50 protein-coding genes and 3 pseudogenes (2 of these 53 only partly in view) are annotated in these 57,671 nt (G+C 52.8%); 43 read left to right on the forward strand and 10 right to left on the reverse strand.

What is annotated here, in order from left to right:
* A protein-coding gene (locus MKY58_RS08590; RefSeq protein WP_212947015.1) for a hypothetical protein crosses the window boundary here: on the reverse strand, positions 1-89 show its start. It extends 295 nt beyond the left edge of the window; 89 of the gene's 384 nt are visible here — the first part of the coding sequence; its start codon is at positions 87-89; the stop codon falls past the left edge of the window.
* A gap of 185 nt (positions 90-274) precedes the next feature.
* Here MKY58_RS08590 and MKY58_RS08595 point away from each other — a divergent pair.
* The 3 genes and pseudogenes from MKY58_RS08595 to MKY58_RS08605 all read left to right on the forward strand — a co-directional run bounded on the left by MKY58_RS08595 (position 275) and on the right by MKY58_RS08605 (position 1,619).
* Positions 275-772, forward strand: a pseudogene (locus MKY58_RS08595) (Crp/Fnr family transcriptional regulator).
* Between the two features lie 3 nt (positions 773-775).
* Positions 776-1,156: a VOC family protein gene (locus tag MKY58_RS08600; protein ID WP_212947011.1), complete on the forward strand. Its 381-nt coding sequence runs from the start codon at positions 776-778 to the stop codon at positions 1,154-1,156.
* 94 nt (positions 1,157-1,250) lie between these two features.
* Positions 1,251-1,619 carry a hypothetical protein gene (locus tag MKY58_RS08605; protein WP_339324201.1) on the forward strand — a complete coding sequence of 123 codons (369 nt, stop codon included), beginning with the start codon at positions 1,251-1,253 and terminating at the stop codon, positions 1,617-1,619.
* Between the two features lie 50 nt (positions 1,620-1,669).
* On the opposite strand, the gene hmpA is transcribed toward MKY58_RS08605, so the two are convergent.
* The gene (hmpA, locus tag MKY58_RS08610; RefSeq protein ID WP_339324202.1) at positions 1,670-2,869 is read right to left on the reverse strand and encodes an NO-inducible flavohemoprotein; all 1,200 of its coding nucleotides are present in this window, start codon (positions 2,867-2,869) and stop codon (positions 1,670-1,672) included.
* 479 nt (positions 2,870-3,348) lie between these two features.
* Here hmpA and MKY58_RS08615 point away from each other — a divergent pair, with 479 nt between their 5' ends.
* Entirely contained in the window at positions 3,349-4,044 is a 696-nt protein-coding gene (locus tag MKY58_RS08615; protein ID WP_339324203.1) for a YitT family protein, read from the forward strand.
* 170 nt (positions 4,045-4,214) lie between these two features.
* On the opposite strand, the gene MKY58_RS08620 is transcribed toward MKY58_RS08615, so the two are convergent.
* The gene (locus tag MKY58_RS08620) at positions 4,215-5,480 is read right to left on the reverse strand and encodes an NAD(P)/FAD-dependent oxidoreductase (protein WP_339324204.1); all 1,266 of its coding nucleotides are present in this window, start codon (positions 5,478-5,480) and stop codon (positions 4,215-4,217) included.
* A gap of 112 nt (positions 5,481-5,592) precedes the next feature.
* On the opposite strand from MKY58_RS08620, the gene MKY58_RS08625 reads away from it, so the two are divergent.
* Positions 5,593-6,048, forward strand: coding sequence for a MarR family transcriptional regulator (locus tag MKY58_RS08625; RefSeq protein ID WP_339324205.1), 456 nt, complete (start codon positions 5,593-5,595; stop codon positions 6,046-6,048).
* 112 nt (positions 6,049-6,160) lie between these two features.
* On the opposite strand, the gene msrB is transcribed toward MKY58_RS08625, so the two are convergent.
* Both msrB and MKY58_RS08635 read right to left on the reverse strand, forming a co-directional pair.
* Entirely contained in the window at positions 6,161-7,129 is a 969-nt protein-coding gene (gene msrB, locus MKY58_RS08630) for a peptide-methionine (R)-S-oxide reductase MsrB (RefSeq protein WP_339324206.1), read from the reverse strand.
* A 107-nt stretch (positions 7,130-7,236) separates the two neighbouring features.
* Complete coding sequence (locus MKY58_RS08635) at positions 7,237-7,851, reverse strand: VTT domain-containing protein (protein WP_339324207.1); 615 nt, start codon at positions 7,849-7,851, stop codon at positions 7,237-7,239.
* A 370-nt stretch (positions 7,852-8,221) separates the two neighbouring features.
* Between MKY58_RS08635 and MKY58_RS08640 the strand changes: the two genes are divergently transcribed.
* The 9 genes and pseudogenes from MKY58_RS08640 to MKY58_RS08680 all read left to right on the forward strand — a co-directional run bounded on the left by MKY58_RS08640 (position 8,222) and on the right by MKY58_RS08680 (position 16,137).
* Positions 8,222-8,914, forward strand: a complete 693-nt coding sequence (locus MKY58_RS08640) for a TerC family protein (RefSeq protein ID WP_212946998.1) — start codon at positions 8,222-8,224, stop codon at positions 8,912-8,914.
* A 237-nt stretch (positions 8,915-9,151) separates the two neighbouring features.
* On the forward strand, positions 9,152-9,463 hold the full coding sequence (locus tag MKY58_RS08645) for a hypothetical protein (protein ID WP_339324208.1): 312 nt from the start codon (positions 9,152-9,154) through the stop codon (positions 9,461-9,463).
* 88 nt (positions 9,464-9,551) lie between these two features.
* The gene (locus tag MKY58_RS08650; RefSeq protein WP_339324209.1) at positions 9,552-10,151 is read left to right on the forward strand and encodes a short chain dehydrogenase; all 600 of its coding nucleotides are present in this window, start codon (positions 9,552-9,554) and stop codon (positions 10,149-10,151) included.
* Positions 10,152-10,489: 338 nt separating this feature from the next.
* Complete coding sequence (locus MKY58_RS08655; RefSeq protein ID WP_339324210.1) at positions 10,490-10,894, forward strand: Rrf2 family transcriptional regulator; 405 nt, start codon at positions 10,490-10,492, stop codon at positions 10,892-10,894.
* Between the two features lie 134 nt (positions 10,895-11,028).
* Positions 11,029-11,691: a nitroreductase family protein gene (locus tag MKY58_RS08660; RefSeq protein ID WP_339324211.1), complete on the forward strand. Its 663-nt coding sequence runs from the start codon at positions 11,029-11,031 to the stop codon at positions 11,689-11,691.
* A 189-nt stretch (positions 11,692-11,880) separates the two neighbouring features.
* A pseudogene (locus MKY58_RS08665) lies at positions 11,881-12,105 on the forward strand (short chain dehydrogenase); the annotation flags it as partial.
* A gap of 154 nt (positions 12,106-12,259) precedes the next feature.
* A pseudogene (locus MKY58_RS08670) lies at positions 12,260-13,577 on the forward strand (IS3 family transposase).
* 166 nt (positions 13,578-13,743) lie between these two features.
* Entirely contained in the window at positions 13,744-13,923 is a 180-nt protein-coding gene (locus tag MKY58_RS08675; RefSeq protein ID WP_339324212.1) for a hypothetical protein, read from the forward strand.
* Between the two features lie 1,125 nt (positions 13,924-15,048).
* Entirely contained in the window at positions 15,049-16,137 is a 1,089-nt protein-coding gene (locus MKY58_RS08680; protein WP_339324213.1) for a DUF1648 domain-containing protein, read from the forward strand.
* 591 nt (positions 16,138-16,728) lie between these two features.
* Here MKY58_RS08680 and MKY58_RS08685 read toward each other — a convergent pair.
* The gene (locus MKY58_RS08685) at positions 16,729-17,547 is read right to left on the reverse strand and encodes an AraC family transcriptional regulator (protein WP_339324214.1); all 819 of its coding nucleotides are present in this window, start codon (positions 17,545-17,547) and stop codon (positions 16,729-16,731) included.
* A gap of 197 nt (positions 17,548-17,744) precedes the next feature.
* On the opposite strand from MKY58_RS08685, the gene MKY58_RS08690 reads away from it, so the two are divergent.
* From MKY58_RS08690 to infC, 9 genes are all read left to right on the forward strand, one after another.
* Positions 17,745-18,806 (forward strand): Gfo/Idh/MocA family oxidoreductase, encoded by a 1,062-nt coding sequence (locus MKY58_RS08690; protein ID WP_339324215.1) that lies wholly within the window; start codon positions 17,745-17,747, stop codon positions 18,804-18,806.
* Positions 18,807-18,834: 28 nt separating this feature from the next.
* On the forward strand, positions 18,835-19,602 hold the full coding sequence (locus MKY58_RS08695; protein ID WP_339324216.1) for a sugar phosphate isomerase/epimerase family protein: 768 nt from the start codon (positions 18,835-18,837) through the stop codon (positions 19,600-19,602).
* Positions 19,595-20,686 (forward strand): Gfo/Idh/MocA family oxidoreductase, encoded by a 1,092-nt coding sequence (locus MKY58_RS08700; protein ID WP_339324217.1) that lies wholly within the window; start codon positions 19,595-19,597, stop codon positions 20,684-20,686. Before MKY58_RS08695 ends, MKY58_RS08700 begins: the two co-directional genes overlap by 8 nt.
* 156 nt (positions 20,687-20,842) lie before the next feature.
* Positions 20,843-21,811 (forward strand): sugar phosphate isomerase/epimerase, encoded by a 969-nt coding sequence (locus tag MKY58_RS08705; RefSeq protein WP_036707730.1) that lies wholly within the window; start codon positions 20,843-20,845, stop codon positions 21,809-21,811.
* 13 nt (positions 21,812-21,824) lie between these two features.
* Positions 21,825-22,559 carry a ThuA domain-containing protein gene (locus MKY58_RS08710; protein WP_339324218.1) on the forward strand — a complete coding sequence of 245 codons (735 nt, stop codon included), beginning with the start codon at positions 21,825-21,827 and terminating at the stop codon, positions 22,557-22,559.
* A gap of 233 nt (positions 22,560-22,792) precedes the next feature.
* On the forward strand, positions 22,793-23,116 hold the full coding sequence (locus MKY58_RS08715) for a helix-turn-helix domain-containing protein (RefSeq protein ID WP_339324219.1): 324 nt from the start codon (positions 22,793-22,795) through the stop codon (positions 23,114-23,116).
* Positions 23,117-23,322: 206 nt separating this feature from the next.
* Positions 23,323-24,039 (forward strand): hypothetical protein, encoded by a 717-nt coding sequence (locus MKY58_RS08720; protein WP_339324220.1) that lies wholly within the window; start codon positions 23,323-23,325, stop codon positions 24,037-24,039.
* 149 nt (positions 24,040-24,188) lie between these two features.
* Positions 24,189-24,890 carry a hypothetical protein gene (locus tag MKY58_RS08725; protein ID WP_339324221.1) on the forward strand — a complete coding sequence of 234 codons (702 nt, stop codon included), beginning with the start codon at positions 24,189-24,191 and terminating at the stop codon, positions 24,888-24,890.
* Between the two features lie 71 nt (positions 24,891-24,961).
* On the forward strand, positions 24,962-25,435 hold the full coding sequence (infC, locus tag MKY58_RS08730; RefSeq protein WP_339324222.1) for a translation initiation factor IF-3: 474 nt from the start codon (positions 24,962-24,964) through the stop codon (positions 25,433-25,435).
* A 137-nt stretch (positions 25,436-25,572) separates the two neighbouring features.
* Here infC and MKY58_RS08735 read toward each other — a convergent pair whose 3' ends face one another.
* Both MKY58_RS08735 and MKY58_RS08740 read right to left on the reverse strand, forming a co-directional pair.
* Positions 25,573-26,490: a hypothetical protein gene (locus MKY58_RS08735; RefSeq protein ID WP_339324223.1), complete on the reverse strand. Its 918-nt coding sequence runs from the start codon at positions 26,488-26,490 to the stop codon at positions 25,573-25,575.
* Positions 26,491-26,949: 459 nt separating this feature from the next.
* Complete coding sequence (locus MKY58_RS08740; RefSeq protein WP_339324224.1) at positions 26,950-27,666, reverse strand: Crp/Fnr family transcriptional regulator; 717 nt, start codon at positions 27,664-27,666, stop codon at positions 26,950-26,952.
* A 228-nt stretch (positions 27,667-27,894) separates the two neighbouring features.
* Between MKY58_RS08740 and adhE the strand changes: the two genes are divergently transcribed.
* The 9 genes from adhE to MKY58_RS08785 all read left to right on the forward strand — a co-directional run bounded on the left by adhE (position 27,895) and on the right by MKY58_RS08785 (position 43,739).
* A complete protein-coding gene (adhE, locus tag MKY58_RS08745; protein ID WP_339324225.1) occupies positions 27,895-30,510 on the forward strand; it encodes a bifunctional acetaldehyde-CoA/alcohol dehydrogenase in 2,616 nt (871 codons plus the stop codon).
* 485 nt (positions 30,511-30,995) lie between these two features.
* Positions 30,996-33,257 carry a formate C-acetyltransferase gene (gene pflB, locus MKY58_RS08750; RefSeq protein ID WP_339324226.1) on the forward strand — a complete coding sequence of 754 codons (2,262 nt, stop codon included), beginning with the start codon at positions 30,996-30,998 and terminating at the stop codon, positions 33,255-33,257.
* 67 nt (positions 33,258-33,324) lie between these two features.
* Positions 33,325-34,062 (forward strand): pyruvate formate-lyase-activating protein, encoded by a 738-nt coding sequence (gene pflA / locus MKY58_RS08755; RefSeq protein WP_339324227.1) that lies wholly within the window; start codon positions 33,325-33,327, stop codon positions 34,060-34,062.
* 209 nt (positions 34,063-34,271) lie between these two features.
* Entirely contained in the window at positions 34,272-35,660 is a 1,389-nt protein-coding gene (locus MKY58_RS08760; RefSeq protein ID WP_339324228.1) for an extracellular solute-binding protein, read from the forward strand.
* Positions 35,661-35,869: 209 nt separating this feature from the next.
* Positions 35,870-37,696 (forward strand): sensor histidine kinase, encoded by a 1,827-nt coding sequence (locus MKY58_RS08765; protein WP_339324229.1) that lies wholly within the window; start codon positions 35,870-35,872, stop codon positions 37,694-37,696.
* Entirely contained in the window at positions 37,686-38,474 is a 789-nt protein-coding gene (locus tag MKY58_RS08770; protein WP_306433211.1) for a response regulator, read from the forward strand. The genes MKY58_RS08765 and MKY58_RS08770 overlap by 11 nt, the downstream gene beginning before the upstream one ends.
* Positions 38,475-38,570: 96 nt before the next feature.
* Entirely contained in the window at positions 38,571-40,187 is a 1,617-nt protein-coding gene (gene nagZ / locus MKY58_RS08775) for a beta-N-acetylhexosaminidase (RefSeq protein ID WP_339324230.1), read from the forward strand.
* Between the two features lie 305 nt (positions 40,188-40,492).
* Entirely contained in the window at positions 40,493-42,991 is a 2,499-nt protein-coding gene (locus tag MKY58_RS08780; RefSeq protein ID WP_339324231.1) for a stalk domain-containing protein, read from the forward strand.
* Positions 42,992-43,163: 172 nt separating this feature from the next.
* On the forward strand, positions 43,164-43,739 hold the full coding sequence (locus MKY58_RS08785; RefSeq protein ID WP_339324232.1) for a hypothetical protein: 576 nt from the start codon (positions 43,164-43,166) through the stop codon (positions 43,737-43,739).
* Positions 43,740-43,799: 60 nt separating this feature from the next.
* On the opposite strand, the gene MKY58_RS08790 is transcribed toward MKY58_RS08785, so the two are convergent.
* Complete coding sequence (locus MKY58_RS08790) at positions 43,800-44,855, reverse strand: iron ABC transporter permease (protein WP_339324233.1); 1,056 nt, start codon at positions 44,853-44,855, stop codon at positions 43,800-43,802.
* Positions 44,852-45,850: an iron ABC transporter permease gene (locus MKY58_RS08795; RefSeq protein ID WP_339325089.1), complete on the reverse strand. Its 999-nt coding sequence runs from the start codon at positions 45,848-45,850 to the stop codon at positions 44,852-44,854. The genes MKY58_RS08790 and MKY58_RS08795 overlap by 4 nt, the downstream gene beginning before the upstream one ends.
* A 237-nt stretch (positions 45,851-46,087) precedes the next feature.
* Here MKY58_RS08795 and MKY58_RS08800 point away from each other — a divergent pair, with 237 nt between their 5' ends.
* The 11 genes from MKY58_RS08800 to MKY58_RS08850 form a co-directional block, all read left to right on the forward strand.
* A complete protein-coding gene (locus tag MKY58_RS08800; protein ID WP_339325090.1) occupies positions 46,088-47,074 on the forward strand; it encodes an iron-siderophore ABC transporter substrate-binding protein in 987 nt (328 codons plus the stop codon).
* Positions 47,075-47,345: 271 nt separating this feature from the next.
* Positions 47,346-47,810, forward strand: a complete 465-nt coding sequence (locus tag MKY58_RS08805) for a Fur family transcriptional regulator (protein WP_339325091.1) — start codon at positions 47,346-47,348, stop codon at positions 47,808-47,810.
* Position 47,811: 1 nt separating this feature from the next.
* Positions 47,812-48,081, forward strand: a complete 270-nt coding sequence (gene yidD, locus MKY58_RS08810) for a membrane protein insertion efficiency factor YidD (protein WP_339324234.1) — start codon at positions 47,812-47,814, stop codon at positions 48,079-48,081.
* 412 nt (positions 48,082-48,493) lie between these two features.
* Positions 48,494-50,473: a methionine--tRNA ligase gene (gene metG, locus MKY58_RS08815; protein WP_339324235.1), complete on the forward strand. Its 1,980-nt coding sequence runs from the start codon at positions 48,494-48,496 to the stop codon at positions 50,471-50,473.
* A 222-nt stretch (positions 50,474-50,695) separates the two neighbouring features.
* Positions 50,696-51,607, forward strand: a complete 912-nt coding sequence (locus MKY58_RS08820) for a metal ABC transporter substrate-binding protein (protein ID WP_339325092.1) — start codon at positions 50,696-50,698, stop codon at positions 51,605-51,607.
* Between the two features lie 43 nt (positions 51,608-51,650).
* Positions 51,651-52,403, forward strand: a complete 753-nt coding sequence (locus tag MKY58_RS08825; RefSeq protein WP_339324236.1) for a metal ABC transporter ATP-binding protein — start codon at positions 51,651-51,653, stop codon at positions 52,401-52,403.
* A 45-nt stretch (positions 52,404-52,448) separates the two neighbouring features.
* Positions 52,449-53,252, forward strand: coding sequence for a metal ABC transporter permease (locus MKY58_RS08830; protein ID WP_339325093.1), 804 nt, complete (start codon positions 52,449-52,451; stop codon positions 53,250-53,252).
* 21 nt (positions 53,253-53,273) lie between these two features.
* A complete protein-coding gene (locus tag MKY58_RS08835; RefSeq protein ID WP_212946951.1) occupies positions 53,274-53,987 on the forward strand; it encodes a cytochrome c biogenesis CcdA family protein in 714 nt (237 codons plus the stop codon).
* Between the two features lie 657 nt (positions 53,988-54,644).
* Positions 54,645-55,070, forward strand: a complete 426-nt coding sequence (mntR, locus tag MKY58_RS08840) for a transcriptional regulator MntR (protein WP_036714291.1) — start codon at positions 54,645-54,647, stop codon at positions 55,068-55,070.
* Positions 55,071-55,209: 139 nt separating this feature from the next.
* Positions 55,210-56,799, forward strand: a complete 1,590-nt coding sequence (locus MKY58_RS08845) for a family 10 glycosylhydrolase (RefSeq protein ID WP_339324237.1) — start codon at positions 55,210-55,212, stop codon at positions 56,797-56,799.
* Positions 56,800-56,876: 77 nt separating this feature from the next.
* On the forward strand, positions 56,877-57,671 hold the 5' portion of the coding sequence (locus MKY58_RS08850) for a patatin-like phospholipase family protein (RefSeq protein WP_339324238.1). 135 nt of this gene lie beyond the right edge of the window; only the first 795 of its 930 coding nucleotides appear in the window; its start codon is at positions 56,877-56,879; its stop codon lies off the right edge, out of view.

Below are 57,671 nucleotides of genomic sequence, written 5' to 3' on the forward strand. Positions count from 1 at the left end.
ACATCCAGCAAAACGACGTGCAGCATGTAGCTTTTGACAAGTACCGAATCTTCTTCGTCCGGCACGGGGGGGAGAGCGGATGCTTTCATGAGAGCACTTCCTTGCATCACGGATAGGAACACATGTTCTATTTATATTCATGTTACGCGAAAAGGATGCATTCCGGCAACAACCAAATCTTTGAAATGAGGCCGGATTTTTTTTGGTATAATATTACCCATTGGCAGTCCGGGCCAGAAGCTATCCATTACGAAACCGGGGAGGATGTCATCTTATGATTTTGCATAAAGGGGAAGTATTATTCCATCAGGGGGACAGCGGCGAATATTTGTACCATATCAAAAGCGGGCTTTTTTAAGTGACGCGCCTGCACAAAAACGGGAACATGGTGCTTTTTAACATCTTGTATCCCGGGGAAACGGTGCCGCATCATTCCCTCATTACCCCGAAAGAAACCCATGGATCGGCCATTGCCCTGATGGACAGCGAGGTAGAGCGGATTGTGGCGGAGGATTGGTACCGCGAATTGCGGGAGCATCCGGAAAAAGCGCTGGAAATCGCGCTGCTGCTTCAGGAAAAAGTGCGGTTCATGCAAAAAAGGCTGGACCACCTGACGGTAGGGACGCCGGCGGAGCGGCTGGCGCTTTTGACCGAATGGCTGAACGATTATTCGCACGGGGTGCATTTCACCGACCTGCTGACGCAAGAGGAAATCGGGCAGCTGATCGGGGTTCGGCGGGAGACGATCAACCGTTTGTTAAGGGGGCATTAGCGGATGCTGCATCACGTGGAGATCAATGTATCGGAGTTGGGGCGGAGCCGGGAATTTTGGGAATGGTTTTTGACGCGGCTCGGTTACGAGCTTTATCAGGATTGGGATCAGGGGTTCAGCTTCAAGCACGGGAAAACGTATCTCGTATTCGTGCAAACGGAGGAGCGGTTTTTGGACGCCCCGTACCACAGAAAAGCGACAGGGCTCAACCATCTGGCTTTTCATGCGGAATCCCGCGCCGAGGTAGACGAGATGGCTTCTTTGCTGAAACAAAAGGGCGTCAAGCTGCTGTACGAGGACCGTTATCCCTACGCAGGGGGGCCGGAGCATTACGCGGTTTTTTTCGAAGATCCGGACCGGATCAAGGTGGAGTTTGCGTGCTAAGGGATGAAGACGCCTGACGTTCGAGGGACCTCACAAAATCCGAACCGGGCACATATACTGGGGTAACCGGATGTGCAGAAAGGAGATCGCTCCTATGGGTTACCCCCCGTATCGGGCATGGTATGCGCCTTATCCGTATCCCCGACCGGCCCGCGTCTGGGCCCGCGAATATCCGCAGGTCCAAACGGAAATTTTGAACCGGTCCCTGCAACACACCTACGGGCTGATGGAGGACGGTTACAAGGTCTTGAACAAGCTGTCCGAACATTCCTTTGCGGTTCAGGTCATGAGGGCCGCCCAAACGGGAAATAAGCAGGAGGTCGACCGGCTGATGAAATCGATCGGCGCGTCGAACCCCGTGCAGACCGATTTTTCCCCGAGCGGGATCGGCATTACGCTCGGTTCGCCCCAGCCGACCGCCTGCTGCAAATTAGCTGTATTTTTGAAATGGGGAGAAGGCTAAAAAAGAAAGGGATATTTGCCCTCTTAGAGGAGCAAATATCCCTTTTCGTTTTACAGCGTGCCGGCCGGGCCGAAAAATTCGTAGTGGATCCGTTCTTCCGGTACGCTCCACTCTTTCAGCGCCTTGTTCACCGCGCTCATGAATGGAACCGGTCCGCAGAAATAGAAGTCCGAATCTTGTGATACAATTTCCTGAAGCCAAGGCAGGTCGATGTATCCGGTTTTGTGGCAGAAGCCCTGGCCAAGCGGTTTTTCGTAGCAAATGTAGGATTTCAGGTTGCCGTGCGAAGCATCCAGCTGCTCGATATGCTCCCTCATGGCGTGGAAGCTTTCGTTGATGGCCGCATGAATGAACGTTACCTTTCGTTCAGGCTGCTCTTTCAGAACCGTCTCCAGCATGCTGACCATCGGGGTCAGGCCGACGCCGCCGCTGATCAGCACAAGCGGGATCGTCTGGGTCATATCCAGCGTAAACGTGCCTGCAGGCGCGCTGATTTCGAGCACGTCGCCTTCCTTCACTTGGTCATGCAGGTAAGTGGAAACAACGCCTTCGGGTTTTCCCGGCGCTCCGCCTTCCCGTTTCACCGAAATCCGGTACGCGTCTCCGCCCGGAGCGGCGGACAGGCTGTAATGGCGGATTTGCGCGTAAGGTTGATGTTCAGGCTTCACGCGCACGGTAATGTATTGTCCGGGAAGATAGCCGGAAATCGCCCCGCCGTCCTGCGGCTTCAAATAGAAGGAGGTGATGACGTCGCTTTCCTTCACTCTGCGTTCGACGACGAACGGACGGAATCCGGCCCAGCCGCCAGGAGCGTTTTCGGCCTCGCGGTACATTTCGGCTTCGACGCCGATAAAGGCATCGGCGATGACGCCGTACGCTTCGGCCCAAGCATTCATGATCTCAGGCGTGGCCGCATCGCCCAGCACCTTTTTGATGGCTGCCAGCAAGTTTTCGCCGACGATCGGGTAATGCTCGGGTTTTACGTTGAGCGCCCGGTGTTTTTGCGCGATCTGTTTTACGGCAGGCAGGATGTCTTCCAAATGGTCGATATGCGCCGCGGCCGCATACACGGCGTTGGCCAGCGCCGTTTGCTGTTTTCCTTCCCGCTGGTTCGCGTGGTTGAATATGTTGAGCAGTTCGGGATGGTTTTCGAACAGCAGTTGGTAAAAGGCGGTTGTGATGGCTTTTCCGTGCACTTCCAAGACCGGAACGGTCGATTTGATGATGTCGATGGTTTGTTTCGTCAGCATAACGAATTCCTCTTTTCTTGATTATGTGTCGTGCTTTCTTCTTAAGTATAGGAAAGGCGAAACAGGCTAATTGTGATTCTGGTCACATCAAACATTGACAATGTGTGAACATCGGAACAAGAGAAAAAAGAGGAAAAGGTGAAAGTTATATGGAAATTTCGAACAATTTACTTACCCGGCTGTTTAGCAACGGTCCGAAATGTGTTATAATAAATATGTAACCAAACAAAAAAAGAAAGGATCAGGATACCATGTGTCCCCGAAGGAACCATCCCCAAAGGACGATTTGGAAACGTTATGATCTCTCTTACACGTAGCTCCCTTTCGTAGAGAAAAGTCACCTGGACAACCAAGGAAGAATGACAAACTCTGCGAAAGAAGGAACTTCACATGCGAAGGACCAAGTCCCGCAGGTCCCGTACTTATCGCAGAGGTTTGCCAGACTCCTGACTAACCTACGACGATAAGAGGGAACCTGTATGAGAAAGAAAGACCATTTGATTTCTAAGTTTTCATCCATTGCAATGATGCTTTTCGGAACTTTTTTGCTGGCTTTTGCGTATTTTCACATCAATTTTCAAAATCATCTATCGGAGGGCGGATTTGTCGGCTTGTCCTTGCTCGGCAAATACGTGCTTGGGGTCAATCCGGCGCTGAGCACGCTGCTGCTGGACATCCCGGTCATTTTGATCGCCATGTTTTTGAAAGGCCGCAAGTTCGTAATGAACACGCTGCTTGCGACGTTATCGTTTTCTATTTTTTACGAACTTTTCGAACGTTATTCGACGCTGGTCATCGACCTGCACGATAATCTGCTGCTGGCGGCGCTGTTGTCCGGACTGGTCACGGGGTTTGCCACAGGACTGGTTCTCCGATTTGGGGGAGCTACCGGCGGAGATGATATTTTGTCGCTGCTCATTAGCCGCTGGAGCGGGCTTAAGGTAGGTACCGTATTTATTCTATTGGATGCCGCCGTATTGCTGCTGTCCCTGTTTTACATGCCGCTGAAGGAAACGCTGTTTACGATTTTGGCGGTAGGCATCGCCGGGCAGACGATCACGCTGACGGTTTCGTTCCGCAAGGGAAAAACGGTCGATCCCGTCGTTCCCGAACCGGCTGCTGCAACGCCCAAAAAAGCAACCAAGCCCGTTCATGCGGTGCGGAGTGCTCATTAACGGATAACCGTCCGATTCTGAACAAGGATCGGGCGGTTTTTTTGTGTTTTTTAAACGAAACGGTGATCAACGGGCAAAAACTCTTTCCCTGATGCCCGATCGACATTCGGCTGGAAAGAGTTGTGCCCGCTGGAGTCATAGGTTGGCCAGCTCGGGGCCCGGTGATGGAATCATTCTGCTGTCAGTGATTTGTTTGACCATGAACGAATTCGTGGTATGGCACGCAACATGACCCAATTCATTAGGGGATTCTTTATGGCAAATCGTTTCATCATCGTCTTGGATGCTTCTACTTCACGAAATGCATACTTGCTCATCTCCTCTTGATAAGAAGCGACGGCCTTCTCAAGCGGCGTGCCTTCGATTGCGGCCGTTTCAAGCTTTTCGGCGAGTAGGGCCGCATCGCGCAAAGCGGTGTTGCCTCCGTGCGATCCAGTGGGGGGCATGACATGTACCGCGTCTCCCATAAAGGCGATTCGCGAGACCGGCCACGCAGCCGGCTTTTTTGCCGCTTTAATGGTTACCGCCATGGTGTAATCGAGGTCGGATTGCTCCACGAAACGGCGCAGCACGGGGTGAAAGTCTTGGGCAGCCTTCAATGCAAGTTGTTGCAGCATCTCCGAGCGAGGTTTTCCTTGAGGTTCCGGAAATTGCTCTTTTGGCAAGAGAAGTGCCCACATCACATAATCGTCGGTAATTGGCGGTATTTGATCGATTCCAAAGCGTAGAAAAGCAGTCTGCGGAGACTCGCGGAAGTTCATCGAGGTAAAGAAGAAGCCGCGACTCGAGGGGCCGATGGCAAATACTCCGCTGGTTTTCAGCGGGCGGGGAACGATCGAGCGGCCGTTTTGGAAAAGCAGCGTGCGGCCATAAATCGCCCAACGATCGGTATCCTCCGGCTCGAAGTCAGGCAAATAGGATTTGCGCAAAGCTGAATTTACGCCATCGGCACCGACCACGAGCGAAGCATGGACACGGCTTCCGTCCGAAAAGTGAAGCGTTGCGCCATCGGATGTCGTCTCGGCACGGACCGCCGCTTTGCCGAAGTGCACCCGATCCCGAAGCCCTTCGAGCATAATGGTTCGAAGCGTTTGGCGATCGGCTTGCCGCGGTGTTCGCAAATCAGTGCCGCTCGGATCACTTTGAAAAGCGAAACTGAATACCTCGCCAAGATTCTGATTGGTTATCCGCATGTAACCAATTTCGTCGGTAGGCGAAGTGGTCGCGAGAAACAGCTGGAATAAATGAGGAGGCAGGCAGCGCTGAAGTCCCGCGATTCCGTGTTCGTCAAGAGTGATCCGGTATCCTTGTCGACGGGCATGCGGCGCCGGATCACGTTCATAAATCTGCACGTCGAACCCGGCTCGAAGCAGTGAATGGGCCAAGCACAATCCGCTTACGCCAGCGCCGGCGATGGCTACTGAAATTTTGGACATGTTCGTACATCCCCTTTTTCATTTTGCTTTTCAGCAAATGAATGCTAAAATATTATAGAATTATTTATTTTATCTCATGAGATAAGATAATATTAAACGGAGGATGATACGAATGTCAAGAAAGCAAATCATACATATTCTTTCGGAAGAACTACGCGATAACAGTACGGCAACGATCCTGTTTCATGAGGCCATTGCCGCGAAACTGGGGCTAAATTCCACCGATCACAAATGCTTGGACGTCATATTGAAAAACCAGCCCCTCACTGCGGGACAGCTTTCCGCTTTGACCGGATTGACGACGGGTGCCGTCACAGGGGTATTGAACAGACTGGAACAGGCAGGATACGTCTCCCGAGTACAAGATCCCCAAGACAAAAGACGTGTCGTTATTTGCATCGACCAGGAGAAGGCGGCAAAAGATATTGTTCCGCTCTTTGAGACCTTCGGAAAAGATTTGGATCAAATGTTATCGAGATACGATGATGCGGAACTTGAAAATATTCTCGATTTTATCAGACAATGCAATTTCTTGTTGAAGGATTTCACGAAAAAAATGAATAAATGATGTGCAGGTGCCTTATGCCGGAAGTCGGGAGAGGGATAATCAAAAGTAGGGACTTTCATAAAAAATGGATAGGGAGAGGCATGTGCCGTCCTACCCTATCCATGCATGGGATTTATTCAAACAATACCTTATACTCCCCGTAACCCTGCTCCTCGAGTTCTTCCTTCGGAACAAAGCGCAGCGCCGCGGAGTTGATGCAGTAGCGCAGGCCTTCGGGGCCCGGACCGTCGTCGAATACGTGACCGAGATGCGAATCGGAGCTTTTGCTGCGGACCTCGGTGCGAACCATCATATGGCTCAGGTCGAGCTTTTCCTTGATGCTGTAATCGCGGATCGGGCGCGTGAAGCTCGGCCAGCCGCAGCCGGAATCGTATTTGTCCCGCGAGCTGAACAGCGGCTCACCGGATACGATGTCGACATAAATGCCTTCGCCGTGGTGATCCCAAAACTCGTTTTGGAACGGGGGTTCGGTCGCGTTGTTTTGCGTCACTTCGTATTGCAGCGGCGTCAGGCGCTGCTTCAATTCGGTTTTGTCTGTTTTCGGGGCCCATACCTTTTCCAAAAAGTCTTCCCGCCCGGAGCCTTTGCGGTAACGTTTGTAATGTCCCGGGTTCTTTTTGTGGTAATTTTGATGGTATTCCTCGGCCGCATAAAACGGTTTGGCCGGCAGGATCGGCGTCACGATCGGTTTGTCGAAGCGTCCGCTTGCCGCTAAGTCCGCTTTGGACGCCTCGGCCAGCTGGCGCTGCTCCTCCGTATGGTAAAAAATCGCCGTTTGGTAAGATTGCCCGCGGTCATGGAATTGGCCGCCCGCATCGGTAGGGTCGATTTGCTGCCAATACAGCTCCAGCAGTTTTTCGTAAGGGAAAATGTCCGGGTTGTACGTAATCTGCACCGCCTCGACATGTCCCGTCGTATCCGAGCATACCTCCTCATAGGTAGGGTTCTCTTTATGTCCGCCCGTATAACCCGATACAACCTCGATGATGCCGGGCAGATCTTCAAACGGGGCTACCATGCACCAAAAGCATCCGCCTGCGAAGGTCGCTTTTTCCTGATGTGCCGCTTGTATTTCGCTCATGATATCACTCCGCTTCCATCTGTTTTTCGTAAATCCAATCGTATTGAAACAATAACCTTATACAATGATTATATCCGATATGGCGCACGAAAACCAAGGACCCCCCTTTAAGCGGACGGGAGCTTTTTGCGTTTGCGGTAAAGGAGCAGCATCAGTCCAAGCAGCAGCACGTAACCCGCGAACACGAGGACGGAGACGAGCGGGTGTTTGGCCCCCTGGCCGCCCAGGAACGCATAAACCAAAATGCCGGGAAGTTTGCCGAGCCCCGAAGCGGCCGTATACGTCCAAAAAGGAATCGAGGCGACGCCCGCGAACACGTTTACGGCCATTTGGGGAAGGACCGGTATCAGCCGTCCGGCGGCCACGCTCATGAAAGGATGGGATTCCACCCAGGCGGTGAACGACTGCAGCATGCCGAATTTGTTCAGGTATGTCCTGGCCTGCTCGCGCAGCACCGTTCTCGAAAGCGCGTAAATGACGCTCCCTGCGATCATCGTCCCGAGCCAGCTCACGGCGGCCGCCCAGAACGTGCCGAAGGAAAAGCCGAGGGCGGCAATGACAAGCTTGTAAGGGATGACCGGAAACAGGGCGACCAAGGTCGAAAGGCAGACGAGCACAGGAAAGGAGCCGTGCTTCTGCATGTAATTTACGATGTCGCTCCGGTAGATCAAGACGATCACAAGAACCGCCGCGTACAGGGCGGCAAGCAGCCATTTTTTCATCGGTTTCCTCGCTTTTAGGGATTCGTTTCATCCATCATATCAAATGTGGAAAGAAAAAATAAAACAAACTATAGCCATGTTCCAAACCGTCTGCTATAATGATCTCAACAAATGAATAGTTCCCAAAGGGGAGTAGCTCATGCAATAAAGTCGTCATTACGGGATAAGGATCCCCGGCTTTATTGGCAACATCACGTTGTTTTGCGAGACCTTTGCCTGATTTTCATGAGGTAAAGGTCTTTTTTGGTGGAAAAAAAAGCGCCGTTTGCCTAATGAAGGTAAGGGCGCTTTTTTCATGCGGCGGACTAGTCATAGCAATCATTTTATTCGGGGAAAGGCATTTCCCTACAAAAAGAAAGGTGGAAGGAAAATGGAATTGTTAACCATGGCTTTTTGGACGGCGCTGCTGTCCATCGTCATCATTGACCTGGTGCTGGCCGGAGACAATGCCATCGTCATCGGTCTTGCCGCACGCAACGTTAGAAAAGAAGATCAAAAGAAGGTTATCGTGTGGGGGACGGTCGGAGCGATCATCATCCGGGTCATCGCCACGCTGCTGGTCGTTCAATTGCTTTTGATCCCGGGCCTGCGGCTCGTCGGCGGGCTGGCTCTCGTCTGGATCGCTTATAAGCTCCTGATCGACGAGAAAAAGCATGATATTTCGGCGGGCAACCAGATGTGGGCGGCGATTCGCACGATCATCATCGCGGACGCCATGATGGGGCTGGACAACGTGCTGGCCGTTGCCGGCGCCGCGCACGGGGATTTCCTGCTCGTCATTATCGGTCTGGCCATTTCGGTGCCGATCATGGTGTGGGGAAGCACGCTGATCGTGAAGCTGACGGAACGTTTCCCGGTGATCATCACGATCGGGTCGGCCATTCTCGCCTGGACCGCTTCGAAAATGCTGGTGGAAGAACCGCTGGTCCACGATCTTTTCGCGAATGCGGTGCTGAAGTACGGTTTCGAGCTGGTGGTGGTTGCCGCGGTCGTGCTGCTGGGACTCTGGTCGAAAAAGAAAAAGGCGGAGGCTGCCAAAGGCCGGGCGGTCGGCATGAGCTGAATCGTCTTTCCTGTTCAGTTTCTTTCAACGAAAAGGTATAATGTGTAACGATCCTTGTTTTGCTAAAATCGCAAGAAGGACGTTGCGCATGCGTAAAACTACCGCTTAGCGGCGGGTTACCGCAAGGGGCGTCCAAAAGGCGCAGGACCGGTAATCCCGCCGCTTTTGCCGTCATGGAGGATAACGAAAGGCTTACGGCCTGGCGGCTTGGATAAAAACGAAGGGGAAATGCAAAAAATGAACGAATACCGCAAACAGGTTGAAGAAGGCATCGTGGAAAGCTACCGTCAGGACGAGGATATGATGATCCTTGTGTTCGCGCAGTGGTGCGTCAATGAAGGCCTCGATCCGGAAGAACTGTACGGAAAAGCTTATCCGCAGCAGCAGAGCAATGAACGGCTGAAGCGGGTCCTGGAGCTGACGGTGCCGAAGGAGGAGGCCGGCCCCATCCCGGATGAAACCGTCCTTGGCGTGTTATCGCTGTTCGGCAACGAGGATTTGGCTTTCGTCGTATCCGAGGCGATCTCGAACCGAACGCCGCGAAAATGAATCGAAGCGGCGTCGCCGCCTAGAGGGGCCTATGTTAAAATCGGTAAAAGCGGACTGTGAATAATCGATAAAAGCGGGGGATGCAAAAATGAAAATCATTGTTGTGGGAGCAAACGGCACGCTGGGAAAGGCCATCTGCGATGAGCTTTCCCCGAAGCATGAGATCATTTCCGCCGGCCGGAGCGCGGGCGACGTGACGGTCGACATCACTTCGCCCCAAAGCATCCGGGCGATGTACGAACAAACCGGACGCGTCGATGCCGTCATCTGCGCCGCGGGCGATGCATATTTCGGACGTTTGGAGGAGCTGACGCCGGAACGCAACGAAATCGCCATTCTGAGCAAGCTGAAAGGGCAGATCAACTTGGTGCTGCTCGGGCAGGATTACGTGAACGACAGCGGCAGCTTTACGCTGACCACCGGCATCATTATGGATGACCCGATCGTCGGCGGGGCTTCTTCGGCAATGGCGGGAGGAGCGGTCCGGGCATTCGTTCAGGCCGCCGCCATCGAGCTGCCGCGGGGGATCCGGATCAACAACGTAAGCCCGAACGTGCTTGAAGAATCGATGGACAGCTACGGACCGTTTTTCCCGGGTTTTGAACCGGTTCCGGCGGCACGGGCCGCCAAAGCATACCGCAAAAGCGTCGAAGGCGCGCAAACCGGACAAACCTTTAGGGTGTATTAATCAGGGTCATGTTTTGAAACGAATCCACTGAGCGGGTATAATAAAACTCATCGACTGGGCGAATAGAACACCCAAGGAGTCATTCCAAAGAAGAAGCAATCTCCCTGCTTGGCGAGGGCCGAGGAGATTGCTTTTTTCACTATTTTATGCCGAAACAGCCTTTCATGTCCCTGCGCTTCGGACGTACTGCAGCCGCAGACAGAACCCTGCCGGTTTACGCAAAAAGCGGAGGCGGATCCCCATGCAAACGATGCGTGGAACCTTCGCAGACCGAAGCATCTGAGGGTAAAAAAAATATGTTGTGAACTTGTGCTACACTGTAAACAGGAGGGATTCATATGATATGTAACCGGAGCACCCCGATCGGTCCGCCGCGTTTCGGCACTGCCGTGCACGCCCTGATCTTGCTGGCCAAATGCGAAGGAATGCTTTCCAGCGCGGCCATTGCCTGCGATGTCCAATCGCATGCGACGTTCCTCCGCAGGGTATTGGCGCAGCTCACGCATGCCGGTATCGTCGAAGCGAGGGAAGGGCGGAACGGAGGATACTATCTGAAGCGCCGTCCGGATCAAATTACGCTGGCGGATATTTTTTTGGCTGTCCAATCGGATTGCTCCGAGCAAGAGGTCCGAGAGGATTGCGCACCGGGCCGGCAAAAGCTCGAAGCCATTATGGAAGAAGTGCAGAAGCAGACCGTCGAACTGCTTAAACAGCATACGTTAGCTGATTTGATGCAAGAATAATAAAAGGATTGCAATGTGAGCCGAAACGTTATATACTGTTGTCATTAAAGTTGCAGTTGGAAAGTTCGACTGCATTTTATTTTGAGATATACTGTGCCTGTAATGAGCACAGTAAAAATGAGGAGGAGAGAAGCATGTCCGTTTCACAATCGACCCAAACGGTAGAGCAGCAGGAGTTTTTCAACGTTATTCAGGATCGGCGATCCGTCCGCAGCTATGATCCCCAAGCCAAAATTTCGCGGGAGGAAATGAACGAAATCCTGCAGCAAGCCACGCTGGCTCCTTCGGCCGCCAACCTGCAGCCGTGGCGGTTTCTCGTCATCGACTCGCAGGAGCTGAAGCAAAAACTGCTTCCGATCGCCAACGATCAGCAGCAAGTGATCGAGGCTTCGGCCGTCATTGCGGTGCTTGGGGATTTGGAGGGCTATAAGTTGGCCGAAAAAATTTACGGCATGGCGGTCGATGAGGGTTACATGCCTGCAGAGACGGCTAAATCGTTCGTGGAGCGCTATCAAGGGCTGTTTAAGAGCATGCCTCAGGAGACGGTTCGCCAAAAAATATCCATTGACGCCGGATTGGTATCCATGCAGCTTATGCTGGTCGCTCGCGCTAAAGGGTATGATACGGTCCCGATGGGCGGCTATGACCATGTTAAATTCGTAGAAGCGTTCGATATTCCGGAGAGATACGCACCTATTATGCTGATCGCCATCGGCAAGGCGGCGAAGCCCGGACACCCGACGGTAAGATTGCCGATTGAGGACGTCGCTTTCTTCAACGAAAAGCCTAAGGAATAACCAAATACAACGATCAGCCATTGGAATCCAATGCCTTTGCAAATAAAGCTCCCCTGCCTATTGCCGGGGAGCTTTCCTGCTTGAGCAAAATGTCCTTTTTCTTCTGAACGGTCGAATCCGCCTTCAAATCTGCTCGCGGCTTTCCATCCGGTATTCCTTCGGAGATTTCCCGAACCGGGAACGGAATACGCGGTGGCCGGCGGCGCGGTCCGTGCGTTCGTGCAGGCCGCCGCCATCGAACTTCCGCGCGGGATCCGGATCAACGACGTAAGCCCGAACGTGCTGGAGGAATCGATGGACAGCTACGCCCCGTTTTTTCCCGGTTTTGAACCGGTGCCGGCGGCGAGGGCGGCGAAAGCGTACCGCAAAAGCGTGGAGGGCGCGCAAACCGGACAAACCTATAAAGTGTATTAACCGAAAGCCGCTAATCACGCTTGCATGCGTCGTTCGAGCAACAAAGAGACCGAATCCCATGTAAACTGTACCCTATCGAGAAGACACTTTAAAAAAGTCTCTCGGTAGGGTACTTTTGTTTATAAGCAAAAAGATGGGGATGGGGAATTGAAAAATGAGCAAGAAAATATTCACGGATAGTGAAATCAAACAGTTATTAAATAATCCTTATGTGAAGTCTGTTTCTTCTAAGGCAATTACGTATACAGATGCATTTAAGCAGTTATTTATCTCAGAAAATAACAAGGGTAAGCTTCCTAGAGAAATATTTGAGGAATGTGTTTTGACGTAACCGTTATCGGGATCCAAAGAGTCGAATCCTCGAGAAAGAGATGGCGTGCGAGCTACCAGGAGAACGGAATCTTAGGTTTGCAGGATACTAGAAGCCAAGCATCAGGAAGGTCCCTTAAACGGGAGCTGACGCAGGAAGAGAAGTATGCCAGGCTGGAGGCTCAGAATGCCTTGCTAAGAGCGGAGAACGAACTGTTAAAAAAGATTCGTTTCATGGAGAGGGGGCAGAACAAAGGATAGTACTTTCACCTAATCAGAAATATGTCCTTATCTATGACATCATCAAGAAATATCAACTCCACCGTATGGTCAACTATTTATGTAGGGTGCCTGGGGTTTCTAGAAGTGGATATTACAGGTACTGGTCTTCCGCAGCAAAGCAAAAGAGAAGCGAGCGTGAGCAGCAAGATGAAAAGGTAAAAGAAATCATCTTAAAAGCTTATCATTTCAAAAGACGCAAGAAAGGCGCTCGATCCATCAAGATGACACTAGAGGGTCAGTTTCAGATTGTCTACAATCTGAAACGAATCAGGCGGATCATGAAAAAATACGGCATTTTGTGCCCTTTCAGGAAGGCAAATCCCTATAAGAGAATGATGAAAGCTACTCATGAGCACCGGGTCGTTCCTAACCTGCTGAATCGGGAATTTAAGCAGAATGTTCCTGGTAAGGTATTGCTGACGGATATCACCTATCTATTCTACGGTTCAAGTAAGAAAGCCTATTTACCAACAATCAAGGACAGTTCAACCAATGAAATTCTGGCCTATCATGTATCAGACCGAATCACAATGGACCTTGCGACAGATACCCTTCTTAAGCTTAAGAAAAACAGAAGCTTTAAAAAGGCCGATGGTGCCTTCATTCATTCTGATCAGGGATCTCATTATACACATCCGGATTTTCAAAAAATGGTTAAGAAAATGAAATTGAAACAATCCATGTCCAGGCGGGGAAACTGCTGGGATAACGCCCCTCAGGAATCCTTTTTAGGCCATTATAAAGAACCCTGTTTGACCTTGGATGAGTTAAAACGGGAAATTAAGGACTACATGGCCTATTACAATCACTACAGATACCAATGGAACTTAAAAAAGATGACCCCTGCTAAATACAGAGATCATCTTCTTCAATCTGCTTAGGCTTTTTTAAGAATGTCCTTTACAAGGGGTACCGTTTACTCCGGGTTCGTCTTTTTTTTGAGTTAACGAGCAAGCGTGAATATGTAGCCGGTGACCCATTGAAAGATGCTCTATTGTTGTTTACTTTCGTAATGGACACCGCGACGCGGTAAATGAGGATATGAAGTTGATCCGTGAACAGGTCATGAACGTTAACGAAGTGGCGAAGGCCACAGATAAGGTTCAAGAGATTCGAAAAGAGCAGCAGGAAACATGCGAGCAGTTACAAGACATCACATCCCGTCTTGAAACGCATGGAAGCGCAAAGGCTGGAGGTGGCCTTGGAGATAACCATTTTACAGTATAGACCATTGAACACGGATTAGGAGGCTGAGAAATCGGCCTTCTATTTTTATTTATTCACACTTAGTTCGCAATGTATAACATACCAATTATAAGTATAGTAGGTCACAAACAACGTTCCTAATTAAAATAAGTTACAGAAAAACACAAAATAAATATATAAATATTTTCATAGAAAATATATAAATTAACACTAGTATATGGTATATTTTCCATGGTCGACCAACCCAAAAAAGAACTAAACTACCGAAATATGGAAGAATATAATACATACGAAAGACCGAAGTCCTTGTGGCTTCACCCCTTCGTATGAAACATGCCCCGTAGAGGCACCAGGTAAAATCACTCTATCAAATGGTCAACATGCAATCTTGTCCTCAACGATAAGCACTATGACTGGTATAATAAGCGATCGGCACAAATAAATATTAGGTTAGTGAAAACACTGCACCACTCACCTCCTCGTGCTTTGTAGTGGTGTTGCGTATCCTCACAATTGATGCATTTGAAAGCAGGTGATCATCATGCAAGTTCTCATCTATGATGGGGAATGCTCTATGTGCAGTTCACTTATCCAGAAAATGGTTAAGAGTAGCCGGAACGATGCCTTGCGCATCACAGACTTCCATAGCACATGGACACAGGAACATGTGGAGTTGGATGAAAGTGTGGACAGCATGTACTATATTAAGCATGGACGCACTTATTTATACTCTGACGCAGTAATCCGCGCCATTGCAGATACGAGGCGAGCATTTCGCCCAATTTTGCTACTGCTGGTTATCCCACCCTTCATCCGAAACCCTGTCTATCGTTTCGTTGCTAAGCATCGAAAAAAAATTGGGATAACGAAAACCTGTCCTTTACCTACACAGAATTTCAAACAGATGTACTTGCCATAATTCAGTTGTCAGATGAGTAGCTCTGCGTAGCAAAAAAATATGGTTGAATTGTTAATTTCACCCTTATAGTTACTAAAATCGATTATAATTAAATTTATGTTCAAGTCGATTACCTATCCTAAGTTAAAGGATAATCATACGCAAAAAGACATAGTGATGAATCGCCTATGCTCTAAGGGTTATAGAGTTTTCGAATACACACTTATGTATAAGAGGAGGCGAATGATATGACGATAATGCCTGTTATAGTAATGGTCTTTGTATTTATACCTACAATTGTACTCATGGTAAGCATGCCTTATTTAACAAGAGAGACAATTAGTTTTGGGGTCACCGTCAGCGCTGTACAATTCCACAGTGAGCCTTTGCGCCAGATGCGGAAGTCATATGCTAGGATTAGTGCTACCTTACATACCATCCTATTCATTGTTTGTATCATTTGCCTAATATACGGTGATGAACATTCCAAGCAACAAAGTTGGATCATTGTCACTTATTCACTCGCCATGGTCGTAATCTCTCTAGTCATAAACATTAGCTATCATTTCAAAATGAAAAGGTTACTACCTATGCTGCCTATTGCTCCGGAACCATCGATCATGGCAGTGGACACTGGATTTCGGAAAAGAAACATTGGCTTGTCTAGTAATTGGTTCCTCATTCATGTTTTAATTATTGTCGTTAGTATTGTAACTGTGCTACGCAACTACGATCTGATTCCTGATCAGATTCCGATCCATTACAACAGCAGTTGGAACGTAGACCGCTATGCAGCTAAATCTTATAGTTCTGTGTTTATGCCTACGATAATACAAGTGTTCATAACACTTTTGTTCATATTTGAGAATTGGAGTATTCGCAGAGTGAAGCAGCAGGTTCGACCCACTGATCCGAACCGTTCTATCAGACAAGACGTAACTTTCCGCCGTACTTGGTCATATTTTATGATTACAGCAAGCTTCTTAATAGTTATCCTGGTTTCCGTCGTGCAACTAAGCATGATATCTCTGCTTGATATCAATTTCGCTATCCCCATTATCCTAATCATAATAGCCTTTGTTATCCTATACGCCTGCGCCTTATCGTTCTGGGCTGGTCAGGGCGGAAGCCGCATGGAGCGATCTGCCGATTTCTCCAATGTCAGACCTGTCCATGATGATGATAAATGGCTATTAGGTATGATTTATTTCAATCGTAAAGATCCAAACCTAATCGTCGAGAAAAGGTCCGGAGTCGGCTGGGGATTAAATTTCGGTCACCCAGTAATCTGGCTGATTGGGCTCGGAATTATTGTACTGTTAGTTGTGGTGCGGTAACAAGGCTTTGAGGTTAGTACTCACCGGAGTATTCTAGCTTTCAACAAATAAATATTTTCGCTTCCAAATTAGACGCCATCCACATTAGACAATCAGATTCTGTATGTTGCCTTTCATTTTCTTCTTAGCTCGTTGAATTCTTTTTGTAACAGCAGCAGTATCATTAAAAGCATCAGCAATCTCCCTGCTCGTATAACCCCAAATCACATTCAATAATAAATACTGTCGCTCTACTATAGATAACTTATATAGCAATTCCTGCAATTCATCGTGGAATGTCCAACGGATAGACTGACAGTGATATTCATAATGTCATACCCTATATAAGTACCACCCTCGGTGCCTAGCGTTACTGCAATCTCCTTAAATGAGGAATCTTAAAAGAGTAATATTCTACTCTTACCATTTGATAAAGTTCCGACAACCTTGTTCATGTCACGTTGACTAAATAACTTAATACTCATGGTTTTCTCCCCGGTTTTATTTTCTTAAGTATATAGAAAAGTACCCCGTAGGGTAGACCTTTTTTTAGGTGTCTACTCTATGGGGTACATTTTAAGGCGGATTCGGCCTCTTTTTCTAAAGCCATCTTTAAATCTGCTCACGGCTGTCCATCCGGAACTCCTTCGGCGATTTCCCGAAGCGGGAGCGAAATACGCGGTGAAAATACGTGTAATTCGCAAACCCGGAGGTTTCGGCGATGTTTTCCAGGGACATCGGGCTGAAAATGATCCTTTCGCGCGCCATGTCGAGCCTGACGTCAAGCGTGTACTGCATGATGCTTTTGCCGAACGCTTCCTTAAACAGATGAACCGCGCGCGAAACGCTGATCCCGACATGGGCGGCCACGTCCTCCAGCTTAAACGACGCCGACGCGTTTTCCTCGATGTAATGCTTGATCCGGTGAGCCAAATACGTTTTCGGCGTCGTGGACGGATGCTCGCGGAGAAGGCGGTCCGTTTCCAGACACAAGATCCGCATATAATACCCCGAAATTTCGGGGTAAGGATTCGAGATTTTACGCTGCTCCAGCACGATCTGCCTAAACAGGCCGATAATCGTCTCGTTAAGCGGGACCCTGATTTTCGTCGGCCGCTTTTGGCGGGCCCACCATTCTTCGATCCAGCTGCCCCCGAAAAAAATATGGTAATCGCCGCTTTCGACCGCCAGCTCGTTTTGGGCGTTCAGCTCTTCGTCGATTTTCAGCTCATAAGGCTCGTCCGGCGAAAAAAGGAGCAGGTCCCCCGCCTCGATGGGGACCATTTCCCCGCCGACGCGGGCCCGGCATCTTCCGTCCGTCTGCAGGCGCATCAAATAATTTTTGACTCCATTCATTTCGCTCATGTAAAAGGGTTTGTGGTGGAATGAAAATCCTGCCGTATAGATATGAACCGATTGATCCGTAGACATACAAATATCTCCTATAGCGTAAGTGGCTTGTCCGCAGGGAACCGCCGATTTTGGTTCGGGAAAAATCCCGGTCAAAAAAATAATGACCAGATTGTTCATGTTTTAATCATATTATTCATTTTAATATAAACGAATTCGGAATACCATGGGTACTAGATTGTTGATTCAACCTTCTACCTCATGAAGGAGCGTGAAGCATGGACACCAAAATGAAAGCAGGCATCGTCGGCTGCGGCAACATCAGCGCCATTTACCTGGAGAACCTGAAAAAAAGCCCCGTTGTCGAAGTGGTGGCCTGCGCCGACGTGGTGCTTGAACGCGCCGCGGCCCGGGCGGAGGAATACGGGGTTGCAAACGCATACACGGCAGCCGAACTGCTGGCCGACCCGGAGATCGAGCTGGTCATTAACCTGACCGTTCCGGGGAGCCATGCCGAAATCGATATCGCCGCGCTGGAAGCGGGCAAACACGTGTACGCCGAAAAACCGCTGGCCGTCTCGCTGGAGGATGGTAAGCGCATACTTCAGACCGCCGAAAGCAAAGGTCTTCGCGTCGGCAGCGCGCCGGACACCTTCCTCGGCTCGGGGATTCAAACGGCCAAAGCGGCCATCGAAGGCGGCATGATCGGCAAGCCGGTGGCGGCCGCAGCCTTTATGATGAGCGGCGGGCCGGAGGGCTGGCATCCGGATCCCGAGTTTTTTTACGCCCCCGGCGGCGGGCCGATGTTCGACATGGGGCCGTATTATTTGACGGCGCTGGCGGAGCTGCTGGGTCCGATGGACCGGATCAGTTCTTCGGCAGGCGCTCCGAGCGCGACGCGAACGATCGGTTCGGGACCGAAGGCCGGCCAGCAAATCCCGGTGCTTACGCCGACGCATCTGGCCGGAACGATCGATTTCAGGCAGGGCGCCATCGCCACCGTGATTACAAGCTTTGACGTCAAAGGCGGCGCAAGCCTGCCTTGGCTCGAAATATACGGCACGGAAGGGACGCTCATCCTTCCCGATCCGAATTTCTTCGACGGGGACGTCAAGCTCCGCCGCAGCGGATCGACCGAGACCGAGACGCTGGCTCCGGCATTCGAATGCGGAAGAAACGAGCGGGGGCTTGGCGTGAACGACATGGTTGCGTCGATCCGGGAAGGCCGCGGCCATCGGGCGAGCGGAGCGCTCGCTTACCATGTGCTTGAAGCCATGCATGCATTCCATACCTCTTCCTTGAAGGGCGAGCATGTAAAGCTGGAGAGCACCCTGCCTTGAAAAAATAAAAAACAGGAGTGAGGCAAACATGTTGAAGCTGGGCTTGCAACTTTATACGGTTCGTGAGCAAATGGAGCAGGATTTTGAGGGGACGCTGAAGAAAGTAGCAGAGCTCGGATATCAAGGCGTGGAATTCCACACCTTTTTCGGGCGCCCCGCGTCCGAGGTGAAAGCGCTTCTCGACCAGTACGGCCTGGTTGCGCTCGGCACGCATACGGGTTACGACCGCATGCTGAATGCCCTCGACGAGGAAATCGCCTACAACAAAGAAGTCGGCAATACCCGCCTGATCGTCCCGTATCTCGGAGCCGAAGACCGCCGTTGGGATGAAGTTTTTGCGAACCTGGAACGCATCGGGCAGCGGTGCGCCGAGCAGCAGGTTACGCTGCTGTACCATAACCACGACTTTGAATTCACCGAGAAGATCGGGGACCAAACCGTATTCGACGCGATGTACGAAAACGTTCCCGAATCATTGCTCCAGATCGAGCTGGACAGCTGCTGGGTGCACTTTGCCGGCTACGACCCGGTCCGCTACATCGAATCCTATGCGGGACGCCTTCCGGTGGTGCATTGGAAGGATGTCCGCAGACAAGAGGACGGTTCCCCGCTGACGGTGGAGCTGGGCGAAGGCGAAGTGGACTTGAAGGCCGTGGCCGAAGCCGCGGACAAAGCGGGCGCGGAATGGATCGTGGTAGAGCAGGATTTCTGCCAAAATCCGCCGCTCGAAGCCATTGCGAAAAGCATGGAATGGATTAAAAACTACGCAAAAAATGGAGGACCTGTTCATGTCTAACACAACCCAAACCTTAAAAATCGCAATCATCGGCTGCGGAGGGATCGCAAACGGAAAACATATGCCGAGCCTCGCAAAGCAGCCGCAAGCGCAAATGGTGGCCTTCTGCGACATCGTGAAGGAACGCGCGGAAAAAGCGGCCAAGGAGTTCGGCACCGAAGACGCGAAAGTGTATACCGACTTCCGTGAGCTGCTCAAAGACGAAAACATCGACGTCGTTCATGTATGTACGCCAAACGATTCCCACTCGGTCATCACCGTAGCGGCTCTGGAATCCGGCAAACATGTTATGTGCGAAAAGCCGATGGCCAAAACCGTGGCGCAAGCCCAGGAAATGCTGGACGCGGCGCGCCGCACGGGCAAAAAGCTGACGATCGGCTACCAAAACCGTTACCGTGCCGACAGCCTGTATTTGAAGCAGCTTTGCGAAGCCGGCGAACTCGGCGACATCTACCTGGGCAAAGCTTTGGCGATCCGCCGCCGCGCGGTTCCGACTTGGGGCGTCTTTTTGGACGAGGAAAAGCAAGGCGGAGGCCCGCTCATCGATATCGGTACGCATGCGCTTGACCTGACGCTGTGGATGATGGACAACTACAAACCGAAAAGCGTGCTCGGTTCCTCGTTCCATAAGCTCGGACAGCGCAAGGACGCGGCCAACGCCTGGGGACCATGGGATCCGGAGCAATTCAAGGTGGAAGACTCCGCTTTCGGCTTCATCACGATGGAAAACGGCGCAACGATCATTTTGGAATCCAGCTGGGCGCTTAACGTCGTGGAAACAGGCGAAGCCAAAACGATCCTTGCAGGCACCGAAGGCGGCGCGGACATGAAGGACGGTCTCCGCATCAACGGAGAAAAGCTGGGACGTTTGTACGACACCAACATCGATTTGCAGGCAGGAGGCGTGGCGTTCTATTCCGGCACGGCCGAAAGCGAGTCGGATCTGGAGCAGAGACTGTGGATCGAGGCGATCCTGGAAGACAAGGAGCCGATCGTCAAACCTGAGCAGGCTTTTGTCGTGACGCAAATTCTGGAAGCGATCTACGAGTCTGCCAGAACGGGTAAAGCCGTATATTTCGAGTAATCCTCGAGATTCATTCATACATTCGACTCACCGTTCCCCATGCAGACGACCTGCCTGGGGTTCGGGCTTCATTTTACGCAAGTTGAAAAGCTTTTCAAAACCGGAAGTTATTGAAGCAACCTTAATTTAAACCCAACGCACAAGGAGGAGTTTACTTTGAAACTAGGCGTATTTATGGTATTGTTCGGCGGTCGCAAGCTGGAGGATGCGCTCGATTACGTGGCGTCCAAAGGTCTGAAGATGGTAGAGATCGGAACGGGCGGAAATCCCGGCAAAGCGCATTGCAATCCGGCCGAGCTGCTCGAAAACGAAGCGAAGCTGAAAGAATTCAAACATGCGGTCGAATCCCGCGGCCTGACGATCAGCGCGCTCAGCTGCCACGGCAACCCGCTTCACCCGCAAAAGCATCTTGCCCAAGCGGATCATGAGGATTTCGTCAATTCGGTGAAACTGGCGGAGAAACTGGGCGTACAGGTCGTCAATACGTTCTCCGGCTGCCCGGGGGACCATGAAAACGCAAAATACCCGAACTGGCCGGTCGCTCCTTGGCCAAACGATTTTCAGGAAATTTTGGCTTGGCAGTGGGAAAACAAGGTCATTCCGTATTGGACGGAACAAGCGAAATTTGCCGCCGACCATAACGTAAAAATCGGTTTGGAACTGCACGGCGGATTTTCGGTGCATACGCCGGCAACGCTGCTTCGTCTGCGCGAAGCCGCTGGCGAGGCGATCGGCGCCAACCTTGATCCGAGCCACATGTGGTGGCAGGGCATCGATCCGGTCCAGGCGATCCACATTTTGGGCCGCGCCGGCGCGATCCACCATTTCCATGCCAAAGATACAGTCATCGATCCGGTCAACGTCAACCGTTTCGGTTTAACGGATATGCAGCCGTACACGAACATGCTGGACCGCGCTTGGCAGTTCCGCAGCGTAGGTTACGGCCACGACGTCAAAACCTGGGCGGACATCATCAGCGCGCTGCGTCTCGTCGGTTACGATTACGCGGTCAGCATCGAGCATGAAGACGGCCTGATGTCCATCGAAGAAGGTTTCTCCAAAGCGGTAGCCAATTTGCAGCAGGTATTGATCGAAGAGTCGCTTGGCGACATGTGGTGGGTATAAGGAGGAAAACAACATGATCAACGTAACCATTTGGAACGAGTTCGTCCACGAAAAAATTCACGATGCCGTCAAAGCCGTTTACCCAAACGGCATCCATACGGCGCTTGCCCAAGGCATCCAGCAGGACGGTTTTGCCATTGAGACCGCCACGCTGGAGGAACCGGAGCACGGATTGACCGAAGAAGTGCTGAACCGGACGGACGTGCTGATTTGGTGGGGGCATATGGCTCATGACAAGGTCAGCGACGACATCGTGGCGCGCGTCAAACAGCGCGTTTTGGACGGCATGGGATTGGTCGTGCTGCATTCCGGGCATTTCTCAAAAATCTTCAAAGCTTTGATGGGTACGTCCTGCGATTTGAAATGGCGCGAAGCGGAGGAGCAGGAAATCATCTGGAACGTGAATCCTTCCCATCCGATCGCCGAAGGCATCGGCGAAAAGATTATCCTCGACCATGAAGAAATGTACGGCGAATATTTCGACATCCCTACGCCGGACGAAATCGTGTTTATCAGCAATTTCGAAGGCGGCGAAGTATTCCGAAGCGGATGCACCTTCCGTCGTGGGCGCGGCAAAATTTTCTACTTCCGTCCCGGACATGAAACGCATCCGACCTATTTCCATCCCGGGGTTTTGAAAGTGATCGCCAACGGCGTCAAATGGGCGGCTCCGGCTCCCGGCGAAGCGTTGCGGTTCGGCCATTCCCCGCAGCCGGTAAGAGAGTTCGCGAAAGGGACCGTGGTGTAGCATACGGAAGGCGACTTCTCACAAGGCGGAAGAAAACGGCGGCAGCTGATGCTGCCGTTTTTTCGTTGGCGGGGGGCGGCCGATCCTGCGATTTGGGAAGGATTTTCAAGCCTGGATTCGGATCTGCGAGTTTTCTTTTGCAGGGGAATGTGGTAAAATTGATACATACTAACTTAATGTAAGCTTTCATGAGACATTAACTGTTTGCATGGATCCTGTAAAGAGGTGAGAACATGAAGGATCAGGATTTCAGTATGTGTCCGCGGTTTGAAACGGCTTTTTCCGTATTGGGAAAGCGTTGGAACGGGCTCATTATCTATTCGCTGATGAACGGACCGAAACGGTTCAAGGATATATCGCATATCATTCCATCCATGAGCGACAAAATGCTGTCCGAACGTATGAAAGACTTGGAAAATGAGGGCATCTTGGAACGCCATGTTTATCCCGAAACGCCGGTTCGGATCGAATACGAACTGACCGAAAAAGGAAAAGCGCTGCAGCCGGTGATGGACCAGGTTCAACATTGGGCCGAACAATGGGTCGAACTGGATTGAGCTGCCTAATCTCAACCGTGACGATAAACCTTCTCTAATTTTTAGAGGAGGTTTTTGGCGTTGGACAGGCGTTTGGCGTCGTGTCGATATTTCGCGAAACCTGGATTTTTATGTTATTTTTAGGTTAAGACTTGCACCTTCCGGCGGCATCTGTAGTATAATTGGTAAATAAACTGCCTTTTCGGCGCTTAAGGAGGCGGAGAACGATGAGAAAAATAGTACTTTCCCAAGCGATAAGGTATGGCAAAGAGGATGTCAACGAACTTGAAAGCGCTTCTATTAAAGTGCGGAAGATTTACGATAAAACGATCTCGATGCTGGCGCAGCATGTACCGGATTCCGTGTGGAAGTATTGGGCCTGCCCGAGGCCTGCTCAGGAACCGTACTCCGAAGGCGGAGAACATGGCGGCACGGTGTTTCAAAAGTGGATTCAGAGCCCGTCCGGCTGGAAGTGCATCGGCTGCGAGCGCCATTACGTAGAAAGCCTGGATGCTCCGGGAGAGAAGGAGCGGCAGGGCAAACACGAATACGTTTTTCATAACGGCAGTCTTCAAAGCATGATGTTGCAGCTCCTCATTTGGTCGCAATTCGAAGAAATATCGTTGTTCCATCCCGTTTTAGGCGATGCCCCCTTTTACGACGACGAAGAGATGGAGGTCATCTCTGCTTATTTCGTGCCCACGTACGTCACCCCGATTCCTTTCGAACAATCCGGCAAACCTTTCAAAAAACACAATACGCGGGTTCCCGTCTATCAGGAACTGATTTCCGCGCCTCCATTGCTGCTTCATTTGGACGGCGAAGTTCTGGAGGGGACGTGGATGACAGGCGTTTATGTCGACCGCGGCCATTTCCTCGGTTTAGGGCCTTATTTGAAAAATACGGATGGGACGAGAACGTTCATGCAGGCGCTGATCCATTGAATTTTTGGTCTAAACCTGTCTAACCCCTGTCGAAAACGATCGCTTGACTATGTTAAAATAGAGTTCTCAGGATGAGGACTCTATTTTGGTTCATAGAAGCCAACGACGTTAATGCACCATGCAATGAATAAACAAAGGTGGTGCCCGGAATGGGGAACAGCTTCAAAAAGGCAATCGTTTTCATCGCCGTCCTGTCGGTAATCCTGGCGGGATGCGATGGCAGCAAATCCAAAGATTCGGCGGGCGTGGCATCCGGAGAAGCCTTTTCGCCGATATTGATTTCCGAAAAGGACGATTTCTTCTCTCCGGACACGATCCGCGACATCGAAAAATATTTGGAGCAGGGAATCTCGATCCGGGAATGCTTGAAAAAAAGCGGGATCGTGACCTTCGCGGAGGACGGAAGCATCCTTTCGATCAGCCAGGTCTCGCTGTCTTCGGCCTTTGTGTGGGGGATCGAGCTCAACGACAAAAAGCTTGGAAAGGACAAGCTGGATACGGTGCTCAAGGAAAACGACGAGCTTGGCATTTCCATCGAACCGACGGATCCCAAAGCGAAGGAAGTCAAATATTCCGTGCTGAAAATCAACGGCGGAACCATACAGCCGTCGATTTCGCATACGTACATCCTGCCGTATGCCGAAAACGAAAATGTGCGCGACATGCTGATGGGGACGGATTTCGTCGAACTGACGGTCAACAAACGGATGGTTCATTCCGTGAAGGGCTACGTATCCAAATCGGTGGAAAAATGGGTGATCAAAGTAAACGGCAAGGAACTTGCCGAGGACGGTTTCGACATGAAGCTGTCGCCGCGGGACGAAGTGGAAATCAAGCTGGACCGGGCCTAGCGGCGGCTTAATCGGCGAGTACGGTCGGTGCTGCAACAAATACATAGACGTGGGACGGGGGTGTTGCGAACATGCTGATGAACGAAAAAATCAAGGTGTCGGAGGTGGAGCTGACGGGGATAAACGGAGAACCCCTCGGCATTATGCCCACCTCCGAAGCGCTGGCCTTGGCCAAAAAGCTTAAAGTCGACTTGGTCTGCACCTCTTTGATGAGCAGTCCTCCCCCGTGCAAGCTGATCGGGGCGGGAGACGCCAAAAGGGAAAAACAGCAGGCGAAAGCGGCAGAACGCGGGATGAAGGTCAAAGAGATCCGGCTGACCCCGCAGATCGAAGAGCATGACTTCGAAACGAAGCTGCGGCAGGCGGAAAAAACGTTGAAGTCCGGCAATGCCGTTCTGTTCGTCATCCGGATCAAAGGCAAGGAAGGGGCGGCCGCGAAGGAGCTTCTGGAACGGCTGATCACGGATCTGAAGGAGGCGGGAACCAAAATGTCGGGAATCCAGCTGAGCGGAAAACAGGCTTCCGTACAGCTTCATCCGCGCTAAAACGGATTACCTGCAAAGGATTCGCGCCCAGTTGTTCATGGACGAAACGCGGACCGGACAAATGGTCATCAAAAGAAATGCCGTCATAAAAAGGGATGTACGCAAGTGGGAACGAAAACCGGCGTACATCCCTTTTTTTATTGTTTCATCTCCCGCCAGCCGTCGAAATCGTGAATGGCGATGCCGGCGTAGGAAGGATGGTTTTTAACCATGTCGTGAAGTTTGGCGATCTGCTCGTTCATCGCGCCGGCTCCTTCTTCATGGAACGTCAGGAAATCGCCTTCGCGGCTGGGGTTGGTTTCGACGGCAGCCAAAACCGTTTTGCCGAGGGCGGCTGCATCCTTGAACGTGTCTTCGGCGATGCCGCCGATGGCTTGGGCCGTGTCGCGGTAAGACATGACCGTTACCGAGTCGAACTGCCCGATCATAAAGCGGTCGAGCGGCGTCTTGCCGTCCGAAGCCGCGTTGTTGCCGAGCCAGAACGGGATATCGGCCGAAAGCGGCAGCTTCATGCGGTCCGCTTCGGTTCGGAGGTATTGCACGTTGCTTTCCCACTGCTTGATGACGTCCGAGCGGTTTGTTTTCCACTCCGGAAGCAGATGAGGTTCGATATCGACGTGAATGCCGTGAAATCGTTCGCTTGCTTCCGCCGCTTGTTGGTAGGTTTGCACCCAGGCCAGAAAATCCGCGATCTCTTGCCGCTTCCACGCAAGTCCCCATTCCGGGGCGCCGTCCAGCGCATCCACTTTGATGCCGAGGCCGGCCGCTTGCTTGATGAAACTCTGATAATCAGAGGCGGGGATGTCGGGGTTCACTTGCAAATAAACGAGGTTCGCGCCATGTTCGCCGAGAAACGACAACACCTCCTGCGGATCCCGCCGGATCCAGTCGGTAGTCCACAGCCAGGTGGCTTTTTGGTACGCCGGCTGCGCCGCAGCCTCCGGAGCGATTCCGGGAGGAGACGACAAAGCCGTGCCTTGCGCCGTACCGGATGCCATCGAACCTATGAAGGTAATGACCATCAAAATCCGCCGAATCCATGTTTCTGCCATCATGTTATTCACTCCTTATCCGACCTGTATGCCTAATCCTCGATGTTTCCTTTCGTTTGGAAGGGATAAGAGGATTCGGGCCTTTAAGTTCAGCGCCGGAACCTGCAGGATAGTCCTTCCGGGGCAGATTCGGGGTCTCCGGTCCTTCAGGCGCCGAACGATGATCGGTTGATGTTGTAGGAAGATATGCGCAAGCAAAATAAGACTTAAGAAATGCGCAACATGATGTTCATCGGTTCTTTTATCTGAAAGCTTTATAGGTCTTTAGGATTAAAAATGGGAATAATGAGCCCTGATGATGACATATTTAGCCGTTTTGAGGAAAGGAAGCTAAAAAGGCTTAGACATGATTCAGTTAGGGGACATATGGGACGTTTTGCATATGGAAAAGCCTCCGGAGACCCGATGCGGTCCCGGAAGCTTGGAGTTGACGTATCGTAGATATCGGCGGCCGCCTGCCGGTCAAATGCGGCAAATTTCTTTCGGGCACAGCTCGCAATGGCAAATATCCTGCAGCATTTCAAGGTCTTTGATGACGATCAGGCCGTTTTCATACTCGATTGCGTTTTTTTTGCGGAGATCGCCGAGCAGGCGGTTGACGCTTTCGCGCGTCGAACCGATCATGTTGGAAAGATCCGTATGGGTGATTTTTTTGTTGATCAAAATGCCGTCGCCACGCTCTTCGCCGTACGTGTTGCTGAGCCGGATCAGCGTCGAGCAGAGCGCTCCCGGCTTGCCGTACATCATCAGATCGCGGAATTTGGTCTGGGTCAGCCGGTGATGGATGCCCATCCATTTCATGAAATCGAGCGCAAAGTCGCAGTGCTGGCAGATCAGCGATTCCAGGTCTTTATGATCGATAACGCCGACGACGCTTTCTTCCATCACTTCGGCGGTATAGGTTTGCTTATGGCTGAAAAAGGGGTCGGCATGGCCAACGATGTCCCCCGTCTGGTACACGTACAAAATCAGCTCTTTGCCTTCATCCGTGGATTTGGTCAGCTGGACGCGTCCGCTTTTGACGTAATAGAGCTTATCCGAGCTGTCGCCTTCCCAAAACAGATGGGAGCCTTCGGGTACGGTCCGGTCATGCATGACAGCCATCAGCCGATCCAGGTTTTGTTCGGAGAAGCAGCTTGCGTTCCCGCGGGTTTCGATCACGTTCAGTTGGTTGCTCATACTCGTTATCCCCTTTATCTCTTTCATTTTTAAAATAAATTTTAAGTAAATTATAACCTGAAAAATTTGGTTTTTGGGGACTTTGAAGCCCGAAAAAGTGTCGAAATTCCGAATTTGTGATAATTTTCACTTAATCGTGTGAAAAACATCACCTCCGGGCGTTACCCGGTTTTGTTATGATCGGGCCAGAGAGAATAGTTTTCAAAAAAACCCGGAAGGATGAGAGACATGGCTGTTAAAAAAGAACCCGTAGAAGCACCGCAACCGGCGCCGGAAGCGTATATCCGGACCCTGATCGACAAAGCCAACGAGGCGCAAAAGAAGTTCATGGACATGACGCAGGAGCAGGTGGACGAGGTCGTTCAGGCGATGGCCCTGGCAGGGCTCGACCAGCATATGCGGCTGGCCCGGATGGCCGTCGACGAAACCGGCAGAGGCGTATACGAAGACAAAATCACCAAAAACATGTTTTCCACCGAATACATTTACCACAGCATCAAATACGAAAAAACGGTAGGCGTCATCGAGGATAACCCGTATGAAAGCTATCAAAAAATCGCCGAACCCGTCGGCATCATCATGGGGATCACGCCGGTAACCAACCCGACGTCCACGACGATGTTTAAGGCGCTGATTTCGATCAAAACCCGCAACCCGATCATTTTCGGCTTTCACCCGTCGGCACAGCAGTGCAGCCGCGAGGCGGCGAAAATCATGCTGGAGGCGGCGGTAAAGCACGGCGCTCCGGCCGATTGCATCCAGTGGATCGAAGAGCCGAGCATGGAAAAAACGAACGCGCTGATGAACCATCCCGACGTGGCGCTCATTTTGGCGACGGGAGGTTCGGGCATGGTGCGCGCCGCCTACAGCTGCGGCAAACCGGCTCTTGGGGTCGGTCCGGGCAACGTGCCTTGCTTCATCGAAAAATCGGCGGATATCGACCAGGCGGTCACCGACCTCATTTTGTCCAAGTCGTTCGATAACGGGATGATTTGCGCTTCGGAGCAGGCGGTCATCATCGAGGAGCCGATCTTCGATGCGGTCAAAAAGAAAATGATCGCAAACGGCTGCTACTTCGTCAATAAGGAAGAAACCGCCAAGCTGACGGCTGGCGCCATCAACCTGGAAAAATGCGCGGTCAACCCGGCCATCGTCGGCCAATCCGCGGTGAAGATCGCGGAAATATGCGGTTTCAGCGTGCCGGCGGGAACCAAAATTTTGGTGGCCGAAATCGAAGGCGTCGGTCCGAAGTACCCGCTGTCCGCGGAAAAACTCAGCCCGGTGCTGGCCTGTTACAAAGTCAAAAACGCGGCAGAGGGCATCCAGCGTGCGGCGGAGGTCGTCGCGTTCGGCGGGATGGGACATTCGTCGGTCATCCACTCGCATGACGAGGCAGTGATTTCGGCCTTTTCGGACCGGCTGCAGACCGGGCGGATCATCGTCAATTCGCCGTCGACCCACGGGGCGATCGGGGACATTTACAACACGAACCTGCCTTCGCTGACGCTCGGCTGCGGGTCGTACGGCCGGAATTCGACGTCTTCGAACGTCACCGCGGTCAATCTCATCAACATTAAAAGGGTGGCGCGCCGTACCGTGAATATGCAATGGTTCAAAGTACCGGATAAAATTTATTTTGAAAAAGGGGCAACGCAATATTTGGCCAAAATGCCGGACATCAGCCGGATCGCGATCGTGACCGACGAGATGATGGTGAAGCTGGGATATGTCGAAAGGGTCGAATATTTCCTGCGCCAGCGCCAAAATCCGGTCGTCATCGAAGTGTTTTCGGAAGTGGAGCCCGATCCGTCGACGGCGACGGTGGACAGGGGCACCGAGATGATGAGACGGTTCCAGCCGGACTGCATCATTGCGCTCGGCGGGGGCTCGCCGATGGACGCGGCCAAAGCGATGTGGCTGTTCTACGAATATCCGGACACCGATTTTTCGAACCTGAAACAGAAGTTCATGGACATCCGCAAACGGATCTACAAATATCCGCGCCTCGGGCAAAAGGCCAAATTCGTCGCCATTCCGACGACTTCGGGCACGGGATCGGAAGTCACCTCGTTTGCCGTCATCACGGACAAAAACCAAGGAAACACGAAATACCCGCTTGCGGACTACGAGTTGACGCCGGACGTCGCGATCGTCGATCCGGAATTCGTGTACACCCTGCCGAAAACGGCGGTGGCCGATACGGGCATGGACGTGCTCACGCATGCAATCGAAGCGTATGTCTCGGTGATGGCTAGCGATTATACGGACGGCCTGGCGATCAAAGCGATCCAGCTCGTCTTCCAATACCTTGAAAAGTCCGCGCTGACCGGCGACAAGATCGCCCGGGAGAAAATGCACAATGCCTCGACGCTTGCCGGCATGGCTTTCGCCAACGCGTTCCTGGGAATCAACCACAGCCTGGCGCATAAATGGGGCGGGGAATATCATACGGCCCACGGCCGGACCAATGCGATCCTGATGCCGCACGTCATCCGCTACAACGCGAAAAAACCGACCAAGTTCGCGTCGTTCCCGAAATATTCGCATTTCGTCGCCGACGAGCGGTATGCGGAAATCGCGCGCATTTTGGGATTGCCTGCCCGCACGACGGAGGAAGGCGTAAACAGCCTGATCCAGGCCATACGGAAGTTGAACAAGGCGCTTGGCATTGAGGAATCGTTCCAGGAGCTCGGATTTGACGCCAAAGCGTTCGAAGCCAAGGTCGATTATTTGGCGGACCGCGCCTTCGAGGACCAATGCACGACGGCGAATCCGAAGCTGCCGCTCGTATCGGAGCTGGCGGACATTTACCGGAACGCTTTTTACGGGCGGTTCGAAGAATAAGCGAAGCGGGAGCTGGCGGCGGATCGGGGAAGCGGGACGTATTTGCTTGCTGACCGCGCCGCCCGCTTATCCCCGAACAGGCTGCCGCCCAATGCGGACCGCATCCTTTGCAGGCGCGTGAAATCGACCTCCTCCTTAGGAAGACCGCCTGCAAAGTGATGTTTATCACAGCCGTTTTGTCGGAAGTTTTTTACACTGGACTTGTAAACGAGGATTTTGTCAATCATCCGAAAAAATGACTTTCGGTCCGCGATTTGATTTATGGAAGCGAAGCGGTTTCGTTCCATAAAATGTACCCGGAAGCGACTGCCATCGGATGCTGCAAAATCCTGAGCAAGACTGCCGCATCGAGGAGAGCAAGCAGCATAAAAGCAGGATCAGATGGAGCAAGACAATAGCAAGATCAAATTTTCAACTAAGTGAAATAAATCACAAAAAATATCCATCGATGCGGCATTTACATCCTCAAAAACGGAGGGATTCCAATGTCTGTGCTGGAACAAGACGTACAAACCATGCAAACGGGCTGGCGGGGTTTCAAAAAAGGGAACTGGATGCACAAAGTCAACGTCAACGACTTTATCGAGCGGAATATCCGCCCGTACCTGGGGGACGAGGGATTTTTGCAGGGGCCGACGGACGATACGACCGAGCTGTGGAAGATCGTCTCCGATTTGACGAAAAAGGAGAGGGAAAACGGCGGCGTCCTGGACGTCGACGTCCATACGCCTTCCACGATCCTGTCCCACGGGCCGGGATATTTGGACAAAGAGAAGGAGCAAATCGTCGGCGTCCAGACCGACGCTCCGTTCAAGCGGTCCATTCAGCCATTCGGCGGCATCCGCATGATGGTGGATGCATGCAAAGCGTACGGGTTTGAACTTCCGCAAGAGCTGATCGACCTATTCACGAATATCCGCAAAACGCATAACCAGGGCGTCTTTGACGCTTACACGACCGAGATGCGGGCTGCGCGCAAAGCGGGCATCATCACGGGCTTGCCCGATGCTTACGGCCGCGGCCGGATTATCGGCGACTACCGCCGCGTTGCCTTGTACGGCGTCGATTTCCTCGTTACGCAGAAAAAACAGGAGCTGCTCGAACTAGAGGTGGACGCCATGGAAGAAGACGTCATTCGCCTGCGGGAGGAATTGTCCGAACAAATCCGTGCCCTCGGGGAGCTGAAGCGGATGGCCGAAATGCACGGATACGACATTTCCAAACCGGCGCAAAACGCCAAAGAAGCTTTCCAGTGGCTGTATTTCGGTTATTTGGCGGCCATCAAGGAGCAAAACGGCGCCGCGATGTCGCTTGGCCGCGTATCTTCGTTCCTCGATATTTACATCGAACGGGATCTGGAGGAAGGCACGCTGACCGAAACGCAGGCGCAGGAGCTCGTCGACCATTTCGTCATGAAGCTTCGCATCGTGAAGTTCCTCCGGACGCCGGACTACAACGAGCTGTTCAGCGGCGACCCGACCTGGGTGACGGAATCGATCGGCGGGATGTCGGTCAACGGCCAAACCCGGGTGACGAAAAACAGCTTCCGTTTCCTGCATACGCTGTACAATTTGGGACCCGCGCCTGAACCGAACCTGACGGTATTATGGTCGGAGAAGCTGCCGGAAGCCTTCAAAAAATATTGCGCGAAGGTATCGATCGAGACCAGCTCCATCCAATATGAAAACGACGATCTGATGCGCCCGATCTACGGAGACGACTACGGAATCGCCTGCTGCGTATCCGCGATGCGGATCGGCAAGCAAATGCAGTTTTTCGGGGCGCGGGCCAACCTGGCGAAATGTTTGCTGTACGCGATCAACGGCGGCGTCGACGAAAAGTCCGGCGCGCAGGTCGGACCGGAATATCCGGCGATCACCTCCGAGGTCCTCTCGTACGACGAAGTGGTCAAACGGCTGAAGCCGATGATGGAATGGTTGGCGAAGCTGTACATGAACTCGCTGAACGTCATCCATTACATGCATGACAAATATTGCTACGAACGCATCGAGATGGCGCTGCACGACCGCGACATCCTCCGTACGATGGCCTGCGGCATCGCAGGGTTGTCCGTGGCGGCCGATTCGCTGAGCGCGATCAAACACGCCAAGGTCCGGCCGGTCCGCAACGAACAGGGCATCGCCGTCGATTTCGAAATCGAAGGGGAATACCCATGCTACGGCAACAACGACGACCGGGTGGACCAAATCGCCGTCTGGCTGGTGGAAACGTTCATGAGCATGATCCGGAAACATAAAGCGTACCGGAACGCGCTGCCGACCCAGTCGATTCTCACCATCACGTCGAACGTCGTATACGGCAAAAAAACCGGGACGACCCCGGACGGCCGCAAAGCGGGCGAGCCGTTTGCGCCTGGCGCGAATCCGATGCACGGACGGGACAAAAAAGGGGCGCTCGCTTCCCTCAGCTCGGTAGCCAAACTGCCTTACGAGGAAAGCCTGGACGGCATCTCCAACACGTTTTCGATCGTGCCGAAAGCGCTCGGCAAAGAGCCGGAGACCCGCAAATCGAACCTCGTATCGATGCTTGACGGATATTTCGGCAGCAAGGCGCATCATTTGAACGTCAACGTATTCGACCGCGAGCAGCTCATCGACGCGATGGAACATCCGGAAAATTATCCGCAGCTGACGATTCGCGTGTCGGGTTACGCCGTCAACTTCGTGAAGCTGACCCGGGAGCAGCAGCTTGACGTGATCAACCGCACGTTCCACGGATCCATGTAAGAAACGGGAAAACAGGCGGGCTCCCGGCCTGCCGGAACCGATAGCGGATGCGGAAAGGGTGACTTCAATGATCAAGGGACATATCCACTCCATGGAAACCTTCGGAACCGTCGACGGGCCGGGCATCCGCTTTGTTCTTTTCATGCAAGGCTGCCTGCTGAAATGCCAGTATTGCCATAACCCGGATACGTGGGCGCTGGACGGCGGCAAAGAAATGACGGTGGAAGAAGCGTTGTCCGAAATCGAGCCGTATTTGCCGTATTACCGGGCATCCGGCGGCGGACTCACGGTTTCCGGCGGCGAACCTACGCTGCAGTCGCATTTTGTGGCGGAACTGTTTCAGGAAGCGAAAAAACGCTGGAACCTGCACACCGCGCTGGACAGCAACGGATTTAACGAAGCGGAGCGAATCCGCCGGCTGCTGGACGTCACGGACCTGGTGTTGCTGGACATCAAGCATATCGATGACGCCAAGCATATCCAGCTGACGGGCAAATCCAACGAACGAACGCTGCAGACGGCGAAGTGGCTGTCGGAGCACGGGCGCAGCATGTGGATCAGGCATGTATACGTTCCCGGCATCCACGACGACGAGGAGGATTTGCTCCGGCTCGGCCGTTTCATCGGCACGCTCCGCGGCGTCGAAAAATTCGAAATCCTTCCTTACCACCAGATGGGCGTCTACAAATGGGAGGCGCTTGGCAAAACTTATCCTTTGCAAGGCGTCCCGAGCCCTACCGACGATGAGGTCGAGCGGGCCTACCGCTTGATCGAAGCGGGGCGAAAGCAAACCGGAACCGGTTAACCGGGCCGGACCTGAAGAGCTCTTTTCTGCAAAAGAAAAGGGCTCTTCGTTCGATTTCTGCCGGGGGCAAGGACTTCGAGGAGGGGGGCATTTTTGCGAAATTTCAAGCCCAGTAGAGATTTTTATCCCCAAAATAGCAGATTGTTGCACTAACCTTGATGTATACTCATTCTTATAATGAGAATTGAGAGATTTAAGGGGGATCAACGATGAAGGTCAAGAGAAGCTTGATTCTTTTGATATCGCTGTGCTTCGCCGCTTCATTCGTGTTGACGGCCTGCGAGAACGGAAGCTCGCCCGCGAATGAAAACGCATCCAACGGCAAGGGGGCCAAAACCGAAAAAAAGGCCGAACCCTTCGATCTGACGCTCCGTCACACCCAGGTCGGCAAAGACAAAGAGAAACGGTTTGCCATCCTGAACGACGTGGTCAAAAAGGTGGAGGCCGAAGTCGATGGGCTGACCTTCAGGCTGGACGGCGTCGATTCCGACGTGAACCGCAAGGAAAAACTTCGCGGCGAGATGGCGGCAGGCAATCCTCCCGATATTTTCGACCTGTTCGGCAGCCCCGATTCCGCCATGTACGCCAAACAGGGGAAGCTGCTGGATCTGACGCCCATCATTGAAGAATTGGGCATCAAGGACAAATTTTCTTCGCTGGACGCCTTTACGTACGAGGGAAGGGTTTACGGCCTGCCCATCGGCGGATCGGGCGAAGGTTTTTATTACAACAAGGCCTATTTCCAAAAAAAGGGCTGGAAACCGCCGGCCACGTTCGCGGAGCTGGAACGCATGCTGGCCGAGATCAAACGGGACGGCAAAACCCCGATCGCTGCCGCGTCCAAAGCCGGCTGGATTCCGCTGATGATCACCAATCATCTATGGTCCCGTTACGCCGGCCCGGACATCACCCAGAAGTTTGCCACCGGAGAAGCCAAGTGGACCGACCCGAACGTCGTGAAGGCATTCGCCAAGCATAAGGAATGGAAGGACAAAGGTTACTTTACCGAAGGCGAGCTTGGTTTGGAGTATCCCGAATATACGGCCCAGTTTACGAGCGGCCAAGCGATTCTGATGTACGACGGCACCTGGAAATCGTCCGTGTTCAAGCAGGGGGAATCGGGGGCCGCGATGTTCGGGAAGGTGGGATTTTTTAATATGCCTCCGGTGGAGGGCGGCGTCGGGGACCAAACCGCGCTGATGCTGAATTTCAACAACGGTTACGGCTTTTCGGCCGCCGTTGCCAAGGATCCCCGCAAAATCGCCGCCGTGAAGTCCTTCATTAAAAACATGTTCAACGAAGACATGCAAATCCGCGGGCTCGTCGAAGACGGCGTGCTGCCGGCGATGAAGCTGGATGCGGCCGTGCTGGCTTCAAGCATCAACGACAATCTGATGAAGGAGATCGTTGAGGTGATCGAAAAAGCGGATACGAAGTTCCCTGCCTTCGATGCCCTCGTTCAAGCCGACGTCACCTCGGAAATCAGCAACGTGCAAATCCAGAAGCTGATCAGCGGCCAAACGACGCCGGAGAAAATGGCCGAAGCGCTGCAAAAGGTGCAGGATGACGCCAATCAGGCGGCGGAATCCGCCAGATAAAGGACCGTTTTTACGGTTTGCCGGCACCGGCGTTGTGAGCGGCATGCCCATGCCGCAGCGATCATGTTACAGACTGCCGATTTTTGCAAAATCCGGCTTGCATATCCTTTGCCCGAAGCATGGAGGAATGCTTTTTCGCTGAAAAACAGTCGTTTCAGTGCCCGCCTACAACCGGATTTTGCAAAATCTTGAGAAATGGAAGAGTGTCCATGAATTTGCGCAACAAGTTGTTTACGGCATTTATCGTGTTGATCATCGTGCCCGTATGTATACTGGGCGTCGTCACGTATATCGTGTCGTCGCATTCGATCGAGGAAAAATACAGCCGCCAAACCGAATATTCTCTCAAATCGATCAGCTACAGCATCGGCACGGTGCTGCGGCAGATGGACAACGTGACGGACAACGGCATCGCCACCTCCGTTTTCCATATGGCGCTGGCCGCCAAAGACCCGTCCAAACAGGATTTGAACGAGGAGCAGCTCAGCCTGAACAACAGCCAGCGGAATTTCCGCAACCTGCTGTATAACCATCCCGCGATCAGCTACGCTTTTCTGTACAATTTGCACGGCGCCGTCGTATCCGTGTTCACCAAGGAAAACTTCAAGACCATGCCTTTCGAGGATTTCAAAAAGCAGCCCTTGTACCGGGAAGTGATGGAACTGAACGGGGTGCCCAAATGGATCGCGCCGCACGAGTATCCGGAATTGACCGGAACCGAACCCGTTTTTACGCAGATTCGCCTCGTCAAAGAGCTGAGTTATTTCAAAAACATCGGCATTCTGGTCGTGCAAATCAAAAACTGGGACATCGAGTCGATCTTCCGCAACTTGTCTCCTACGCAAAACATGCAGTCCACCCAGTTCCTGCTCGTCAACGACGACGGCCTGATTTTGTACGACCCGAACAAAACGCTGGAAGGAAAGCCGATCTCCTCCGTCATGAAAAAAACGGTCCGGTTCGGCTCCGGGTACCAGAGCTTCAAAACGGATTTCGACGATGAAAAAAGCATCGTTTCGATCTACCATATGGAGGAGTATTCCTGGAACGTGGTCGCGGTGACGTCCTGGGCGTCGCTTTCCAAGGAAACGCTCGTGTTTGCCCAGTGGTTCATCGGAATTACGCTGCTTTGCCTTCTGGCAGCCATCACGTTCAACATGGTGTTCATGAGAAGGATTACCGGCTCCATCGGGGTGATCGTCCGTTTCATGAGAAAAGTCGAAGGCGGCGATTTCAACGTTCAGGTCGAGGACCGGGGCAAGGATGAGCTGCATATTTTGGCAAAAGGCTTCAATGATCTGGTCGGCCAAATCAACAGCCTGTTCAAGCAGATCAAAACCGAGCAAAAGCAGAAAACGCAGGCCGAGCTGCGCGTGCTGCAGGCCCAGATCAAGCCGCATTTCCTGTTTAACACGCTGGAGTCGATCAACGTGCTGGCGATCCAGAACGAAGGCGTCAAGGTCAGCGAAATGGTGCACAGGCTGGGCAATATTTTGCGGATCAGCATTCAGGATAAGGAGGAAATTCCTCTCGACCAGGAAATCGAGCATTTGCGGAGTTATTTGGAAATCCAGAAGTTCCGGTTCGACGACCTGTTCGATTACGAGCTGGACATTCCGCCGGAACTCAGCCGGCGCAGCGTGCTTAAGCTCACCCTTCAGCCCCTCGTGGAAAACTGCATCCAGCACGGCTTCGAGGGCATTGCCTATAAAGGCCATATCCATGTTTCCTGCTGGACGGACCGGGGCCGCTTCATTTTGCAGGTACAGGACAACGGCATCGGCATGAGCCCGGAGCAGCTTCGGAAATTCGTTTACATGAAGAACGACAAGGAAGAGGAATCCGGCCGCAACGGCGATCAGGATCGGCATATCAATGAAGAGCGGAGGGGGCTGGGCGTAAGGAGCGTGGCCGACCGGATCCGGATTCATTACGGGGAGTACTACGGATTGTTCATTTGTTCCTCGCTTTTGACGGGAACGATCATTCAGTGCGTTTTGCCTGATGCCGAATGGAGGGAAAGAGATGATCCTTAACGTCATGCTTGTCGATGACGAGGCGCCGATCCTCAACAATTTGAAAAGCATCATTCCATGGAAGGAAATGAACATGCAGGTGCTGGCCGCCCGCAGCGGCAAAGAAGCTTTGGAGCTGTTCGACATCCACAACCCGGACATTATTTTATGCGACATCCGCATGCCGGTCATGGACGGATTGACCCTGATCGGGGAACTCCGGGAGAGGGGCTCCAAAGCGGAGATCATTTTGCTTACGGGTTACCAGGAGTTCGAATACGCCAGGGCCGGGATCAAATACAAGGTCCGCGACTACATCTGCAAGCCGATCCATTACAAAGAGCTGGAAAACACCATCCGGGCCGTCGGGGAGCAAATCGTTCAGCAGCGGTTGAAGGACCCTTTCCAGCAGACGGTATCCCGCATCGAGGAGACGGAAGGGCAGCAGAGCGCGAGGAAAAACCCGCAGCAGCTCATGGCCGAAGCCGTGGCGTACATTGCAAGCAAGCTGGATACGGATTTGGGGATCGAAGAGCTTGCCGGGCATTTGGGAATCAGCTGCAGTTATTTCAGCCTCCTGTTCAAAAACCATCTGGGCATGACCTTTGTGGAATACGTTACCGGAAAACGCATCGAGGCCGCGAAATATTTGCTGCTCCACAGCGACAAAAGCATCACGCAGATCGGCGCCGGCATCGGCTACCATGAGCGGCGGTATTTTACGAAAGTGTTTCAGCGGCATACCGGCATGACGCCGTCGGAATTCCGCGATCAGGCCAGAAGTATCCCCATGGGCTGATTTCCGTTATGATAGAAATGTTGGAAAAGCAAGGATAGCATTAAAGCGTTTGGTTGGAACTTATTTTTACGTTAATAAAAGGGAGTGCAGAGAAAAATGGATCTATCTACAATGACGCTGGAGCAAAAAATCGGCCAAATGTTCATCTGCGGATTTCACTCATTGGTACCGGACGACCAGATCAAGAAGCTGATTCAGGAGCATCATTTGGGGGGAGTCATCTATTTTCGCCGGAATATCGGCGACCCCGAGCAGGTAGCGAACCTCTCGGCTTCGCTGCAAAAGCTTTCCGCGGATCAAGGGAACCTGCCCTTGTGGATCGCCATCGACCAGGAAGGCGGCATGGTGGCGCGGATCGACCATAAGAGAGTGAGCCGGATTCCCGGCAACATGGCGCTGGGAGCCACGGGCAATCCCGATTACAGCTATGGGGTATCGCGGGTCAGCGCCGAGGAACTGCTTCAGCTTGGCATCAACATGAACTTTGCCCCATGCCTCGACGTCAACAACAATGCCCGCAATCCGGTCATCGGCGTCCGGTCCTTCGGGGAAGATCCGGAGCGGGTCGCCGAACACGGGGTGGCCGTCATCAAGGCGTTTCAGGAGAAGGGGCTGTCCGCAGCCGCCAAGCATTTTCCGGGGCACGGGGACACCAACGTCGACAGCCATATGGGACTGGCAACGGTTGAGCATGATTTGGACCGTTTGCAGCAGGTTGAGCTGAAGCCGTTCATCGAAGCAATCCGCGCCGGGGTCGACGTGATCATGACCGCCCACGTCATTTTCCCGGCCATCGAACCGGAGCGGATCCCGGCCACGTTGTCCAGATCGGTGCTGACCGGACTGCTGCGCGAGGATTTGGCCTACGACGGCATTATCGTGACCGATTGCCTGGAAATGCATGCGATCGCCAAATTTTTCGGCATCGGGGAAGGAGCGGTCAATGCGATCGAGGCCGGAGCGGACGTCGTGCTCGTCAGCCATACGCTGAACGATCAGATCGAAGCGATCGAAGCCGTCAAACATGCCGTGCGGACGGGAAGAATCAGCGAAAAAACGATCGACGCCGCCGTGACGCGCATTTTGGCGCTCAAAAACAAACGGCTGGCCGGCCTGAAAACTTCGGATGCGCCTGCACCGGCGGCATTTGTCGAGAGACACGAAAAACCCGAAGTGGACCGTCTTTTAAAAGAAATTTCCCTGAAGAGCGTAACGCTCGTCAAAGATCGCGGGCAGCTGCCGCTTCAAGCCGAAGCGCCGGTATTGGTCATTTGGCCCGAATTGCGGTCCGAGACGCAGGTCGACGAGCCATGGACGGAGTTCGTCAGCCTTGGGGACGCATTATCCAGCCATCTGGAGCAAGTTCAGGAAATCGTCGTCAGCGCCGAGCCGGATGAGCAGGAGATCGAACGGGCCCTTTCCGCCGCGGCGGGCTTCAGCCAGGTGGTTCTGGTGACGTATACGGCGGGAAGCACGCTGCCCGAAGGGCAACGCCTGCTGGCCGAGAAGCTGATGGAGCAGAAACATGACAAGCTGGTGGCCGTTTCCACCCGGAATCCGTATGATCTGAACGAAATTCCGTCCATACCGGCTTATCTGTGCTGCTACGAAAACACGCCTTATTTCATGGAAGCGCTGGCGTCCGTGTTGGCGGGAAAAAGCAAAGCCGAAGGCAAACTTCCGGTCAGCCTGGATTTGCAGGGCGCTCACTAAAGCAGCTGACAATACTTTAGCAGTCATGGACATGATTCGAGGACGGAGGGTTCCTTCATTGCGGGAATCTTCCGTTTCGTTTTTTGGGAACCCTGCATCTTGTATTGTTTTTAACAAGGTGAGCAGGATATTTTTGCCGGAAATTGGCCATAAAACGAGGTTTGTCCTATTTGAAAGTTAAGCCGTTAAACATTTTTCTTATTTTGCTTGAAAACGGTTAGAAACTTTTTAACGGAAACTGCGTCTAATACTATGTCTGTTTGAGGGCGAGATAGAAAAATGGGAGTGTAAAGGAGTCTCTGTACATGAATTTCAAGAAACTGACAATGATTGCTGTGTTAGCTGCGGCGCAAACGGCGCTTGTCGTTCCGGCCGCCGGCGCGGAAGGAGCGGGCACAGGTTCAATCGAAACGGTTCAAAACTTCACCATGAATGCAGCCAGCGGCGCTGACGGCACGTCTGGCGTCCAGCAGGACGGCGGCCAAGCAGCAGGAATGGCAAGCAATTCCTTCAGCGGGGATCAGAAAAACGAAGTTGCAGGAAAAGATCAAGCAGTAACGGAAGGAACAACAAACCAGGCAACAACAAATCAAGGAACGACAAACCAGGGTACAACAAACCAAGGTACAACAAACCAAGGTACAACAAACCAAGGGGCAACCGGCCAGAGCACGCCGGGCACGACGAACGGAACTCCGGCGGATAACTCCGGCAAAACGGAAGATTCCCAAACAGGCAATGTTCAACCAGGGGATGCCCAAACCGATCCGGCGTCGCAGAACGGAAGCAAGGATGCTTCGGATCCGACCGAAGAGCAGGGTGACGATAAATCGACCGGTGACGTGAACGGCCAAACCGGAACCGTAACGGATCAAGGCAAATCCGGGGGAACTCCGGTAACGTTCTCCGATCCGCTGCAAGCAGGTCCCGACCAGCTGATTCTGATGATGAACAGCAACAAAATGTACCAGAACGGAAAGCTGTATCTTGCAGGCCAACCGATGGCCGTCAAAAACGGGGTTTCCTACGTGGCCATCCGGGCTATGGTAGAGCGTGCAGGACTTAAGCTTACATACGACAACAAAACAAAAGAAACGATTATCATGAAAGACGGGAAGGAACTCCGCTTCAAAACGAACAGCAACGTGTATCGCGTTGACGGCGTTTCTACGAAAATGAAAGGCCCGGCTTATCAGCAAAAAAACGTGTTTATGGTTCCGTTGACCTCCATTACTCAAGCGCTGAACATTCCATATACGGTCGATCAGCCGAATAAGAGAGTCATTTTGACGTTGTCCTCGAAGCCGGTTGCCGCGTTTACCGTATCGCCTAAAGATATTTTCGCGGGAGAAACGACGGTGACGTACACGACCCAAACGAAAGTTGCGGACGGACGGGAAATCGTGGATGAGCGTTGGGAAGGCAAGGAGGACGTATTCAAGGAGCCGGGTCAACACACGATTACGCACTACGTGCAAGACTCGAGCGGACAATGGAGCGAACCTTACACGGTTACCGTCAACGTCCTGAAGCCGAACGAACCGCCGGTCGCCAACTTTACGACCGATAAAGAAGAATACAAGATGGGCGAAAAAGTAACGATCACCGATCTGAGCACCGATGACGAGGATGCGATCGTAAGCCGCGAGTGGCTGAACGGCCGCAAGGCGTTTTTTACGCCGGGTCCGGTGACCATCCGCTTGATCGTGACCGACAAACACGGCGCGACCAGTGAATTCCAGAAAACGATCAACATTACGAACGAAACGCTGTACACCGAAGATCAGTTCAACAAGCTGTTTACGGACGTAGGGGACAAATTTGCGTTTGACGGCTCCCAAGTTCCGTCATGGAAAAACCTGCAGTATCAGATTTCCTCGGAAGCGTCGACCCTGATCCGCAGCAACAGTCCGGAAACCGTATATCAGGAAGGAATCCTGTATCGCGAAACCGGCCTTGGCGCTACCCGTTTCATGATTCACCACGTCAATTCAACCGGTAAAAACATGAAGTTGTACGTGATCGCGACCAACACCTATACGGATTCGCCTGCGCAATTGACGTTTGAGAACTTTGGCATGGGCGGTCCTAACCCGTATCCGACGTTGACCGGCAAGGTTTCGACGGAGCGTTATTTCCAAACGATGCAAAACCAATCGGCCCGTCAGGTCGTCAGCCTGGCGCCGGGCGAAAGCAAGGTCATCATGCCGGATATCAGCAAAATCAAAATGAAGCAAGGGGATACCATTTCCGTGCTTTCCGATGCATTCAGCGATCTTCCGATCCAGTACACGTTCATCATGATCGACGAAAACAAGGATCCGCTGAAAACATTGCCGTTTCTGACGAACCTGGAGCGGGACGTTCATAACCGCGGTACCTATCCGGACTCCACCCGTTTGATCCGGTATGACGACGTTGTCGGCGATACTCCGTCCCGTCTGGTGCTCGGGGATGACAATCAGGATCCAAACCTGAGAGGTCTGGATGGCATCTATGGAACGGAAGCCTCGAACGCGGGCAACTTCGGCGTCTTGTATAAAATCACGTTAAGCCGGGTAGCTCCGCATACGTTGATCACGCTGAACCCGCGCGGAGGTTTGTACACGGGCGTGGTGCTGGTGAACGGCCAGCCTGTACAGGTTGCCAAAAACGTGTCCGTCAATGCGCCGCATGAAGCCAGCGTATTGTACCGCACGGGTAACGGCGAAGAAAACGTGGAAATTTGGTATACCGCTGCCTCGGGCAGCAACCTGCCGATCAACCTGCTGTTTACGCCGCTGCCTGAAGTCAAAACGCCTTAAGGCGTATAGCTGGTCAATTCAACGAAATCCGATCATATAAGATGAAACCGAAAACTGCCTTTATATCCGATGATATAGAGGCAGTTTTTGTAATCAAGGGGATCGGGTATCCCCTAACCTAAGCAGGATCGATTTAAGCGTTGTTATGGATCAGAGGAACGGGGGGATACGTATGAAACGGTTGATCGTCATGTCCGGCGTTTTGGCCATTGCCTTTTTGTTAACGGCGGCGGCCGTACGTGCCGACGAACACGGCTCAGGGAACCGGAAAATCCCGGGAGAAGAAGTTGCATCCGTTAAGCTGGTGGGCGGAAAATCCGGGGACGAACTGCGGGGAACGATATGGACGAAGGATGACCCGATCATCGCTCGATTGACGGGGTGGCTTCAAGCTGCCGAACCTGTTCCGGGGCAAACGGAATATGGGCGGCACGGTTACCCGATGGCTGCCGAGCTTACGACCGAACATCATCAAAAGATGACGGTTGAGCCGGCGTATGATTGCGTTTCGGTTACGAATCCGGACGGCAGCGGCATGAAGACCTGCACGCCGGCGGAAAACGAAATCGTCGTCAGCCGTGGCCAAGAAAAACAAAGGGTCATTTCCCCGGAAATGTACGAATGGCTGCTTGCCGGATATCAAACGAACATCGCGCCGCCGAATAGAGAAAACACGCAAGGTCCATTTTTGCGAACTTCACAAAAAAGCCTTCCCGTCTCCAAACGGGAAGGCTTTCATGCATTTTAAAGAGGTTGCTTTTTATAAGAAATCGTAGCCGGATCATTCAAGGCGGAAAGCGATTTAGCCTTAAGAGCTCCGGCTTCGCCACAGCAGATAAATGAAAAACGGAGCGCCCACCGCCGAAGTGAAAACGCCGACCGGAATGTCGAGCGGGGGGACAAGGTTCCGGGCCAGCAAATCGGCGAGAACGACGATCAAGGCCCCGCATAAGGCGCTTGCCGGAAGCAGCGAGCCGTAGGAAGATCCGATCAGCTTCCGGGCGATATGCGGCGACAGCAGCGCAACAAAGCCGATGGCCCCGCCGACGGAAATGCCTGCCCCCGCCAAACCAACCGCAATAAAGATGAGCATCGTCCGGTCTTTTTCGACGCTGCTCCCCGCTCCGGCCGCAAGATCGTCGCCAAGCTGGAGCATGTTGATGCGGCGGGATAACGCAAGGCTTAACAGGCCCAACACGATAAACCACGGCAGCAGCATGTTGACGTGCTTCCAGGAGCTGCCGTATACGCTGCCCAGCAGCCAGTTAAAAGCTTTTTGTGCGACGTCAGTCGGGCCGGTCACCAGAAGCATGGTCGACAGCGACGAAGCGACGGCCCCGATTCCGACCCCGACAAGCACCAGCATCAAAGGGTTGACTCCTTTTTTCCACGACAGGAAATAAATGAGCAGGGTCGTCAAGGTCGCTCCGATGAAGGCCGCCGGAGGCAGCCAAAAGATGCTTGCCGAAGGAACCAGAGTGATGATGGCCGTCGCCGCAAGCGAAGCCCCGCTGGTTACCCCCATGACGTCCGGGGAAGCGAGCGGATTGCGAATCAAACCCTGCGTGATCGCGCCCGACATGGCCAAGCATGCTCCGACCATAGCTCCGACCAATACCCGCGGCAGGCGCAGCTTCTGCACGACCACGACGTCCAAAGCATTGCCTTGTCCGAAAATGCCCTGCACGACGGCCCAAGGGTTTACGTATTTCGTGCCAAAGCCGATGCTTACGATGACGGCAAGCAACAGCAAAACGGCGAGGCTGGTCAAGACGGTTATTTGTTTTCGGCTGGTCAGAAAGGAAATCCGGCTGCCCTTCATCCGAATGGCGATCGGTTCTTTGGATTTATCGGAACGGCTCATTTTTTTAACAGCCCCTTTCTGGCAGCGTGAATAAAGAAAGGAACGCCGATGATGGCAGTCATGACGCCGATCGGAATTTCCCGAGGCATGGCGATGAAACGTGCCGCGATGTCGGCGAGCAGCAACAAGATGCCGCCCATCGCCGCGCTGTACGGAATCAGCCAGCGGATGTCCTTGCCGACGACGGTTCGCGCGATGTGGGGGATGACGAGACCGAGAAAACCGATCGGGCCGGCCACGGCAACGGAGCTTCCTGCCAGGACAACGATCAGCACGCCCATCGTAAGCTTGAGCAGCGCGGTTTTTTGCCCAAGGCTTTTGGCGACGTCGTCGCCCAGCATCAGCGTGTTGACCGACGAGCTGATCAGGAAGGAAACCACCCATGCAGCAAGCATATACGGAAGCAGGCGAAGCAATATATCCAGGCTTCTGCCTTCGACCGATCCGGACATCCAGAAGAGGACCTCTTCCATCGCGCGCCCGCTAATGATGAGCATGCCGTTGGTCATGGAACTGCAAAACGCGGTGATGGCCGCGCCGGCCAGCGTAATTTTCAGCGGCGTGAGCCCTTGCCGCCCGGCGGAGCCGAGCACGAAAACGAACAGGCAGCTGACGCCCGCGCCCATGAAGGCGATCCAAGTAAAAGAAGTGAGCGAGCTGACCCCAAAAAGCACGAAAGAAGCGACCACAAACAGGGAAGCTCCCGCATTGATGCCGAAAATGCCCGAGTCGGCCAGCGGGTTTTTGGTCAAGGATTGCAGCAGCACCCCGCAAATGCCGAGGCTGCCTCCGACGAACGCCGCGATCAACGCCCTGGGCACCCGGACTTCGCGCACGATCAGATGCTCCGTGCTTCCGTTGTAGGACGTGAATGCCTCCAATACTTGACGCCAAGCCGTGGCATGGACGCCGAACAGGATGCTTGCCGCTACGCAGAGCAGCAGGAGGACGATCCCAGCGACCAATCCGATCCATTTATATGTAGTTTTTTGCAGCCAAACCGTCTGCAAGGCTGATCCCTCATTCCTATCAGGCAAATAAACAACATCTAAAAGTGTAAGGGGAGGGATGAAACTTGTCAATGAATATCATTCTCAATTGAGGCAGGCCATGAAAGGGGATTCGCATACGGAAGTCCGATGTTTTCTCTTCGTTGTTGACAAGCCGAAGCGTTATCGATTAGGATAAGATTCGATACTGATAATCATTATCAGAGAATTTGAAGGGGAGACATAGATTATATGAAAAAGTGGAACGGAATCATACTTATGCTTCTGGCAGCGGTACTCGTCTTGTCCGCCTGCGGCAGCGGCAGCGGAAATACCGCGGGCACGGGAAGCGAAAGCGGAAATAAAGAGGCGGAGCAAAGCACGGACAATGCGAAACGCACCGTCGAGACGATCATGGGCAAGGTCGAAGTGCCGGCTCACCCGCAGCGTGTCGTGGTTTTGACCAACGAAGGCACCGAAGCCCTTTTGTCGCTTGGCATCAAACCCGTCGGAGCCGTTAAATCCTGGACCGGGGATCCATGGTATCCGCATATCAAGGATCAGATGCAGGGCGTAGAAAACCTGGGCGAAGAAGGCCAGCCGAACGTGGAGGCCATCGCGGCATTGAAGCCGGACCTCATTCTGGGCACGAAAATGCGCCAGGAAAAAATCTATGACCAGCTGTCCGCGATCGCGCCGACCGTCTTCTCCGAGACGCTGCGCGGCGAGTGGAAGGAAAACTTCAAGCTGTGGGCGGATGCCGTCAATATGAAGGACAAAGGCGACGAAGTCCTGGCCGCATACGACAAGCACGTGGCCGACCTGAAGGCGGAACTCGGCGACAAGCTGAAGACGAAAGTCTCCATGGTCCGTTTTATGCCGGGCAAAGCCCGTATTTATTACAGCGAAACGTTCTCGGGACTCATCCTGAATGAGCTTGGGTTCGCCCGTCCGAAAGCCCAAGAAAAACAAGGTTTCGCCGACGACGTAGGCAAAGAGCGCATTCCGGAAATGGACGGCGACATTCTGTTCTATTTCACGTATGAAACCGGCGACGGCAAAGGAAGCGAAATGGAAAAAGAATGGACCAACGATAACCTGTGGAAAAACCTCGATGTCGTGAAAAAGGGCAATGCCCATAAAGTCGACGACGTCATCTGGAACACGGCAGGCGGCGTTCTCGCGGCTAACCTGATGCTGGATCAGCTGAAAACTTATTTCGTAAAATAAAGAAAAAAACATTCAGAAAGTCGACACAAAGAGGCTTTCCCGAAGAGCAAGCCGCAGCTTGCCGCGGGGGAGCTTCTTTTTTTGTTGCGGGACGGATCCTGCTTCAAACGTTCGGCTTTGGCAGCGGAAGCGGGTGCTTCGATTGACTGTCATGCCGTTTTGAGGCATTATTAAAAGTATTAACATGCCGCAAAATTCGATCGATTTTGAGGAACGCGGCAAAAGCGAAGACAATGCTTTTTGCGTTGATCTCGACGGGAGGATGAGCGTAATGCTTTCGACGGACCAGATCATTAACGCCATGTCGGAACAGGGACTGCGCATTACCGACCAGCGGAAGACGCTCGCCGGCTTGTTTGGCGAACATGCGGGGTATTTGTCGGCCAAGGACGTTTATGAGTATATGTGCAAAAAATATAGCGGTTTAAGCTTTGATACGGTATACCGGAACCTCAGGGTCATGCAGGAGCTTGGCGTCCTGGAGCAGGTCGTTTTTGAAGACGGCATCAAATTCAAGGCCAGCTGCAGCGAGGATCACCATCATCACCACATGATCTGCCTGCAGTGCCAGCGGACGTATCCGATCCATTTCTGCCCCGTGCAATTTACGGATGCTCCCGAACAATTTCAAGTCGTGACGCATAAATTCGAAGTGTTCGGATATTGTAAGGACTGCCAGCAAGCCGTGCCGGACGAGGCGGGTTCCGGTGCCTCCAAAACCGCCGGAGGGCGATAAGATGGGCATTTCCCGGAAAGCGGTTCAAGGACCGATCCGGTTCTACCGCAAATTCATTTCGCCGCTCAAGCCGCCGACCTGCAGGTTTTATCCGACCTGCTCGGCTTACGCCTTGGAAGCGATTGAAGTGCACGGGGCCTTAAAAGGCTCCTGGCTGGCGGCCAAACGGATCGCCAAATGCCAGCCGTTTCACCCCGGAGGACTGGATCCGGTCCCGCCGCGCAAGGAAAAAGGCGGCAAGCACGGGAGCAGCGCCGGACGCCTCACTTGACTTTGGCCGGTTCGGTTCAGTATATTAAGGAATATATGGCATTTCCGACGAACGGATGAGTAAGAAAATGTCCGCTTAGCTCAGAGAGCCGGGGGAGCTGCAAACCGGTCTAGGCGATTTTCCGAAGATGGTCCCGGAGGAACTGCTTTCGAGCGGAGCTGACGTTTACGTCCGGCTGCGTAAGGATGCGGCGTGTTCCAGCGTTAATGGATGGTCACCGGCGGCTGCCGGGAACCGATGGAGCCTGTCTTCCGGGAGGAAGCGGGGAAATTGGGTGGTAACACGTGAGAGAACTCTCGTCCCATAGCGGGGCGGGATTTTTTTGTTTTACGGGGATTTTGCCGAAATCCAAAAAGCAACTTTGCCAAATCCCGATTCAGGAAAATATCAGTATGTGGAGGATGACAAACCTATGTCCGAAAAAAAGACGTTTTATTTGACGACGCCGATCTATTACCCGAGCGACAAGCTGCATATCGGCCATGCCTACACGACGGTGGCCGGCGACGCCATGGTCCGTTACAAAAAGCTTCGCGGCTATGACGTGCGTTATTTGACGGGGACCGACGAGCACGGGCAAAAAATCGAACGCAAAGCAGCCGAAGCGGGCAAAACGCCGCAGCAGTTCGTCGACGATATCGTGGCGGGCATCAAGGAGCTGTGGAAAAAGCTCGACATCTCCAACGACGATTTTATCCGCACGACCGAACCGCGCCATACGAAAGTCGTGCAGGAAGTGTTTGAACGCCTGCTTGCGCAAGGCGACATCTACAAAGGCGAATACGAAGGCTGGTATTGCACGCCGGACGAGTCCTTTTTCCTGGAAAGACAGCTCGTGGACGGCAAATGTCCGGACTGCGGACGTCCCGTGGAGCGCGTAAAAGAGGAAAGCTACTTCTTCCGCATGAGCAAATACGTCGATCGCCTGCTTCAGTATTACGAAGAGCATCCGGATTTCATTCAGCCGGTTTCCCGCAAAAACGAAATGATCAACAATTTCATCAAGCCGGGTCTTGAAGATTTGGCCGTTTCCCGGACGACCTACGAATGGGGCGTCAAAGTCAAAAGCGATCCGAAGCATGTCGTTTACGTGTGGATCGATGCCCTGCTGAACTATATTACGGCGCTCGGCTACGGCTCGGAGGATACGTCGTTGTTCGATAAATATTGGCCTGCGGACGTCCATCTGATGAGCAAGGAGATCGTCCGTTTCCATACGATTTATTGGCCGATCATTTTGATGGCGCTGGATCTGCCGCTGCCGAAAAAAGTGTTTGCGCACGGCTGGCTTTTGATGAAGGACGGCAAAATGTCGAAATCCAAAGGCAACGTCGTGGACCCGGTAACGCTCATCGACCGCTACGGCCTGGACACGCTGCGTTATTATCTGCTTCGCGAAGTGCCGTTTGGCGCGGACGGAACCTTTACGCCCGAAAGTTTTGTGGAACGCGTCAATTCCGATTTGGCGAACGACCTCGGCAACCTGCTGAACCGTACCGTTGCGATGGTCGACAAATATTTCGACGGACGGGTGCCTGAGTACAAATCCGGCGTCACCGCATTCGACGGCGAGCTTGAAGATGCAGCAAAAGCCGTATATCAAAAGGTCGAAGAAGCCATGGAAAACATGGAGTTTAGCGTCGCTTTGACGGCGATCAGCCAGTTCATCAGCCGCAGCAACAAATACATCGACGAAACCCAGCCTTGGGCGCTCGCAAAAGACGAAAGCAAACGCGGCGAATTGGCTTCGGTCATGACGCATTTGGTGGAAAGCCTGCGCATAACCTCGATTCTGCTGCAGCCGTTCCTGACCCAGGCGCCGCGCAAAATTTGGGAGCAGCTGGGCATTCAAGCAGGCGAACTGACCGCGTGGGACAGCGGAAAAACATTCGGTTTGATTCCGGCCGGCACGCAGCTGGTCAAAGGCAACCCGATCTTCCCGCGGCTGGATGCGGAGCAGGAAGTCGCTTATATTAAGGAAGCGATGACCGGCGGCGCGCCTGCGGCAAGCGAAGCGGAAACGGCTAAAGCCGAAACGCCGGCCGCGGCGGAAGCGCCGGAGCTCAAAGAAGAGATCGGCATCGAGGACTTCGCCAAAGTCGAGCTGCGCGTCGCGCAGGTCATCGCCGCCGAACCGGTCAAAAAAGCCGACAAATTGCTGAAGCTCCAGCTCGACCTTGGCTTCGAACAACGCCAGGTCGTTTCCGGCATCGCCAAATTTTATAAGCCGGAAGAGCTGGTCGGACGGAAGGTCATCTGCGTGACGAACCTGAAGCCGGTCAAGCTGCGGGGCGAGCTGTCGCAAGGCATGATTTTGGCGGCCTCCCAAGGCGACCAACTGACCTTGGCCACCGTGCCTGACGGCATGCCGAACGGAGCCGTAGTCAAGTAATCGGACTTAACCGGTCTGAACAAGAGCATATGTAGGGAATAATAAGACGGAGTACCTTTGCAGCCATAAGGTATTCCGTCTTTTTTTCCCTAGGTGTTGACAAGTTTTCAAAGCCCATTCTATAATTTGTTAGTAAAAATTACGATTAAGGAAGGTTTTAGTCAGGTGAAAAAAACATGGAGGCTTAGAAGCGGGGCGGTCGGGCTGATCGTGCTGATCGTCATGCTGGCGGCAGGCTGCGGTCCGCAGAGCCAAGGGAAAATCGTTGAAGGCAAGGTCAATGTGGTGACTACCTTTTACCCGATATACGAATTTGCGAAAGCGATCGGCGGCGAAGACGCCAACGTCATCAATTTGCTGCCGGCGGGCGTCGAACCCCATGATTGGACGCCGCGAAGCCAGGACATCGTCAATACGTCGAAAGCGCAGCTGTTTTTTTATAACGGCGCCGGACTGGAAGGATGGGTTCCGCAGTTTTTGAAGGGGCTGAACCGGGACAGCCAGGTGAAGGCTTACGAGGTCAGCCGGGGCATCAAGCTGATCGAAGCAAACGAAGAGGATGAGCATGAACACGAGCATCAGGAAGGCGCAGGCCACAGCCATCAGCATCATGTCGATCCGCACACGTGGGTAAGCCCGAAATCGGCGCTGATCATGGCGGAAAACATGAAAAACAGTTATATTGAAGCCGATCCGGCCCACAAGGATGCTTATAACGAACGTTATTTGAATTTGAAGAAACGTCTTGAAGAACTGGATCGTGAATTCACCTCCCAACTCGGCAAGATGCCGCGCAAGGAGATCGTCGTGTCCCACGAGGCTTTCGGTTATCTGGCGCGGGATTACGGTTTGACGCAGCATGCCATTATGGGCCTTTCTCCCGATGCGGAGCCGCGTTCGCGGGATTTGCTGGAGCTGTCGAACCTCGTGAAGGAAGAAGGAATCCATTATATCTTTTTCGAAGAGCTCGTTTCCGATAAACTAGCCAAAACGCTGGCTTCCGAAACGGGGGCGGAAGTGCTCGTGCTGAACCCGGTCGAAGGTTTGACCGAAGATCAGCTGAAGCGCGGCGACGATTATTTTTCGCTCATGCGCAATAATTTGGCGAATCTGATTTTGGCGCTGCAGGAATAGGAGATTCCGGCAGCGATTCCTATGAGAAAGGTGGAGATCCACTATGTTTACGCCGAACCTCGAAGATTGCCATCAGCCCGTGGTGGAACTGGAGCATGTTTCTTTTTCCTACCGGGGCCAGCAGGTCATCTCCGATTTAAGTTTTTCAGCCAAAGAACGGGATTTCGTCGGCATTATCGGGTCCAACGGCGCGGGCAAATCGACGCTGCTCCGGATGATCGTCGGGCTTTTGCCTGCGGGGGACGGGCAGATCCGGCTGTTCGGCCAACCGATCCGCAAGTTCAAGGACTGGGAGCGGATCGGTTACGTTCCGCAAAAAAACGCGTTTAATCCTTTATTTCCGGCCACGGTACGCGAGGTCGTGATGTCGGGCTTGTACAATAACAAAACGCTGTTTAGAAGAGTCGGCAAAAGCCAGCAGCAAAAATGCGACGACGCGATGGAGGTCATGGGCATCGAATCGATCGCCGGCAAAAAGATCGGGGAGCTGTCGGGAGGCCAGCAGCAGCGCGCCTTTCTGGCGAGGGCGATGATCAATCGTCCGGATTTGCTTATTTTGGACGAGCCTACCGTAGGCATCGACGCCAAAACCCAGGCTGATTTTTTCGAGCTCGTCACGCATATGCATCAGCATCACCACATGACGTTCCTGATGGTTTCGCATGATATGGGGATGGTCGAAAGTTACCTGGGCCAACAGCCCAAACAGCAGAACGGCAGCATCAATTTTTACGTCCGGCATTCCCATGATATTCAAAATTGCGAGGTTCCGGATTTGCAGCATTCGTTGTCTTGACCCGGAGCCGAAAGCAATTTGCGAGAAGGAGTCGTTTGAATGGTTATCGATATTTTGCTTAGTGATTTTTTTCAGCGGGCGCTTGCCGGGGGGATCTTGATCGGCATTACCGCTCCTCTGATCGGGATATTTTTGGTGCTGCGCAGGTTGTCCATGATCGGCGATACGCTTGCGCACGTCACGATTGCCGGGGTGGCGCTCGGTTTTTTGATCGAGGTGTACCCGCTTGGCGCGGGCCTTGTCTTTGCGGTTGTCGCTTCGTTTGCGATCGAAAAGCTCCGGAAAGCTTATAAAAGCTACGCCGAGCTGTCCATTGCCATCATCATGTCCGGCGGCGTTGCGCTGGCTTCTTTGTTTTTTACGCTCGGTATGGGTTACAATACAGATGTGATGAGTTATTTGTTCGGAAGCATTTATACCTTGGATACGCAGGATTTGTACGTGGTCGGAGCCGTTACGGTGGTTGTGGTCGCGGTTGTCGCCTTGTTTTTCAAAGAGTTTTTCCTGCTCAGCTTCGAGGAGGACGCCGCAAGCGTCAATGGGCTGCCGGTGCGTTTGCTTAATATGTTGATCACGGTTTTGACCGCGCTCGTCATCAGCACGGCCATCAAAATCGTCGGGGCGCTGCTCGTGTCGGCTTTGCTGACGATACCGGTCGCCATCAGCCTGCTGATCGCGCGCAGCTTCAAATCCTCCGTCATCTTATCCGTGGTCATTTCCGAAATCGCCGTCATTATCGGGCTCGTCATCGCCGGCATTTGGAATTTGGCGCCTGGGGCCACCATCGTGCTCCTGCTGATTCTGCTTCTTGTGTTAACCATGGCCGGCAAAAAAGGACTTTCGGTTTAACATAGATTAGGGGGTACGGCCTTGTCGAACTTGAATATCGGTATCGCGTTTTTGGCGGGACTGGCTTCTTTCATTTCTCCTTGCTGTTTGCCGCTATATCCGTCCTATTTGTCTTATATTACGGGCATGTCGGTGCAGCAGCTTAAAACGGAGCAAAACAAGAGGGAAGTCCGGTTCCGGACGATGACGCATACGCTCGCATTTATTTTGGGTTTTTCAGTAGTGTTTTACACCCTTGGGGTGAGCGCAGGTTTTTTAGGCAGCTTTTTTTACAACAATCGTGATCTGATCCGCCAGCTTTCCGCCATTTTGATCATTTTAATGGGACTTTTCCTTATCGGTATCTTTCAACCGAAGTTTCTGATGAGGGACTATAAAATGGATCTGAAATTCAAGCCTGCCGGATACATAGGTTCCTTTATTTTCGGCATCGGGTTTTCAGCCGGATGGTCGCCTTGCGTCGGACCGATTTTAACTGCAATTATTGGGCTTGCCGCAACTCAGCCAGGTTCGTGGTTTTCGCTGATTACGGCTTATTCGCTCGGGTTTGCGATCCCGTTTTTCGTGCTTGCGTTTTTTATCGGGTCGACCCGCTGGATCGTAAAATATTCCGGCATCATGATGAAAATCGGCGGCGCGTTGATGCTGCTGATGGGCGTGCTGCTGTTTACGAACCAGATGACCAAAATTACGATTTGGCTGCAGGCGATCACGCCGGAATGGATGAAATTCTAGCCGAACCACCGTTCGAAGCGGAGGGAAAAACAATACGCTCTGTGCCGAAACCGGAGCAGGGCGTTTTTGCCGTTCCTTCGGGCAATCGGTCATCAACAGCGCCTGCGGTCAAACGCTTCAGAAGCTTCCTGCAGCCGTTTTTCTAGACGTCATACCCAAACGGTCGGGGCAATGGCGAAATCAGGCGTTAAAGCGGCTCTCGCGCCTTTCAGGCCTTGCAACGGGGGAGGTTCTCGTTTCTCTCCTCCATTTCAGGCTTTGGATTCCTCCATTTTGTATCATGTGGACGTAGACACGCACAGGCGCTTGGCCCTCGGCGTAATTTGAAAAGGGGATGGCAGCGCCCGATGATTGCTGGAACGATTCGATTCATTTTAGGGCTTTTGGAATAGTTCGGTGCATCCGGCTAAAAATAAACAAGGTCCAGGCAACGAACGGCTTGACTTGCGCAGCGTTTTGGCGGCTTCGTGTTCGCCTCGGTTCCCTCCGGCATTCCGGTCCGGGACGTCGCCCGGTTTACGAGGCGTGAAGCGGTTTCGGGGCCGCCATGGGGAAGCGGCGTTCCCCGGCGGGACTTGCCAAGTGATCTTGGAAACATGTATCATTACAAGAGCAGGTATTTAGTGTCATGCTTAAAAAGAGAAGAGAGGGAAGAAGATGCCAACGCCCAGCATGGAGGATTATTTGGAGCGCATCTACAAGCTGATTGACGAAAAAGGATATGCTCGCGTTTCGGACATTGCCGAAGGCCTGGAGGTTCATCCTTCATCCGTAACCAAAATGATTCAAAAACTGGATAAAGACGAGTATCTGATCTACGAAAAATACCGGGGACTCGTGTTGACCAGCAAAGGCAAAAAAATGGGAAAACGCCTGGTTGACCGCCATAAACTCTTGGAAGAGTTTTTGACCATGATCGGCGTGTCCGATGAGCATATCTACACCGACGTGGAAGGGATCGAGCATCATTTGAGCTGGGATTCCATTACGCACATCGAAACGCTTGTAGAATATTTCCGCCGGGATGAGCAGCGTCTTCAGGAATTGCGGAACATTCATAACGAACTAGTGGGCGATTCGTAAAAAAGGCATCTGTCCCTTCTTAAAGAGACGGATGCCTCTTCGTTTTTGGAAGAAGCCCATACAGCACAAGGCAGACGCCGGCCTTTTCCGGCGCGGTGCTCTATGCCTGCAAATCTATTATTTGTGGAGGATTCGTAGAATGAGGTTTTGGAAGTTTCAACGATGGATGGTTCTGGCACTTGTATTGATCCTGATGTTACCCGTCGCCAACGTTCAAGCAAAATCCTCGAAGCCGCCGATCACGATCACATTGGACGGCAACCCCGTCGCCAGCGACGTAGCGCCTTACATCATACCGAAAGTGTACGTGACGATGGTTCCGCTCGGGGTCATCAGCGAAGGTTTGGGAGCAAACGTCAATTGGGAGCAGACCACGAAAACGGTCACGATCAACCAAAACGGTTCGTCGATGTCGCTCACAAACGGCAAAAAAACGGCACAGGTCAACGGCGCCGACGTTGCGCTCGATGCTTCCGTCCAAATCAAAAACGGCAGAATCATGGTGCCGCTGCGTTTTATCGGCGAAAACCTGGGACTGCAGGTGTTATGGAACCAAACGGCGCAAAACATCGCCTTGATTTCGGGCGCATACATACCTGATCCGGCCGTTCCCGGCAATGGAGGCGGGCAGCAGGCGAAGGATCTGCGCGGGGCATGGATCTCGACCGTGACCAATCTCGATTGGCCGACTGCGAAATCCTATGGAAAAATAGATCAGCAAAAGCAGGAGTTCACCGCGATGCTGGACAAACTGCAAGCGATAGGCATCAACGCCGTATTCGTTCAGGTTCGTCCTGCAGGCGACGCACTGTACCCATCGGACCTGGTGCCATGGTCCAAATATTTGACGGGAACGCAAGGCACAGACCCCGGCTACGATCCGCTGGGTTTCATGATTGAAGAAGCGCATAAACGCGGCATGCAGTTCCATGCCTGGTTCAACCCGTTCCGGGCGAGCATGGACTCCGCCACAAGCAAGCTGGCGGCCAATCATGTGGCGATCGAGCATCCCGACTGGATCGTGAAATCGAACAATCAGCTGATCATCGATCCCGGCCTTCCGGAAGCCCGGCAGCATGTCATCGACGTCATCATGGAAGTCGTCAATAAATACGACATCGACGGCGTTCACCTCGACGACTATTTCTATCCGACAAGCGGAACGTTTAATGACGATGCCGCATTTGCCGCGTACAACACGGCAGGCCTTTCGAAAGCGGACTGGCGGCGCGGCAATATCAACGATTTCGTCGAGCGGCTCGGCCAATCGATCCATGCGGCGAAACCTGCGGTTTCCTTCGGGATCAGCCCGTTCGGCGTGTGGCGCAATAAAGCGAAGGATTCGACCGGTTCGGATACGAATGCAGGCATCACCGCATATGACTCCTATTACGCCGACGTCAGAACCTGGATTCAAAACCGCTGGATCGATTATGTAGCTCCGCAAATCTATTGGAGCATGTCGTTCAAAAACGCCCAATACGACAAGCTCGTCGACTGGTGGTCCCATGAGGTGGCGGGCACCGGGGTTGACCTGTACGTCGGCCATGCCGCCTATAAGCTGGGCACTTCGGAAGCCGGCTGGCAGAGCGCCCAGGAGATCATCAATCAGTTGAAATACAATGCGCAGCACGACGAAGTCAAAGGCAGCATCTTTTTCAGGGCAGCCAACCTTATTAACAACCCGCTCGGACTCGTTCCGGCATTGACCGCGTTTTATCAGCAATAATATCGTTCATATGAAGTCATGAATCGACCCCCGTTCTCATACATTATGTTGAATAGATGAGGACGGGGGTTTTTCCTATGCTCATTAATGCGGTATTTGAGGGCGGAGGCGTCAAAGGAATATCGCTTGCGGGGGCCGTCAAAGCGGCGGAGGACGCGGGAGTGGTTTTTAACCGGGTGGCGGGGACCTCTTCGGGATCCATCGTGGCGGCCCTGCTTGCCGCCGGGTTTACTGCGGGCGAAATGAGCGAAATCATCAAAACGACCCCCTTCCAATCCTTCCTCCACCGCGCCCCTATTTTCAACGCCAAAATCATCGGTCCGGCTGTGCGCCTCCTGCTGAAAAAAGGGCTTTATTCCGGAGAAGCACTCGAATATTGGATTCATCACATATTAAGATCGAAAGGGATTCGCACGTTTTCGGATCTGCCTGCAGGCAAGCTGATGATCATCGCCTCGGATATCACGAACGGCAAAATTTTGGTCCTCCCCGGCGATCTGGCGAAGCTTGGCATCGATCCGGCCGCGTTCGAAGTGTCCAAAGCGATCCGGATGAGCACCAGCATTCCGTATTTTTTTGATCCGGTCATTTTGCGGATGTGCGGAAAAGCCGCCCGCGGCAAAGCATTTAAGGACCAGTTCGTATATGTCGTCGACGGCGGGCTGCTCAGCAACCTTCCGCTGTGGCTGTTCGACGATTCCGCGGAAAACCCCGGGCAGCCTCCGATCCAAACGATCGGTTTTCAAATGGTGGGGCGCAGCTCGGGCAGGCCGCATATGATCCGGGGACCCATCAGCATGCTGACGGCCATGTTCGAAACGATGTTGTCCGCGCATGACGAGCGGTATATCGAGCAGGTGAACCGTTTTCGG

Origin of the sequence: Paenibacillus sp. FSL W8-0194, assembly GCF_037969745.1 — a bacterium.
GTDB lineage: Bacteria > Bacillota > Bacilli > Paenibacillales > Paenibacillaceae > Paenibacillus_AQ > Paenibacillus_AQ cookii.

Excerpts from the sequence above, each read along its gene's own strand:
- MKY58_RS08600 (WP_212947011.1), top strand. The coding sequence starts at position 776 with ATGCTGCATCACGTGGAGATCAATGTATCGGAGTTGGGGCGGAGCCGG.
- MKY58_RS08605 (WP_339324201.1), top strand. The coding sequence starts at position 1,251 with ATGGGTTACCCCCCGTATCGGGCATGGTATGCGCCTTATCCGTATCCC.
- hmpA (WP_339324202.1), bottom strand. The coding sequence starts at position 2,869 with ATGCTGACGAAACAAACCATCGACATCATCAAATCGACCGTTCCGGTC.
- MKY58_RS08615 (WP_339324203.1), top strand. The coding sequence starts at position 3,349 with ATGAGAAAGAAAGACCATTTGATTTCTAAGTTTTCATCCATTGCAATG.
- MKY58_RS08620 (WP_339324204.1), bottom strand. The coding sequence starts at position 5,480 with ATGTCCAAAATTTCAGTAGCCATCGCCGGCGCTGGCGTAAGCGGATTG.
- MKY58_RS08625 (WP_339324205.1), top strand. The coding sequence starts at position 5,593 with ATGTCAAGAAAGCAAATCATACATATTCTTTCGGAAGAACTACGCGAT.
- msrB (WP_339324206.1), bottom strand. The coding sequence starts at position 7,129 with ATGAGCGAAATACAAGCGGCACATCAGGAAAAAGCGACCTTCGCAGGC.
- MKY58_RS08635 (WP_339324207.1), bottom strand. The coding sequence starts at position 7,851 with ATGAAAAAATGGCTGCTTGCCGCCCTGTACGCGGCGGTTCTTGTGATC.
- MKY58_RS08640 (WP_212946998.1), top strand. The coding sequence starts at position 8,222 with ATGGAATTGTTAACCATGGCTTTTTGGACGGCGCTGCTGTCCATCGTC.
- MKY58_RS08645 (WP_339324208.1), top strand. The coding sequence starts at position 9,152 with ATGAACGAATACCGCAAACAGGTTGAAGAAGGCATCGTGGAAAGCTAC.
- MKY58_RS08650 (WP_339324209.1), top strand. The coding sequence starts at position 9,552 with ATGAAAATCATTGTTGTGGGAGCAAACGGCACGCTGGGAAAGGCCATC.
- MKY58_RS08655 (WP_339324210.1), top strand. The coding sequence starts at position 10,490 with ATGATATGTAACCGGAGCACCCCGATCGGTCCGCCGCGTTTCGGCACT.
- MKY58_RS08660 (WP_339324211.1), top strand. The coding sequence starts at position 11,029 with ATGTCCGTTTCACAATCGACCCAAACGGTAGAGCAGCAGGAGTTTTTC.
- MKY58_RS08680 (WP_339324213.1), top strand. The coding sequence starts at position 15,049 with ATGACGATAATGCCTGTTATAGTAATGGTCTTTGTATTTATACCTACA.
- MKY58_RS08685 (WP_339324214.1), bottom strand. The coding sequence starts at position 17,547 with ATGTCTACGGATCAATCGGTTCATATCTATACGGCAGGATTTTCATTC.
- MKY58_RS08690 (WP_339324215.1), top strand. The coding sequence starts at position 17,745 with ATGGACACCAAAATGAAAGCAGGCATCGTCGGCTGCGGCAACATCAGC.
- MKY58_RS08695 (WP_339324216.1), top strand. The coding sequence starts at position 18,835 with ATGTTGAAGCTGGGCTTGCAACTTTATACGGTTCGTGAGCAAATGGAG.
- MKY58_RS08700 (WP_339324217.1), top strand. The coding sequence starts at position 19,595 with ATGTCTAACACAACCCAAACCTTAAAAATCGCAATCATCGGCTGCGGA.
- MKY58_RS08710 (WP_339324218.1), top strand. The coding sequence starts at position 21,825 with ATGATCAACGTAACCATTTGGAACGAGTTCGTCCACGAAAAAATTCAC.
- MKY58_RS08715 (WP_339324219.1), top strand. The coding sequence starts at position 22,793 with ATGAAGGATCAGGATTTCAGTATGTGTCCGCGGTTTGAAACGGCTTTT.
- MKY58_RS08720 (WP_339324220.1), top strand. The coding sequence starts at position 23,323 with ATGAGAAAAATAGTACTTTCCCAAGCGATAAGGTATGGCAAAGAGGAT.
- MKY58_RS08725 (WP_339324221.1), top strand. The coding sequence starts at position 24,189 with ATGGGGAACAGCTTCAAAAAGGCAATCGTTTTCATCGCCGTCCTGTCG.
- infC (WP_339324222.1), top strand. The coding sequence starts at position 24,962 with ATGCTGATGAACGAAAAAATCAAGGTGTCGGAGGTGGAGCTGACGGGG.
- MKY58_RS08735 (WP_339324223.1), bottom strand. The coding sequence starts at position 26,490 with ATGATGGCAGAAACATGGATTCGGCGGATTTTGATGGTCATTACCTTC.
- MKY58_RS08740 (WP_339324224.1), bottom strand. The coding sequence starts at position 27,666 with ATGAGCAACCAACTGAACGTGATCGAAACCCGCGGGAACGCAAGCTGC.
- adhE (WP_339324225.1), top strand. The coding sequence starts at position 27,895 with ATGGCTGTTAAAAAAGAACCCGTAGAAGCACCGCAACCGGCGCCGGAA.
- pflB (WP_339324226.1), top strand. The coding sequence starts at position 30,996 with ATGTCTGTGCTGGAACAAGACGTACAAACCATGCAAACGGGCTGGCGG.
- pflA (WP_339324227.1), top strand. The coding sequence starts at position 33,325 with ATGATCAAGGGACATATCCACTCCATGGAAACCTTCGGAACCGTCGAC.
- MKY58_RS08760 (WP_339324228.1), top strand. The coding sequence starts at position 34,272 with ATGAAGGTCAAGAGAAGCTTGATTCTTTTGATATCGCTGTGCTTCGCC.
- MKY58_RS08765 (WP_339324229.1), top strand. The coding sequence starts at position 35,870 with ATGAATTTGCGCAACAAGTTGTTTACGGCATTTATCGTGTTGATCATC.
- MKY58_RS08770 (WP_306433211.1), top strand. The coding sequence starts at position 37,686 with ATGATCCTTAACGTCATGCTTGTCGATGACGAGGCGCCGATCCTCAAC.
- nagZ (WP_339324230.1), top strand. The coding sequence starts at position 38,571 with ATGGATCTATCTACAATGACGCTGGAGCAAAAAATCGGCCAAATGTTC.
- MKY58_RS08780 (WP_339324231.1), top strand. The coding sequence starts at position 40,493 with ATGAATTTCAAGAAACTGACAATGATTGCTGTGTTAGCTGCGGCGCAA.
- MKY58_RS08785 (WP_339324232.1), top strand. The coding sequence starts at position 43,164 with ATGAAACGGTTGATCGTCATGTCCGGCGTTTTGGCCATTGCCTTTTTG.
- MKY58_RS08790 (WP_339324233.1), bottom strand. The coding sequence starts at position 44,855 with ATGAGCCGTTCCGATAAATCCAAAGAACCGATCGCCATTCGGATGAAG.
- MKY58_RS08805 (WP_339325091.1), top strand. The coding sequence starts at position 47,346 with ATGCTTTCGACGGACCAGATCATTAACGCCATGTCGGAACAGGGACTG.
- yidD (WP_339324234.1), top strand. The coding sequence starts at position 47,812 with ATGGGCATTTCCCGGAAAGCGGTTCAAGGACCGATCCGGTTCTACCGC.
- metG (WP_339324235.1), top strand. The coding sequence starts at position 48,494 with ATGTCCGAAAAAAAGACGTTTTATTTGACGACGCCGATCTATTACCCG.
- MKY58_RS08820 (WP_339325092.1), top strand. The coding sequence starts at position 50,696 with ATGCTGGCGGCAGGCTGCGGTCCGCAGAGCCAAGGGAAAATCGTTGAA.
- MKY58_RS08825 (WP_339324236.1), top strand. The coding sequence starts at position 51,651 with ATGTTTACGCCGAACCTCGAAGATTGCCATCAGCCCGTGGTGGAACTG.
- mntR (WP_036714291.1), top strand. The coding sequence starts at position 54,645 with ATGCCAACGCCCAGCATGGAGGATTATTTGGAGCGCATCTACAAGCTG.
- MKY58_RS08845 (WP_339324237.1), top strand. The coding sequence starts at position 55,210 with ATGAGGTTTTGGAAGTTTCAACGATGGATGGTTCTGGCACTTGTATTG.